47 protein-coding genes, 3 tRNA genes and 8 pseudogenes (2 of these 58 cut by a window edge) are annotated in these 57,432 nt (G+C 65.7%); 31 read left to right on the top strand and 27 right to left on the bottom strand.

The genetic code is table 11. The features are described from left to right. Both QM789_RS00595 and QM789_RS00600 read left to right on the top strand, forming a co-directional pair. On the top strand, positions 1 to 523 hold the 3' end of the coding sequence (locus QM789_RS00595; protein WP_420350060.1) for a DUF5930 domain-containing protein. The gene continues 788 nt to the left of window position 1, outside the view; 523 of the gene's 1,311 nt are visible here — the last part of the coding sequence; its start codon lies beyond the left edge, outside the window; it ends in the stop codon at positions 521 to 523. Continuing rightward, the gene (locus QM789_RS00600) at positions 513 to 992 is read left to right on the top strand and encodes a bactofilin family protein (RefSeq protein WP_420350061.1); all 480 of its coding nucleotides are present in this window, start codon (positions 513 to 515) and stop codon (positions 990 to 992) included. The genes QM789_RS00595 and QM789_RS00600 overlap by 11 nt, the downstream gene beginning before the upstream one ends. A gap of 26 nt (positions 993 to 1,018) precedes the next feature. Here QM789_RS00600 and QM789_RS00605 read toward each other — a convergent pair whose 3' ends face one another. Further along, a complete protein-coding gene (locus QM789_RS00605; RefSeq protein ID WP_420350062.1) occupies positions 1,019 to 1,792 on the bottom strand; it encodes a DUF2189 domain-containing protein in 774 nt (257 codons plus the stop codon). Positions 1,793 to 2,046: 254 nt separating this feature from the next. On the opposite strand from QM789_RS00605, the gene QM789_RS00610 reads away from it, so the two are divergent. Continuing rightward, positions 2,047 to 2,607 carry a manganese efflux pump MntP family protein gene (locus QM789_RS00610; protein WP_420350063.1) on the top strand — a complete coding sequence of 187 codons (561 nt, stop codon included), beginning with the start codon at positions 2,047 to 2,049 and terminating at the stop codon, positions 2,605 to 2,607. Here the strand turns inward: QM789_RS00610 and QM789_RS00615 are convergent. The 5 genes from QM789_RS00615 to QM789_RS00635 all read right to left on the bottom strand — a co-directional run bounded on the left by QM789_RS00615 (position 2,599) and on the right by QM789_RS00635 (position 9,357). After that, entirely contained in the window at positions 2,599 to 3,165 is a 567-nt protein-coding gene (locus QM789_RS00615; protein ID WP_420350064.1) for an adenylate kinase, read from the bottom strand. The genes QM789_RS00610 and QM789_RS00615 overlap by 9 nt on opposite strands. Further along, positions 3,149 to 4,273 (bottom strand): peptide chain release factor 2, encoded by a 1,125-nt coding sequence (prfB, locus tag QM789_RS00620; RefSeq protein ID WP_420350065.1) that lies wholly within the window; start codon positions 4,271 to 4,273, stop codon positions 3,149 to 3,151. Before prfB ends, QM789_RS00615 begins: the two co-directional genes overlap by 17 nt. A 63-nt stretch (positions 4,274 to 4,336) precedes the next feature. After that, a complete protein-coding gene (locus QM789_RS00625; RefSeq protein WP_420350066.1) occupies positions 4,337 to 6,868 on the bottom strand; it encodes a penicillin-binding protein 1A in 2,532 nt (843 codons plus the stop codon). Positions 6,869 to 6,956: 88 nt separating this feature from the next. After that, positions 6,957 to 8,168: an N-acetylmuramoyl-L-alanine amidase gene (locus tag QM789_RS00630; protein WP_420350067.1), complete on the bottom strand. Its 1,212-nt coding sequence runs from the start codon at positions 8,166 to 8,168 to the stop codon at positions 6,957 to 6,959. Between the two features lie 49 nt (positions 8,169 to 8,217). Then, on the bottom strand, positions 8,218 to 9,357 hold the full coding sequence (locus tag QM789_RS00635) for a pyridoxal phosphate-dependent aminotransferase (RefSeq protein ID WP_420350068.1): 1,140 nt from the start codon (positions 9,355 to 9,357) through the stop codon (positions 8,218 to 8,220). A 121-nt stretch (positions 9,358 to 9,478) separates the two neighbouring features. Here QM789_RS00635 and QM789_RS00640 point away from each other — a divergent pair, with 121 nt between their 5' ends. Then, the gene (locus tag QM789_RS00640; protein ID WP_420350069.1) at positions 9,479 to 10,219 is read left to right on the top strand and encodes a DsbA family protein; all 741 of its coding nucleotides are present in this window, start codon (positions 9,479 to 9,481) and stop codon (positions 10,217 to 10,219) included. Here the strand turns inward: QM789_RS00640 and QM789_RS00645 are convergent. The 4 genes from QM789_RS00645 to hemA all read right to left on the bottom strand — a co-directional run bounded on the left by QM789_RS00645 (position 10,207) and on the right by hemA (position 15,248). Further along, the gene (locus QM789_RS00645; RefSeq protein ID WP_420350070.1) at positions 10,207 to 11,430 is read right to left on the bottom strand and encodes an Hsp70 family protein; all 1,224 of its coding nucleotides are present in this window, start codon (positions 11,428 to 11,430) and stop codon (positions 10,207 to 10,209) included. The two genes, QM789_RS00640 and QM789_RS00645, sit on opposite strands and share 13 nt — an antisense overlap. Before the next feature lie 49 nt (positions 11,431 to 11,479). Beyond that, entirely contained in the window at positions 11,480 to 12,601 is a 1,122-nt protein-coding gene (gene ispG / locus QM789_RS00650; RefSeq protein WP_420350071.1) for a flavodoxin-dependent (E)-4-hydroxy-3-methylbut-2-enyl-diphosphate synthase, read from the bottom strand. A gap of 80 nt (positions 12,602 to 12,681) precedes the next feature. After that, on the bottom strand, positions 12,682 to 13,911 hold the full coding sequence (locus QM789_RS00655) for a RodZ domain-containing protein (RefSeq protein ID WP_420350072.1): 1,230 nt from the start codon (positions 13,909 to 13,911) through the stop codon (positions 12,682 to 12,684). A 110-nt stretch (positions 13,912 to 14,021) separates the two neighbouring features. Then, positions 14,022 to 15,248 carry a 5-aminolevulinate synthase gene (gene hemA, locus QM789_RS00660; protein WP_420350073.1) on the bottom strand — a complete coding sequence of 409 codons (1,227 nt, stop codon included), beginning with the start codon at positions 15,246 to 15,248 and terminating at the stop codon, positions 14,022 to 14,024. Between the two features lie 643 nt (positions 15,249 to 15,891). Here hemA and QM789_RS00665 point away from each other — a divergent pair. The 8 genes and pseudogenes from QM789_RS00665 (at position 15,892) to QM789_RS00700 (ending at position 19,995) form a co-directional block, all read left to right on the top strand. Further along, positions 15,892 to 15,967: transfer RNA gene (locus QM789_RS00665), tRNA-Phe, on the top strand. 566 nt (positions 15,968 to 16,533) lie between these two features. After that, positions 16,534 to 16,706 (top strand): annotated as a pseudogene (locus tag QM789_RS00670) (transposase); the annotation flags it as partial. A gap of 56 nt (positions 16,707 to 16,762) precedes the next feature. Beyond that, a complete protein-coding gene (locus QM789_RS00675) occupies positions 16,763 to 17,086 on the top strand; it encodes a transposase (RefSeq protein ID WP_420350074.1) in 324 nt (107 codons plus the stop codon). Between the two features lie 127 nt (positions 17,087 to 17,213). Next, positions 17,214 to 17,339, top strand: a pseudogene (locus QM789_RS00680) (integrase core domain-containing protein); the annotation flags it as partial. 698 nt (positions 17,340 to 18,037) lie between these two features. After that, positions 18,038 to 18,127, top strand: a tRNA-Ser gene (locus QM789_RS00685). A gap of 168 nt (positions 18,128 to 18,295) precedes the next feature. Beyond that, a pseudogene (locus tag QM789_RS00690) lies at positions 18,296 to 18,556 on the top strand (hypothetical protein); the annotation flags it as partial. A gap of 75 nt (positions 18,557 to 18,631) precedes the next feature. Further along, a complete protein-coding gene (locus QM789_RS00695) occupies positions 18,632 to 19,618 on the top strand; it encodes a site-specific integrase (RefSeq protein ID WP_420350075.1) in 987 nt (328 codons plus the stop codon). A 170-nt stretch (positions 19,619 to 19,788) separates the two neighbouring features. Continuing rightward, entirely contained in the window at positions 19,789 to 19,995 is a 207-nt protein-coding gene (locus QM789_RS00700) for a hypothetical protein (RefSeq protein ID WP_420350076.1), read from the top strand. Positions 19,996 to 20,176: 181 nt separating this feature from the next. Here the strand turns inward: QM789_RS00700 and QM789_RS00705 are convergent. The 3 genes and pseudogenes from QM789_RS00705 to QM789_RS00715 form a co-directional block, all read right to left on the bottom strand. Beyond that, positions 20,177 to 20,266 (bottom strand) — tRNA-Ser (locus tag QM789_RS00705). A 289-nt stretch (positions 20,267 to 20,555) separates the two neighbouring features. Then, positions 20,556 to 20,805 (bottom strand): annotated as a pseudogene (locus QM789_RS00710) (IS256 family transposase); the annotation flags it as partial. A 472-nt stretch (positions 20,806 to 21,277) separates the two neighbouring features. Continuing rightward, entirely contained in the window at positions 21,278 to 21,415 is a 138-nt protein-coding gene (locus QM789_RS00715) for a hypothetical protein (protein WP_420350077.1), read from the bottom strand. A 436-nt stretch (positions 21,416 to 21,851) separates the two neighbouring features. On the opposite strand from QM789_RS00715, the pseudogene tpa reads away from it, so the two are divergent. From tpa to pth, 3 genes and pseudogenes are all read left to right on the top strand, one after another. Beyond that, positions 21,852 to 23,232 (top strand): annotated as a pseudogene (gene tpa / locus QM789_RS00720) (hypotaurine--pyruvate aminotransferase Tpa). Positions 23,233 to 23,334: 102 nt separating this feature from the next. Then, positions 23,335 to 24,780 carry a PLP-dependent aminotransferase family protein gene (locus QM789_RS00725; protein ID WP_420350078.1) on the top strand — a complete coding sequence of 482 codons (1,446 nt, stop codon included), beginning with the start codon at positions 23,335 to 23,337 and terminating at the stop codon, positions 24,778 to 24,780. A 36-nt stretch (positions 24,781 to 24,816) separates the two neighbouring features. Further along, entirely contained in the window at positions 24,817 to 25,485 is a 669-nt protein-coding gene (gene pth, locus QM789_RS00730; protein WP_420350079.1) for an aminoacyl-tRNA hydrolase, read from the top strand. Here the strand turns inward: pth and QM789_RS00735 are convergent, their stop codons facing one another. Beyond that, the gene (locus QM789_RS00735) at positions 25,486 to 25,914 is read right to left on the bottom strand and encodes a VOC family protein (protein ID WP_420350080.1); all 429 of its coding nucleotides are present in this window, start codon (positions 25,912 to 25,914) and stop codon (positions 25,486 to 25,488) included. A 115-nt stretch (positions 25,915 to 26,029) separates the two neighbouring features. Here QM789_RS00735 and thyX point away from each other — a divergent pair, with 115 nt between their 5' ends. The 7 genes from thyX to QM789_RS00770 all read left to right on the top strand — a co-directional run bounded on the left by thyX (position 26,030) and on the right by QM789_RS00770 (position 32,491). Next, positions 26,030 to 26,944 carry an FAD-dependent thymidylate synthase gene (thyX, locus tag QM789_RS00740; RefSeq protein ID WP_420350081.1) on the top strand — a complete coding sequence of 305 codons (915 nt, stop codon included), beginning with the start codon at positions 26,030 to 26,032 and terminating at the stop codon, positions 26,942 to 26,944. A 117-nt stretch (positions 26,945 to 27,061) separates the two neighbouring features. Next, a complete protein-coding gene (locus QM789_RS00745; RefSeq protein WP_420350082.1) occupies positions 27,062 to 28,237 on the top strand; it encodes a D-alanyl-D-alanine carboxypeptidase family protein in 1,176 nt (391 codons plus the stop codon). Then, positions 28,237 to 28,848, top strand: coding sequence for a dTMP kinase (gene tmk / locus QM789_RS00750; protein WP_420350083.1), 612 nt, complete (start codon positions 28,237 to 28,239; stop codon positions 28,846 to 28,848). Before QM789_RS00745 ends, tmk begins: the two co-directional genes overlap by 1 nt. After that, entirely contained in the window at positions 28,845 to 29,930 is a 1,086-nt protein-coding gene (locus tag QM789_RS00755) for a DNA polymerase III subunit delta' (RefSeq protein WP_420350084.1), read from the top strand. The genes tmk and QM789_RS00755 overlap by 4 nt, the downstream gene beginning before the upstream one ends. Positions 29,931 to 30,024: 94 nt before the next feature. After that, complete coding sequence (locus QM789_RS00760) at positions 30,025 to 30,750, top strand: TatD family hydrolase (RefSeq protein ID WP_420350737.1); 726 nt, start codon at positions 30,025 to 30,027, stop codon at positions 30,748 to 30,750. Next, a complete protein-coding gene (locus tag QM789_RS00765; protein WP_420350085.1) occupies positions 30,747 to 31,550 on the top strand; it encodes an MBL fold metallo-hydrolase in 804 nt (267 codons plus the stop codon). The genes QM789_RS00760 and QM789_RS00765 overlap by 4 nt, the downstream gene beginning before the upstream one ends. Then, on the top strand, positions 31,547 to 32,491 hold the full coding sequence (locus QM789_RS00770) for an AEC family transporter (protein ID WP_420350086.1): 945 nt from the start codon (positions 31,547 to 31,549) through the stop codon (positions 32,489 to 32,491). The genes QM789_RS00765 and QM789_RS00770 overlap by 4 nt, the downstream gene beginning before the upstream one ends. Here QM789_RS00770 and QM789_RS00775 read toward each other — a convergent pair. Further along, positions 32,488 to 32,706, bottom strand: a complete 219-nt coding sequence (locus QM789_RS00775) for a hypothetical protein (RefSeq protein ID WP_420350087.1) — start codon at positions 32,704 to 32,706, stop codon at positions 32,488 to 32,490. The two genes, QM789_RS00770 and QM789_RS00775, sit on opposite strands and share 4 nt — an antisense overlap. Before the next feature lie 437 nt (positions 32,707 to 33,143). Between QM789_RS00775 and QM789_RS00780 the strand changes: the two genes are divergently transcribed. Beyond that, a complete protein-coding gene (locus QM789_RS00780) occupies positions 33,144 to 33,341 on the top strand; it encodes a hypothetical protein (protein WP_420350088.1) in 198 nt (65 codons plus the stop codon). Positions 33,342 to 33,406: 65 nt separating this feature from the next. On the opposite strand, the gene QM789_RS00785 is transcribed toward QM789_RS00780, so the two are convergent. Then, positions 33,407 to 34,087 carry a YjbF family lipoprotein gene (locus QM789_RS00785; RefSeq protein WP_420350089.1) on the bottom strand — a complete coding sequence of 227 codons (681 nt, stop codon included), beginning with the start codon at positions 34,085 to 34,087 and terminating at the stop codon, positions 33,407 to 33,409. Continuing rightward, positions 34,084 to 36,234: a YjbH domain-containing protein gene (locus QM789_RS00790; protein ID WP_420350090.1), complete on the bottom strand. Its 2,151-nt coding sequence runs from the start codon at positions 36,232 to 36,234 to the stop codon at positions 34,084 to 34,086. Before QM789_RS00790 ends, QM789_RS00785 begins: the two co-directional genes overlap by 4 nt. A 221-nt stretch (positions 36,235 to 36,455) precedes the next feature. Here QM789_RS00790 and QM789_RS00795 point away from each other — a divergent pair. Further along, positions 36,456 to 36,803 (top strand): annotated as a pseudogene (locus QM789_RS00795) (DMT family protein). Positions 36,804 to 36,806: 3 nt separating this feature from the next. Here QM789_RS00795 and argF read toward each other — a convergent pair. Beyond that, positions 36,807 to 37,733, bottom strand: a complete 927-nt coding sequence (argF, locus tag QM789_RS00800) for an ornithine carbamoyltransferase (protein ID WP_420350091.1) — start codon at positions 37,731 to 37,733, stop codon at positions 36,807 to 36,809. Positions 37,734 to 37,743: 10 nt separating this feature from the next. Further along, positions 37,744 to 38,919, bottom strand: a complete 1,176-nt coding sequence (locus QM789_RS00805; protein WP_420350092.1) for an aspartate aminotransferase family protein — start codon at positions 38,917 to 38,919, stop codon at positions 37,744 to 37,746. A gap of 256 nt (positions 38,920 to 39,175) precedes the next feature. Between QM789_RS00805 and QM789_RS00810 the strand changes: the two genes are divergently transcribed. Beyond that, on the top strand, positions 39,176 to 40,042 hold the full coding sequence (locus tag QM789_RS00810; protein ID WP_420350093.1) for a 50S ribosomal protein L11 methyltransferase: 867 nt from the start codon (positions 39,176 to 39,178) through the stop codon (positions 40,040 to 40,042). Positions 40,043 to 40,100: 58 nt separating this feature from the next. Here QM789_RS00810 and QM789_RS00815 read toward each other — a convergent pair whose 3' ends face one another. Further along, complete coding sequence (locus tag QM789_RS00815) at positions 40,101 to 40,283, bottom strand: DUF1127 domain-containing protein (RefSeq protein ID WP_420350094.1); 183 nt, start codon at positions 40,281 to 40,283, stop codon at positions 40,101 to 40,103. Between the two features lie 327 nt (positions 40,284 to 40,610). Between QM789_RS00815 and ruvC the strand changes: the two genes are divergently transcribed. The 4 genes from ruvC to QM789_RS00835 are packed head-to-tail and all read left to right on the top strand — an operon-like array spanning position 40,611 to position 43,232. Then, on the top strand, positions 40,611 to 41,123 hold the full coding sequence (gene ruvC / locus QM789_RS00820; RefSeq protein WP_420350095.1) for a crossover junction endodeoxyribonuclease RuvC: 513 nt from the start codon (positions 40,611 to 40,613) through the stop codon (positions 41,121 to 41,123). Next, positions 41,120 to 41,758, top strand: coding sequence for a Holliday junction branch migration protein RuvA (ruvA, locus tag QM789_RS00825; protein WP_420350096.1), 639 nt, complete (start codon positions 41,120 to 41,122; stop codon positions 41,756 to 41,758). Before ruvC ends, ruvA begins: the two co-directional genes overlap by 4 nt. Before the next feature lies 1 nt (position 41,759). Next, a complete protein-coding gene (ruvB, locus tag QM789_RS00830; RefSeq protein WP_420350097.1) occupies positions 41,760 to 42,788 on the top strand; it encodes a Holliday junction branch migration DNA helicase RuvB in 1,029 nt (342 codons plus the stop codon). 36 nt (positions 42,789 to 42,824) lie between these two features. Further along, positions 42,825 to 43,232 carry a group III truncated hemoglobin gene (locus QM789_RS00835; protein ID WP_420350098.1) on the top strand — a complete coding sequence of 136 codons (408 nt, stop codon included), beginning with the start codon at positions 42,825 to 42,827 and terminating at the stop codon, positions 43,230 to 43,232. A 1-nt stretch (position 43,233) separates the two neighbouring features. Here QM789_RS00835 and QM789_RS00840 read toward each other — a convergent pair. The 6 genes and pseudogenes from QM789_RS00840 to QM789_RS00865 form a co-directional block, all read right to left on the bottom strand. Continuing rightward, a pseudogene (locus QM789_RS00840) lies at positions 43,234 to 44,860 on the bottom strand (alpha-D-glucose phosphate-specific phosphoglucomutase). Next, a complete protein-coding gene (glgX, locus tag QM789_RS00845) occupies positions 44,857 to 46,872 on the bottom strand; it encodes a glycogen debranching protein GlgX (RefSeq protein WP_420350099.1) in 2,016 nt (671 codons plus the stop codon). The pseudogene QM789_RS00840 and the gene glgX overlap by 4 nt, the downstream one beginning before the upstream one ends. Next, positions 46,869 to 48,302, bottom strand: a complete 1,434-nt coding sequence (gene glgA, locus QM789_RS00850) for a glycogen synthase GlgA (protein WP_420350100.1) — start codon at positions 48,300 to 48,302, stop codon at positions 46,869 to 46,871. Before glgA ends, glgX begins: the two co-directional genes overlap by 4 nt. Positions 48,303 to 48,311: 9 nt before the next feature. Further along, entirely contained in the window at positions 48,312 to 49,583 is a 1,272-nt protein-coding gene (gene glgC, locus QM789_RS00855; RefSeq protein ID WP_420350101.1) for a glucose-1-phosphate adenylyltransferase, read from the bottom strand. Positions 49,584 to 49,595: 12 nt separating this feature from the next. After that, entirely contained in the window at positions 49,596 to 51,761 is a 2,166-nt protein-coding gene (gene glgB / locus QM789_RS00860; protein ID WP_420350102.1) for a 1,4-alpha-glucan branching protein GlgB, read from the bottom strand. Positions 51,762 to 51,779: 18 nt separating this feature from the next. Beyond that, positions 51,780 to 54,108, bottom strand: a pseudogene (locus QM789_RS00865) (glycogen/starch/alpha-glucan phosphorylase). Between the two features lie 232 nt (positions 54,109 to 54,340). Here QM789_RS00865 and QM789_RS00870 point away from each other — a divergent pair. Then, entirely contained in the window at positions 54,341 to 56,011 is a 1,671-nt protein-coding gene (locus tag QM789_RS00870) for an alpha-glucosidase (protein WP_420350103.1), read from the top strand. 35 nt (positions 56,012 to 56,046) lie between these two features. Here QM789_RS00870 and QM789_RS00875 read toward each other — a convergent pair whose 3' ends face one another. After that, positions 56,047 to 57,096 (bottom strand): sensor histidine kinase, encoded by a 1,050-nt coding sequence (locus QM789_RS00875; protein WP_420350104.1) that lies wholly within the window; start codon positions 57,094 to 57,096, stop codon positions 56,047 to 56,049. Positions 57,097 to 57,275: 179 nt separating this feature from the next. Here QM789_RS00875 and QM789_RS00880 point away from each other — a divergent pair, with 179 nt between their 5' ends. Further along, a protein-coding gene (locus QM789_RS00880) for a hypothetical protein (protein ID WP_420350105.1) crosses the window boundary here: on the top strand, positions 57,276 to 57,432 show its 5' portion. Its footprint extends 263 nt past the window's final position; 157 of the gene's 420 nt are visible here — the first part of the coding sequence; it begins with the start codon at positions 57,276 to 57,278; its stop codon lies beyond the right edge, outside the window.

Here is a 57,432-nt window from a genome sequence, read left to right on the forward strand (position 1 = left end):
CACCGGCGGGCCGCTGCTGCCGATCGCGCTGTCGTCGAAGAACATGGACGAATTCGCCAATGACAGCGCCCGGGCGCAGGGGATTCTCGATGCGCTCGACCAGATGAACATGTATCGGATCGCGGTGGACAAGCTGCCCTTTGCCCTGCCGCTGGAGGGGGGCTACCGCTTCACCTCGCCCTTCGGCTACCGCTGGGGCCGCCTGCACGCCGGGATCGACCTGGCCGGACCCGTGGGCATGAGCGTGAAAGTCCCGGCGGATGGCACCGTGATCGACGCCGGATGGGCAAACGGCTACGGCCTGATGATCCGCGTTCAGCACGACTTCGGGGTCAGCACGGTCTATGGCCATCTGTCCAAAATCCGTGTGAAGGTTGGCCAAAAGGTATCGCGCGGCGAGCGGATTGGTGATACTGGCAATACCGGACGGTCCACCGGGCCGCATCTGCACTATGAAATCCGGGTTGACGGCAAGCCGATCAATCCGATGACCTTCATCAAGGCTGCACAGAATGTTTTCTAAGAGCAAAATCCACGAACCGGGCCAGAAGGCCGCTCCGGAAACCACCCAGACCGAGGTTCCCGCCGCTCCGGGCGGATTCGCGGCTCCGCGCGCAAAGCCTCCGGTGTCGGTGCTGTCCTCCGATCTGACGATCACCGGCAACGTCCGGACCACCGGCGACATCCAGGTCGAAGGGATCGTCGAAGGGGACATCTACGCGCATCTGCTGACGGTCGGCGAAACCGCCACCATCAAGGGCGAGATCGTCGCCGATGACATCGTGGTCAACGGTCGCGTCGTCGGCCGGGTCCGGGGTCTCAAGGTGCGGCTGACCTCGACCGCGAAGGTCGAGGGCGACATCATCCACAAGACCATCGCGATCGAATCCGGCGCGCATTTCGAGGGTTCGGTGCAACGCCAGGAAGACCCGCTTCAGGGAGCCTCGGCGCCGAAGCTCGCTCCGCCCACGGGCGACGGCTACACCGGCTGAGCCAATGGGGCTAAGGGCCGCCGCCCTTAGCCCGTCACCGCGCGATACATATGCCAGCTGGCATGACCCAGCACCGGCAGCACGACCAGAAGCCCCAGAAACATCGGCACCATCGCCGCGAACATCAGTACCGCGATCGTCGTGGCCCAGCCGAGCATGGTCCCCGGATTGGCGCGCACCGCCGCGACAGAGGTAATCATCGCCGTCACCACATCGACCTCTCGCTCCAGCAGCAGCGGCAGCCCGATCACCGTGATCGAGAACAGAACCGCCGCCAGCACCGCCCCCACCGCGACCCCGACGACCAGCATCCCCACGCCATGCGGCGTCGTCAGCAGAACCTCCGGCGAGGAGGTGATATTCGTCATCGCCCGCGTTCCCATGAACAGCGCGAAGATCGTATGCGCGACGAAGACCCAGAACATGAACATCATCAGCACGATCATCGCCATCGACGGCAGTTGACGGTCCTTCTGCGCGAAGACCACGCCCAGCACCTCGCGCCAGATCAGCGGCTCGCCCCGCTCCAACCGGCGGCTGACCTCGAACAATCCGATCGCCGCGAAGGGCGCCAGCAGCGGGAACCCCGCGGCGAAGGGGATCAGCCCCCATTCCCGGCCACTGCTTCCCAGCACCCACCACAGCACGATCCCGCCCAGCACATAGACCCCGGAAAAGAACAGCCCAAAGGCAGGGGCGCGGCGGAAATCCTGCACACCACGGCGCAGGATGTCAGGGACAGTGGCCACGGGCACATCACGGATCCCGGGCAATTCCGACGGAGCTTCGACGACCTGCATCCTGACTTCCTCCCCTCAGACCGCCCCCCTCCCCGGGGGCCATGGCGAAAGGATGCGGCGCAAAACCCCACCGGGCAAGAAAATCCGTCGCGGCGGCGCGGCACCGCAGGCGCAGAAAGCGCGTCAGAATCCCTGCCAGGCCTACAGAATGCAGCCTCATTCAAAATCTGAACATGTGTCGTTATCTAATTGTTTTTATGACATTAATTTCGGATCGCAGCACAAGGGCCAGCACCCACCCCCGGAGTCCCCGCATGGCCCCCTTCACGATCGGCCTTCTGGCCCTGAGCATGTCGGTTGACGCTTTCGACGCCTCGATCGGGCGCGGCGCGGGCAACACGCGCCATGGCCTTGCCGCCATTCTCGCCACCGGGCTCGCCTTCGGCGTGATCGAAGCGATCACCCCGCTGATCGGCTGGAGCCTTGGCATGGTCGCAAGCCGGTATGTGCAGGCCATCGACCATTGGATCGCCTTCGGGCTCCTGGCCTCGGTCGGGCTGCACATGGCCTATCACGCCCTGACGGCGGATGAGGATGCGCCCCCGCAGCGGCGCGGCTGGTGGCCGGTGGTGGTCACCGCGATCGGCACCTCCCTGGATGCGATGGCGGTCGGCGCTTCTCTCGCCTTCATCCAGGTGAATATCCTCGTCATCGCCGGGGCAATCGGGCTGGCCACCATGGCGATGAGCACGCTCGGCCTGATGCTCGGCCGTCTGCTCGGGCAACGGTTCGGTCGCGCCACCGAAGTCGTCGTCGGCATCGTTCTGGTGATCGTCGGGCTGACGATCCTCACCGAGCACCTCGCCTCAGCCTAGCCGCGCCAGAACCGTTTCGACCATCTCCGCCGGGGGCAGCGTGCCGGAGAGTTCCAGCACCGGCTCGCTCCGCCCCGCGAGCCAGTCGCGGTGCCGTTGCAGGCTGCGGCCCCGGAAATAGGGGTCGTCATAGGACGCGGCCCAGTTCAGGAAATCGCGGTGGTTTTCGGCCAGATCGCCGCCGGGCCGGATGCGATCGCCGAATTTCTCGGTCTCGCGGCGGCGGATCCGCGCGAGGCGCACCGGCGTCGGCGTCAGCAGGAAAACGATCAGCGCCGCGCCCTGAATCGCGACCTCGCCCCAGCCATCGGCGGCCCCGGACAGCACCCAGCCGTCACCGCCCTGCCCCACCTGCGCGGCGGCGATCAGGGCAAGCCGCTCCTCCACCGGGCGGCGCAGGGTATAGGGTGGGTCGGTCGGCGCCCAAAAGAAATCGTCGGTGTCCAGATGCGGCACGCCAAGCCGCTCCGCCAAACCACGCCCGAGCAGCGTCGTGCCGGACCCCGCGGCGCCGGTGATATAGACCCGCGCCGCCATCGCCTCAGTCCGCCTGTGCATCGGCGCGGGACTTGCCCTCGACACCAAGCGCCAGCGTTGCCGCCATGAATCCGTCCAGATCGCCGTCCAGAACGCCCTGCGTATCCGAGGTTTCGTATCCGGTGCGCAGATCCTTCACCATCTGATAGGGTTGCAGCACATAGGAACGGATCTGGTTGCCCCAACCGGCATCGCCCTTGGCCTCGTGCTGGGCGTTGATCTCGGCGTGGCGCTTGTCGAGTTCCATCTGATACAGCCGCGCCTTCAGCGCGTTCATCGCGGCTTCGCGGTTCTGGTGCTGCGACTTCATCGACGAGGTGGTGACGATCCCGGTCGGCAGGTGGGTGATCCGCACCGCCGAGTCGGTGGTGTTGACGTGCTGCCCACCCGCGCCGGTCGAACGGTAGGTGTCGATCCGGATGTCCGACGGGTTCACCACGATGTCGATATTCTCGTCCACCACCGGATAGACCCAGACCGAACTGAACGAGGTATGCCGCCGCGCCGCGGAATCGTAGGGCGAAATCCGCACCAGACGATGGACGCCCGATTCCGATTTCAGCCAGCCATAGGCATTCGGCCCGCTGATCTTGTAGGAGACCGAGCGGATCCCGGCCTCGTCGCCCGCCGTTTCGGCCTGCAACTCGACGGTATAGCCCTTCTTCTCGGCCCAGCGGGTATACATCCGCGCCAGCATCGAGGCCCAGTCGCAGCTTTCCGTGCCGCCCGCCCCCGCGTTGATTTCAAGGAAGGTGTCGTTTCCGTCCGCCTCGCCGTCCAGAAGCGCCTCAAGCTCCTTCTGATCGGCGAAAACCTTCAGCTCTTTCAGGCTCTTCTCGGCTTCGGAGACGATCTCCGGATCGTTTTCCATCTCGCCCAGTTCGATCAGATCGACGTTATCCGTCAGCTCCCGGTCGATCCGGCGATAGGTCTCCACCTTGTCCATCAGCATCTGCCGGTCGCGCATCAGCTTTTGCGCGCGCTCCGGATCGGACCACAGGTCGCCGTCCTCGATCATCGCGTTGAACTCTTCCAGCCGGTGCGGAGCGGTTTCCCAATCCATCCGCTGGCCCAGCAGTTTCAGCGATTTGCGGATCGCTTCCACGATGTTCTGCGTCTCGGCGCGCATGATCTTCCTCTCGTCTGTCACGGGGGTGATACAGCCTCGGGCGCCTCCGGGCAAGCGGCGGGGTCAGTAAAGGCCGCCCGAACTCACCGTGCCGAAATCGGCCTTCTTCGGGATCACCCTGGTCGCGCCGGTCGAGGTGGTGACCGACTGCCCCCCCTGATCCGTCTCGCCCTGCTGGAACAGCGGCAGGTTCTGCCCCATCGCGAAGCCACCATCGACGACGATGCCCAGCCCGATCAGATCCTGCCCTTCACGCAGATACTCGGCCTGCACATGATCCCCCGAGGCATCATCAGACAGCCGTTCGCCGGTGAAGCGGTTGAACTTCGCCCAGTATCCGCCCGGCGGCACCTTGAACTGCGTGCCGCCATAGGTCTTCACCGCCTCGGTCATGAACTGCTGGAACACCGGGCCGCAGAGCGTGGCGCCAAAGGCGCTGTCGCCCAGGGTGCGCGGCTGGTCGTAACCGATATGGCACGAGGCGACGATGTTCGACGTGAAGCCGGTAAACCACACGTCCTTCGCGTCGTTCGTCGTGCCGCTTTTCCCCGCGACCGGCACCGGGAGGGAAATGCCGCGCCCGGTACCGCGCTGCATCACGCCCTGCATCATCGAGATCATCTGATAGGCGGTGATCGGGTTGATCAGCTGTTCCTGATGGTTCTCGATCCGCGGCCCGCGCCCGGAGGGCAGGTTGCGGCTGTCGCAATCGTCGCAGATGCGCTGATCGTGGCGGTAGATCGTGCGGCCCCAGCGGTCCTGCACACGGTCGACCAGCGTCGGTTCCACCCGCTTGCCGCCATTGGCGAACATCGCATAGGCAGAGACGATGCGGAACATCGTTGTCTCCTGAGAACCCAATGAATTCGCAAGGAAATGCCCCATCGGGTTATAGACCCCGAAGCGCTCGGCATAACCTGCGATCGTGTCCATCCCGACTTCCTGCGCGATCCGCACCGTCATCAGGTTGCGCGACTGTTCCAGCCCGGTGCGCATCGGCGTCGGCCCGTAGAACTTGTTCGACGAGTTCTGCGGCCGCCACAGCCCCTGCGGGGTGTTCACCTCGATCGGCGCATCGACCACGATCGTCTCGGGCGAAAATCCGGAATCCAGCGCCGCCGCATAGACGAAGGGCTTGAAGTTCGATCCCGGCTGCCGCATCGCCTGCGTCGCACGGTTGAAGACCGAGGACTGATAGCTGAAACCGCCCTGCATCGCGATGACCCGGCCGGTGTTCACGTCCATCGCCATGAACGAGCCCTCGACCAGCGGCACCTGACGCAGCGACCAGCGCCGGGTCTCGCCCTGCCCGACCTGCCTGACCAGCACCACATCGCCCACATCGACCAGATCGCCGGGGACTTTCGCCCGTGCGCGCAGCTTGCCGTCCCGGCCCAGCTTGCGCGCCCAGGTCACATCCTGCGCGGTGATCTCCACATCCTCGGAAATCCCCTCGACACCCAGCCGCGCGGTCTTGTCGCCCACCGACAGCACCACCGCCGCGCGCCAGCCCGCGATGTCGCGCGGGGCCTTGTCCGTCGGCACGGCCGAAAGCGCGGCGCGCCAGTCCGCGAGTTTCTCCGCCGGGATCGTCGCGCCGGTCCCGCGCCAGATCCCCTGCCCGCGGTCGTATTTCTCCAGCGCATCCTGCAAGGCCTTCGCGGCCTTCTCCTGCATGTCCGGGTCGATCGTCGCGCGGATCGTCAGGCCGCCGCCGAAGAATTCCTCCTGCCCGAAGCTCTTCGACAGCTGCCGGCGGATTTCGTCGGTGAAATAATCGCGCGGCGGAAGGGCCTGGCGGAAGGGCGGAAAATCGCCGCGCTGCACGGTCTTCAGCGGCTCGGCCACCGCCTGGGCCATCTGGTCCTGCGTGATCTTGCCATCCTCGAACAGGCGGCGCAGCACATAGTCGCGCCGCTGCACCGCCTCGTCATAGGCGCGCACCGGATGCAGCGTCGAGGGCGCCTTCGGCAGCGCCGCCAGATAGGCCGCCTCCGCCGGGGAAAGCTGGTTCAGCGTCTTGCTGAAATAGGTCTGCGCCGCCGCCGCGACGCCATAGGAATTCTGCCCGAGGTAGATTTCGTTCAGGTAGATCTCAAGGATCTTGTCCTTCGGCAGCGCCTGCACCAGCCGCGTCGACAGGATCAACTCCTTGATCTTGCGTTCGATCGAGCGCGAACCGTCGAGCAGCAGGTTCTTCGTCACCTGCTGCGGAATGGTCGAGGCGCCGCGCACATCCTTGCCGCCCGAGCGGATCGCATCCAGCCCCGCCGCCACCATGCCGCGCGGGTCGAACCCGGCGTGATTGTAGAAATTCTTGTCCTCCGCCGAAACGAAGGCATCCTTCACCAGTTGCGGCACCTGGTCGATCGGCACGAAAAGGCGGCGCTCCTCGGCGAATTCGTCGATCAGCTTGCCCTCGCCGGAATAGATCCGCGAAATCGTCTTCGGCTGATACTGCGCCAACTGCTCGTAGCTCGGCAGGTTGCGCGAATACATCCAGAACACCCCGCCAACCGTCAGCGCGGCAAAAAACAGCGCGGTGACGATCCAGGAGAAGATCCCCCCGAAAGTGGACAGGACGAAACGGATCACGCGGATACCCCCGGGGGAATGACAGGAACGCGACCCTATACCGCGCACGGGGTCCGGGGTCAAAACAAGTTCCCGTCACGGTGGCGGGCTATTGCCGTAGCAACTTGCCCTCCGCCGCATCGGCCTGCGCCCAGCTTTCGATGCCGCGCGTGATCGCCTGCGCCATCTGCGCGCGCCATTGCGGATCAAGCAGCCGCATCCGGTCCGCGGCCGAGGACAGGAACCCCAGTTCGACCAGAGCGGAGGGAATATCGGGCGATTTCAGCACCGCGAAATCGGCGCGCTGCACCGGATGGCGGTGCATCTGCAACCCCGCGCCCTTGATCGCCCCCGCCAGCACCTGCCCCAGCCGGACGGAACGCGGCTGCGTCTCGGCCCGCGCCATATCCATCAGCACGCCCGCCACATTGTCGTCATGCCCGGTCAGGTCCACCCCCGCCAAGAGGTCCGCCCGGTCGTGCCGCTCGGCCAGCTTCTGCGACGCCGCATCGAGGTCGCCCTCATCCAGCAGGTAGATCGTGGCGCCATTCGCCTCCCCCTCCGCCAGCGCATCGGCATGGAGCGACAGGAACAGGTCCGCCCCCGCCTCCCGCGCCACGGTGATCCGGGCTTCGAGCGGCACGAAGACATTCTCGCTGCGCGTCAGGCTCACCTGCATCCCGGCCCGGGTCAGCGCTTCCTGCAATTCGCGGGCAAAGGTCAGGGTCAGGACCGCCTCGGCCAGCCCGTCCGCCTCGGCCCCCGGGTCTATGCCGCCATGGCCCGGGTCCAGCACCACCTTCAGCGGGCGCGATCCGTCCTGCCGCTGATGCGGGGGCAGGCCCGGCGCGGGCTGCGGCAGATCCCACAGCGCCGATTCGGGCGCGCCCTCGCGCGCGGCGAATTCCTCCGCGCTGGCCTTGCGCAGCCGCAGCACGATGCGCGGCGCCTCGCCGGTTTCCTCCTCTGCCTGTTCAAGCGCCGCCGGCCCGGACAGTTCCGCCACCAGCCGCGACCAGCCGGGCCGGAACCGGCCCCAGCGAATATCCCGGATCAACCCCGCGCCGGGCGGCTCGGGCCGGGTCGCGCCGAAATCCACCTCGCGGAAATCGGCCACCAGACGCGGCGGATCGTCGAGCAGAAAGGCCCGGAACGGCACCGGCTGGCTGATCCCAAGCGCGATCTGCGCCCGCTGCGCGCCATTTTCCAGCGTGCTGCGCGCCGGTTCCAGCCGCGCGAGCCCCGACAACTGCTGCGCCGCCCCCGGCAGCGCCAGCCACAGCCCCGCCACCAGGGCGATCATGCCCATAACAAATTTCATGCCTGCTCCGTTTTCCGCCATCCTAGCGCGAAGCGACGGGGCCGAACAGTCAGCGCGCGGCCATGAAGGCAGACAGCCGCCGCAGCCCCTCGGCAATGTCATCGGTCGAACGGGCATAGGAGAAGCGCAGCGTGGTCGCCCCCCGCACCGGATCGAAATCGAGCCCCGGCGTCACCGCCACCCCGGCCTTGTCGAGGATCTCGCGCGCGAAGGCGCCGCTGTCCTGTGTCAGATCGGACACATCGGCATAGATGTAGAAGGCCCCATCCGGCGGCGCGATCTTCGTGAACCCGGCCTTCGGCAGCCCCTCCAGCATCAGGCGGCGGTTTTCGGCATAGACGGCGCGGTTGGCCTCCAGCTCGTCGATCGCATCGAGCGCCGCCAGCGCGGCGACCTGGCTTGCATGGGTCGGGCAGATGAACATGTTCTGCGCCAGCCGCTCGACGGTGCGGACGTGATCTTCGGGCACGACCATCCAGCCGATGCGCCAGCCGGTCATGCTGAAATATTTCGAGAAGGAGTTGATGATATAGACGTCATCCGACACTTCGAGCGCGCTGACCGAGCGGCCTTCGTAGTGCAGGCCGTGATAGATCTCGTCCGAAATGAAGCTGATCCCGCGCGCCTGCGCCGTTTCGATCAGGGCGGCAAGCTCCGCCTTGCCCAGCATCGTACCCGAAGGGTTGCCGGGCGAAGCCACGATCAGCCCCTGCACATCGGCCGGGATTTCCTCCGGCACCGGCTGATAGCGGTTCGCGGCCTGCGTCGCGAACCCCACCGGTTCGACCGACATCGCCCGCAGGATCTGCCGGTAACTCGGATAGCCCGGCTCGCCCAATGCCACCCGGTCCCCCGCGTCGAACAGCGCCGAGAACGCCAGCAGGAACGCCCCCGACGACCCCGCCGTGACCACCACCCGGCCCGGATCCAGATCGACGCCATACCAGCGCTTATACAGCGCCGCGATGCCCTCGCGCAGCGCGGGCAGGCCAAGCGCCACGGTATAGCCCAGCGTGTCGCGTTCCAGCACATCGACCAGCGCATGCCGCGCCAGCGCGGGCGCGGGCGTCGAGGGCTGCCCGACTTCCATGTGGATGATGCGGCGGCCCGCGTCTTCGGCGGCGCGCGCGGCCTCCATCACATCCATCACAATGAAGGGATCGACCTGACCACGGGTTGAGAAACGCATCCTTCACCTCCATTCGGTATGGGTCTGCTGCCGATATGCCTCACCGAAGCCGGGGTCAATGCCGCTTGCGCCCGCCGGGCCATTGGCTCACTGTGCCCCGGAAAACCGCCAAGGACCGAAGATGAAACGCACGCTGTTCGCCGCCCTGCTCGCCATGACCGCCCTGCCCGTCCATGCGCTGGACCTTTCCGCGATGACGGATGCGGAAAAGGCCGCCTTCGGCGAGGCGGTGAAGGAATACCTGTTCGCGCATCCGGAGGTTCTGGTCGAGGCGATCAACAAGCTCGAAGAGCGTCAGGCCGCCGCCGAGGCGCAGAACGACGCCACCCTGATCCAGACCAACGCCAAGGATCTGTTCGAGGACGGGCATTCCTGGGTCGGCGGCAATCCGCAGGGCGATGTGACCATCGTCGAATTCACAGATTACAAATGCACCTACTGCAAAAAGGCCTACCCCGAGGTCAACACCCTGCTGAAGACCGACGGCAACATCCGCTTCGTGGTGAAGGAATTCCCGATCCTCGGGCGGCAATCCGAACTGGCGGCGCGCTTCGCCGTGGCGGTTCAGCAGGTGGCGGGCGACGCCGCCTATGCGCAGGTGCATGACGATCTGATGAATTTCCGCGGGGACATCACGCTCGACAGCCTGAAGCGGCTGGCCGAAACACGCAAGCTGGACGCCGATGCGCTGATGAAGCGGATGAACGAGGAAGAGGTGACCAACGTCCTGCGCGCCAACTACAAGCTGGCCGAACGGATGGGCATCGCGGGCACCCCCGCCTTCGTCATCGGCGGCGAGATGTTGCGCGGCTATGCGCCGCTGCAACAGATGCAGCAGATCGTCGCCGGTCAGCGCGACTGACGCGCCGCAAGCGCCAACCCGTCCACCACCGCCGTGAAGGCTTCGGAGCGCAGCAGCCGCGCGCCGGGGCACAGGGCGGTGGATTCCTCGGCCACCACCGCCATCAGGCTGGAACCACCGACGAGGATCACCCGACCCACATCGCCCGGCGCCACCCCCGCCATCGCCAGCGTCAGGGCGGCGGCCTCGCGCAGCCGCAATCGGGCGTCGTGCAGCGCGGCGTTCAGGCTGGCGGCGGTGATCCCCGCGCTCAGACCCTTCTCGATGAAGCCCATCGCGATCCGCCCCTCCGCCGCGCCATTCGCGGCGATCTTGCCGCGCTCGACCGCGAAGGCCAGTTCATGGCCGAGTTCATCCTCGATCACCGTGGCGAAACGCGCCATCCGTTGCGGTTCGACCGCCGAACGCACCATCCCTTTCACCAACCGCCGGGTTTCGGGCGTATAAAGGAACGGGATCTTCGCCCAGGTCGCCAGATCGACATAGGGCGCGCGCGGCACCGGCAAGAGCCCGGCCCCCATCTCGCGCCGCAACTGCCCGTTCAGGCCCAGTTCCGGCATCGCATGGGCCATCGACACTGCATGGTCGAAATCCGTTCCGCCCAGCCGGATGCCGTGGCTGGCCAGAATGCGGCCCTGATGAAACACGCTGAAATCCGAGGTGCCGCCGCCAATGTCAACAATCAGCCCGATCTCCTCCGCCCCGCCCATATCGGCACAGGCGATTGCCGCCGCTTCGGGTTCGGGCAGGAACTCCACCGCCTCGAACCCCGCCGCCAGATAGCAGGCGCGCAGATCCGCCTCGGCCTGCGCATCCTTCGCCGCGTCATCGTTGAAATGCACCGGACGGCCAGAGAGCGCGCGGGGGAACCGCTGGCCGGTCTGTGCCTCCGCCCGGGTGCGCAGTTCGGTCAGAAAGGCGGTGATGATCTGCGCGACCGTGCGCCGCTTGCCGCCGATCAGCCGCGATTCATGCAGCAGCGGATGACCCAGCACGCTTTTCAGCGCGCGCATATAGCGGCCATCCTCACGCGCGATCAGCGCATCCCCCGCCGCGGCGCCGATCCGCATCGCACCGCCCTCCGCCGGGAAGAACACCGCCGTGGGCAGGGTCTCGGCGCCGCGCTCCACCGGGATGCGGTAGATCCCGCCATCCCAGGCGATCGCCGCCGCCGAATTCGAGGTTCCGAAATCTATCGCGAGTGTCTGCATGCTGGGCCTCCGGACCGGCCCTGCTAGCGGAGTTCCCGCGCGGTGGCAACTACTCGGCGGCGTTCTGCGCGGCCTCGATCGCCTCGGCGCGCTCCTCGACCAGACGGACGATCTCCTCGATCATCTGGGCGTTGGTCATCTTGTGGCTCTGCTTGCCCGCCATATAGACCATGCCAGACCCCGCGCCGCCGCCGGTGAAGCCGATGTCGGTCATCAGCGCCTCGCCCGGGCCGTTCACCACGCAGCCGATGATCGACAGGCTCATCGGCGTCTTGATATGTTCGAGCCGTTTTTCCAGCGCCTCGACCGTCCTGATCACGTCGAACCCCTGCCGCGCGCAGGACGGGCAGGAGATGATCTGCACCCCCCGCGTGCGCAGGCCGAGCGCCTTGAGGATCTCGAACCCGACCTTGACCTCCTCGACGGGATCCGCCGACAGGCTGACCCGCAGCGTATCGCCGATGCCCATCCACAGCAGGTTGCCAAGCCCGATCGCCGATTTCACCGTGCCGGTGGTCAGCCCGCCCGCCTCGGTGATGCCGAGGTGGATCGGCGCATCCGTCGCCTCCGCCAGCGCCTGATAGGCGGCGGCGGCGAGGAACACGTCCGACGCCTTCACCGAAATCTTGAACTCGTGGAAATCGTTGTCCTCAAGGATCCGGATATGGTCGAGCCCGGATTCCACCATCGCCTCGGGGCACGGCTCGCCGTATTTCTCCAGCAGGTGCTTTTCCAGCGATCCGGCATTGACCCCGATCCGGATCGAACAGCCATGATCCTTCGCGGCCTTGATCACCTCGCGCACGCGCGCAGCATCGCCGATATTGCCGGGGTTGATCCGCAGGCAGGCCGCCCCCGCCTCCGCCGCCTCAATCGCGCGTTTGTAGTGGAAATGGATGTCCGCCACGATCGGCACCGGGCTTTCGCGGCAGATTTCCCTGAGCGCGCGGGTCGAATCCTGATCCGGCGTGGAAATCCGGACAATATCCGCCCCCACCTCCGCCGAGCGGATCACCTGATCCAGCGTCGCCTTCACATCCGAGGTCAGCGTGTTCGTCATCGTCTGCACCGAGATCGGCGCATCGCCCCCCACCGGCACCTTGCCCACCATGATCTGGCGCGATTTGCGGCGTTCGATCGTGCGCCACGGGCGGACGGAATTGAGCGACATGTCTGGCCTCCGGTTTACCTGCCAGAAATAGGACAGCCGCCGCCCGAGGGCAACGGCTGCTTCAACCATTCAAGAAACTGTCACTCGCCCGCCGAGATCACCGGCCCGGCATCGGCCACCGCGACCATCTTCGCCAGATCGCCATCCGCCGAGACATTCGCCACCGCGAATTTGCCGTTCAGCGCCTCGGGCGACAGCACGACATTCTTCGTCACCTCGCCCCGCTTGCCCGCCGGGCCATGGGCGACGCCGTTCACCGCGAAATAGACCGCACCCGATTCGCCGATCCGCATCACCGGCGGCTCTTCGAGCTTGGGCAGGACGAAACGCTCCCCCGCATCCATGACCTTTTCCAGCAGCACCGAGCCATCCGCCGCCTTGATCCGCACCCAGGACGGACGCACCGCCAGAACCTCGACCGCGGGCGCATCTGCGCCAGTGGTGCGGATCACGCTCGGCTCGGCCTGCGGCTGCGCGGCGGCGACCTGCATGACGGGCGCGGGCTGCGGCCCCTGCATCATCATCACCGGCGCGGGCGCATCGGGCATCCCGGTCCCTGCCAGGGCGCCGGTCTGGTTCGGGTCGATCGAGGCGATCGGCCCGTCCCGCGCGATCAGCACCGGGGTTTCCAGTGCCTGCGGCCGATAGATCCGGTCGAGCGCGTCCAGCGACGGCGCATCCGGCGCGGTTTCATTCGCGGCGGTCTGCAACGCCTGTTTCGCACTGTCGAGCGGGTCGATCTCCGCCGCGACGCCCGGCGTCTGATCCACCGGCGCCAGTTGCACCCGCTGCACTTCCTTCAGCACGGTCCAGCCGCCATAGCCCAGCCCCCCGGCCATCAGCCCGAGCAGCAGCACCGACCCCACGGCGCGCAACTCGATCTTCGACCAAAAGGATTCGGGCTTCGGAATGAAAGGCGTCGCCGGATTGGCGAAGACATCGCCCCCCTCGATCCGGATCGGCGCGGGCTTCGCCCCCGAGGCGGCGGGCGCCATGCCATGCGTCGGCTGAAAGCCGGATTCCTCGCAGAACCGCTCGAAAGCCCATTCGGCATCCATGCCGAGATAGCGCGCATAGGACCGCACATAGCCCGGGATGAAAGACGGCGCATCGAAGGCGGACAGATCCGTGCCTTCGATCGCAGCGATATAGGACGCCTTGATGCGCAGCTCCCGCTGAACATCCAGCAGCGACTTTGCCAAGGTCGCCCGCTCGCCGCGCATGATATCGCCCAGCTTCAACTCGAAGTCGTCGAAACCTTTCGGCTTGACCTCTTCCTGCGTCGAAGGAGCGCTCCTCCGCCCGATCATCTGCCCGATCCCGCCTCACACAACAAGGTTATCGATTCGCGAGCCTATGCCCGGAATACTTTACCAAGTCCTATCACAACCCGGAGAGCGCTGCATCCGCAGAACGCGGGTCACGCACTCGCTTCGGCGCGATTCAGCGCGCAGCGCGACCACAATGCGTCGATGGACCGCACCAGATGGTCGATCTGTTTCGCATCATGCACCGGAGAGGGCGTGAAGCGCAGCCGCTCGGTGCCGCGCGGGACCGTCGGGAAGTTGATCGGCTGAACGTAGATGCCGAATTCTTCGAGCAGCATGTCCGACAGCATCTTGGTATGCACCGGATCGCCGATGACGACAGGAACGATATGGCTGCCATGGTCGATGATCGGCATGCCGAGCGCCTTCAGCCGCATCTTCAGGATCCTCGCATGCAGTTGCTGCGCCTCGCGCAGCTTCGCGCCCTCCGGCCCCTTCAGGAAACGGATCGACGCCGCCGCACCCGCCGCCACCGCAGGCGGCAGCGAGGTGGTGAAGATGAACCCCGGCGCATAGGAGCGCAGCGCATCCATCATCCGCGCCGATCCCGCGACATAACCGCCATAAACGCCGAACGCCTTGCCCAGCGTGCCGTTGAAGATGTCGATCCGGGTTTCGCCCAGCTTCTCGGCGATCCCGGCGCCGCGCGGGCCATACATGCCCACGGCATGCACCTCGTCCAGATAGGTCAGCGCGTTGAATTCCGCCGCCAGGTCGCAGATCTCCCGGATCGGGCCGAAATCGCCATCCATCGAATAGACCGACTCAAAGGCGATCAGCTTCGGCGCAGCCGGGTCATCCGCCGCCAGAAGGGCCCGCAGATGCGTGAGGTCATTGTGCCGGAAGATCCGCTTTTCGCCCGCGCCGCGCTTGATCCCCTCGATCATCGAGGCGTGGTTGAGTTCGTCCGAATAGATGATCAGCCCCGGGAACAACCGGCGCAGCGTGCTGAGCGTGGCGTCATTGGCGATATAGGCCGAGCCGAAGACCAGCGCCGCCTCCTTGCCATGCAGATCGGCCAGCTCCGCCTCCAGCGCCTTGTGATAGGCCGTGGTGCCGGAAATGTTGCGCGTGCCGCCCGACCCTGCCCCTACGGCATCCAGCGCCTCGTGCATCGCCGCCAGAACCACCGGATTCTGCCCCATGCCCAGGTAATCGTTGCCACACCAGACGGTGATCTCCTTGCGCGTGCCATCCGGACGGGTCCAGACCGCCTTCGGATAGGCGCCCTTTTCGCGTACGATGTCGATGAAGGTGCGATACCGTCCCTCGTCATGCAGTCGGTTCAACGCGTGATCGAGAGCGAGTTCGTAATCCATATCCGTCTTCCCTTGCTTCGTCGCGGGGTGCCGTCGCGGGAGCAGCCTTACCGACCATAGGCGCGCGTCCCCTTGATAAAGATCAAAACCGGAGGATGGGAGTGAAAAATTGCCGCAGGGATTCATCAATTGGTCACCCCCCCGACCGTGGCGCGCGTCCGCCATGTCGCGACAGTCCGGCTCCGCCGCGCGAACCTGGCCGCCCCCTCGAACCAAACAGCGCCGGTTGAACTGCTCGACCAGGCAAACAGATCGCCTGTGGGCAGAGGTGCCGCGGACCTCGCGGGCCTTTGTGCGGAAGGCCAACCCAGACGCCGCCGGGGTGTGTTCCGGCGTGAGGTCCGGGATTGGGCACGCGGGGAAATCACTGCGGCCAAGTGGTGTTGCGGAAATGTCCGACCCGGGAACAGGGTAACGGTTGTGGACTTGCCTTCTGCACAAACCCCGGCGCCGAACGGGTTCGCCTCCCGACCAACCTGCCCCTGCCGCACGCCGGGGGACCGAAGATTTCTCGCGGGGACAAAATCCTGCCCCTCCGCACCCGCGAAGGTTCTTCACAAGAAAACATGCAAAAGGCACTGGACAGCATCAGCAATGTCATTTAGGAGACCCTCACAACGCGAGACAGCAATGCCCGCGCAGTGCCCAGATAGCTCAGTTGGTAGAGCAGCGGATTGAAAATCCGCGTGTCGCTGGTTCGATTCCGGCTCTGGGCACCATTTTTCAACGGATTAACAGAAGCGCATACGTTAAGGGTATCAGGCTTGTGTTCTGTGCCTGTTCTGTTCATTGGCGTCTCTCCCGCGCCGCCCCGGGCGTGCTTTTCCTGCCGGGCCTGGCCTGCATACTTGGCAATCATGGCCGTGGCGGCATGGCCGCTATAGGCGGCGATCTCGGCATCGGTGCAACTCGCCCACGCCAACTCCTTGATGCTACGATACCGAAGGGCATGCAGATCATAGGCCTCCAGCCCGAGGCGGATGCGTTCTTTCCGCACGGATTTCGCCATGTAGAAGTAGCTCATAGGGTTGCCGTTCGGCTGGGTCAGGATCGGGTGCGCCGCAATCGGTGTCTCCGCCATGCCCAGCCTCGCCTTCTCTAAGGCCGTTTTGAGAAGCCTTAGCGCGAGGGAGAACCAACAGTTTATCGGTTTTCCCCTGTCGCAACCGAAGCGTATCATCGTCATAGTCCCCCATGTAAAACGAAGCCAATCGCTACGGTCAGGACCTATAAATCCCCTTGAACGCAGGCAGTTGTCATGATTCACCCTCCACGGGGAGGGATCATGGGCGAGGTTTTCTGGGTGACCGATGCGCAGATGGAGCGGCTGCGGCCGTTCTTTCCGAAGTCCTGCGGGAAGCCGAGGGTCGATGACCGGCGTGTGCTGAGCGGCATAATCTTCATTCAACGCAATGGGTTGATGTGGAATCCGCACCCAACGAGTATGGACCACCGACTTGAGGGGACCGTGGCCCCGTTGGGGCCGCGTAAGCCCCGATGAACAAATCATCGGGATGCTCACTGGGTTGCCGACCTCTGGGCTTTGCCGGAAGCACGCATTGATCCCCGCGACGTTCTGCGAGCTGAAGGCCAGATACGGCGGTATGGAGCTGTCCGACGCCAGGCGGCTGAAGCGGCTTGAGGACGAGAACGCGAAGCTGAAGCGCCTGTTGGCGGGTGCGATGCTCGCACTGTTGTGCTCAAGGATCTCCTGGGAAAGCCCTGACGACGCCGATGCGGCGGCGGGACGCAGGGCTGCGGGCCATGAAGGATCATCCGATCCCTCAACGCCGGTCCCGCGCCCTGATCGGTGTCGATCCGAAGACGGTGCGGCGTGAACGGTCACCCGACAACCCGGAAATTCGCGACGAGACGCACAAGATCGCCGAGACGCGCCGCCGCTTCGGGTATCCGCGCGTGGGTATCATGCTGGAGTGCAAAGGCATGATCATGAAGTGGGGCGCCGAGTACAGGGTCGAATGGCACTACATCGCGCCTGGCAAGCCGATGCAGAACGGCTTGGTCGAAAGCTTCAACGGCCGAATGCGGGACGAGTTCCTGAACGAGACCTTGTTCCGCAACCTGGCCCATCCGCTTCAGATCGGCGTCCGGCACCGGACGCGGCTTGTCGCAGACACTGCCCCGGCCGATCCCCAGCAGGCTGACATTCAACCCAGCGGTGGGACCGATCATTTTCCTGCGCGCGCCAACAGACCCGCCTTGCCAAACGCGCCGGACATCGCAGCAGGAATCGTGGCGCCAGTAGGGGGCGCGCAAGTCCTGCGCAGGATCGTTCTTCAGCGTCAGCGCTCCGATCTTCGCATCCAGGGTCTTCACCAACAGCCAGTTCCGGATCGGCTTGCGGGGCTTCGCCGAACACCCAGACCGCGCCACGGCTTGATCTGGCCCGGATGAACGTCGAAATCCTGCGCCAAACCGATCAGCGCCTTCTCGTTGATCGCGGCGGACGCCACCTTTGCCCTGAATGCCGGCCTGTGGGTCCGGCGCGGCCTTCTGCCCATGCCCCTCTCCTCGCCCGTACCATCACGCCACCGTTGCTCGCAAAATCCACCTACCCAGGCTGCTCAGACTGACCCAGACAGAGCTTCCTTCCCACGCAGTCGATGATGCGTCATCGCAGGTCGGAGCACGTCGTCGAGCATCTGGCGCACCAGCAGACCGGCAGGTGGGAGATCTTGCCGACATCGTAACGTGACTTCTGAAGTGGAGCTTGCTTGATCTTGGAGGGACTTGGCAATCCCGCAGCTTACCGATAATTTCATGCACAAGGAGCAGTGGCAGAGTGGTCGATTGCTGCCGCCTTGAAAGCGGCCGGGCTCGAGAGGGCTCCGTGGGTTCGAATCCTACCTGCTCCGCCACCCTTCTCAGGATAATCGTTAAAATTCATCCGGTTAGGTTGCGACAGCAGGGGCCATGGGTCACACTTGGGGACACACATGGTTGTTCTGTATGAGTTGGGGGCCCTCCGTTTGGCAACGCGATACATCCTTCGCAGACCGGGGAAGCGGGTCTAGTCTTTCCGCCGCAGGGTGCCAAGGGAGTGTCGGCATCTGCACCCGGACAGGAACGGCAAACCCCGGACGATGCTTGAGTTCTCCCTAAGGACCACGGACGAACTGGAAGCCGCCAAGCTGGCCGATGCGCATACCCGGAGGCTGGATGCCCTATGGCTGGCCGTCCGGAGGGGAGACGCCTCGGAAGCCAACGTTGGGTTGGCCTTGGCCCGCATAGAAGCCGCAGGGTTGAAGCCCGGAGACGGCAAGAGGTTTCCGACCTGCCCCCATTGATGCTTTTCTTGATGCCCGTTGGGGCGGCTACGGGCACGAAAACCACCGACCGGAGCCCGGCTGGAAACGGACCTGTTGCTCGGGAAGCCCATCCCCCAGACCCTTTCGGACGCCATCGAGAAATATCGGGCGCTGGGCAAGGGCCCCAGGAACAAGATCGCTCAGGGGCAGTTCGACAGGGCTTGGGACGTCATGTTCGGAATTATCGGGGATGCCCTCCTGACCAGTATCAGGCGGGACCATGCCAACCAGTTCGTTGCGAAGCTGATAGACAGGGACGTAACCCCGGACACCATCGGCAAGTATCTGTCCCAGATCAGGCCGGTGATCGGCTTGGCAATCCGGGAGTTCGAGATAGACATGATCAACCCCTTCGAGAAGGTTGTCATCCCGGACAAGGGAACCGGGAAGCGGTATGAGCGGGACCCGTATGAGCTTGACCAACTCCGGGCCATCCAGAAGCGGTGCCGGGAAGTCAACGATCAACGGCGCTGGGCGATTGCCACAGCCTCGGACACAGGCGCACGGCTGGCGGAGATTGTCGGGATCAGGAAGGACGCCGTAGCCCTGGAGGCCCCCGTTCCGTATATCACCATTGCCCCCAACGAAATCCGGGGGGTGAAGACGGAGGAATCCGTCCGGAAGGTGCCGCTTGTCGGGGAGGCCCTGTGGGCGGTCGGACAGGCCATGACCACCGAAGGCCCCTACCTGTTCCCCGTGTTCCAGCCCAAGCGACCGGGCAAGGCGTTCAATGCCGGGACGGCATCTGCGGCGCTCATTAAATGGCTCAGGGAAAACAAGCTGGCGACGGAGCGGCAGGGGATGCACAGCTTCCGCCATACGCTTGAAGACCGCCTCAGGAACGCAGGGGTTCCCAAGGATGTCCGGGACCGGATCGGGGGCTGGAAGGTGCCGGGGGTTGGCGAGAGCTATGGCGACGGGTTCAGCTTGGGGGGTCGCCGAACACGTCGCGAAGGACATTGCTCACATTCGCACCAAAGCGGATGCCGACGCTACCGCGGTCCGAGACAGGGCGTTCGCGACTATTGCCGCCGACCCTGACAAGGCCGCAATCTATGCTGAAATCCGCGCCTACTGCGCCAGCCGCCGCACCGACCCAGTCTTCCGCGCCGAACTGGCGAAGATGGTTCGCGAAAACCGCGACGTGGCCGCAGCCCTGAACGTTGCGCCGGGTTTCTTGTCCGGTATCAGCGAAGAACGCCGCGAGGGGCTTGTTCTGGCGGCTGTTGAACACTTTGCGCCCGATGGCTGCGGCGATGATTCATGCGGTCGAAGTTGGCAAGGAAGCTGACAAGATCGAAGCCGGTATGCGGAAACTGAAAATCGCAGCCTACGACACGGCGCAGCCGAACAAAGCCTGCGAAACCTTCGTAGACGCTTCCGCGCCCTTCGCTGAACCGCCCGCCGCTGCGGAGTGAGCCGCGAGCACTTGTCTCAGAAAAATCCGAAAGGCCAAACTGCCGTCCCTTCGGGGGCGGCTTTTCCACGTTGTCGTGATCCCTTACGACCCGAAGCGTGACGCCTAGCAATTTTCAGACCATGCAATGCAGCGCGGATGGCCTTGCAAGCTGCTGATTTCATTAAAAATTTTCTTGGAAATGGCGGAGAGACAGGGATTCGAACCCTGGGACCCCGCAAAGGGTCAACGGTTTTCGAGACCGCCCCGTTCGACCGCTCCGGCACCTCTCCGCATCGGTGGTCTTAAGGTGAGACTGCGTTTAGCGTGACGAAGCGGGCGATGCAACCTGTTTTTCGTCAGGTCGGTGCCAGTGTTGTCTTCTTAGAAAATCCGGCAATTCGGGTACCGGAAAGTCTTCGGAGATCAAGATGCTGTTTGTGCCGCCGACCCGCGATGATGGGGGTCAGAGGGGTGGCGATTCGCCCGCCTGGGTCTTCGCCCGGGCGCCATGCTATAGATATCCCAGCGGGCGTCGAGGGAATTGCAGCCCGACGGTTACACAGGCCACGATGCCTTGCCGCCCTCGATCCGGGCACGCGGAACACGCACCGTCTCGGCGCTAAATGTGCCGGTCAGTTGGCCTTCGCGATGCCCGTGGCGGTACCCTTGACCTTGTCGTCACCGCAGTCGTAACGCAGGCGGCCAGTTCTTGTTCGAACAACGCCTCGATCGTCGCGCGGACGTTCGCCCGCAGGCGGCCTTCGATGAGATCATACCCGTTTGCATCGGGCAGCAGCGAAAAAAACGATCTGTCGATATTCTGCGTCATGGCGCGATTACCCTGGCGGTTGCCGCCGCCGGTTGGGTGGGCGTCAGTTCACCCGGAGAGTACGCCACCACACAATTGCCACCAATCTCAGATATGTTTTGGCTTATCTGGCCAGGTTCCGTGCGTTTTCCAAGTGGGTTTCCGTCTCGGTTACGCCGCCCGGGCTTCGGGCATCGGTTGGTTGAAGTCGGCCTGATCCGGGGTTTTCCCGTCAGGCGATGAATGCGGACGGCGGGTATTGCAGAAGCTCAGCTACCGACGGATCGCGGTGCGGGCTTGCGGGACGCTGGCAACGCCCCACCTTGAAGCCTTCGTGCACCGGCAAATCCGGCTGCCTGCGAACGGAAACTCCATGTGCAGCTTGTCGATTCGGTGCATCCGCTTCAGATCGGCGCCCGGCACCGGACGCGGCTTGTCGCAGACACTCCCCCGGCCGATCCCCGGCAGGCTGACACTCAGCCCGGCGGTGGGATCATTTTCCTGCGCGCGGGAACAGACCCGCCTTGCCAAGCGCGCCGGACATCGTGGCGCCAGTGGGGCCGCGCAAGTCCTGCGTAAGATCGTTTTCCAGCGTCAGCGCTCCGATCTTCGCATCCAGGGTCTTCACCAACAGCCGGTTCCGGATCGGCTTTCGGGGCTTCGCCGAACACCCAGGTCGCACCACGGCTTGATCTGGCCCGGATGAACGTCGAAATCCTGCGCCAAACCGATCAGCGCCTTCTCGCCCTTGAGACGCCACCTTTGCCCTGAATGCCGGCCTGTGGGTCCGGCGCGGTCTTCTGCCCATGCCCCTCTCCTCGCCCGCACCATCACGCCCCCGTTGCTCGCAAAATCCACCCACCCAGTCTGCTCAGACTGACGCAGACAGATCTCACCAGATGGGTGGATAGAATCCGTTCAAGCTCGGCTTGACGCGAAACATCAGCCCTCCCTGCGTATCATCCCGGGGTACGGACCCACCTGGCCCCATCCAAACGCGGGATCTGGCACTATCGCGATGCGTGGCCAGGGCGCACCAATAACCAAACCACTCCGGAGTCCAGCAGATGACCCTTTCCTTTTCCGCAAACGACCTGAGCCACGCGGTCGAAGCCGACCGCAAGAACGTCTGGCACCACCTGACCCAGCACAAGCCCTATGAAACCATCGACCCGCGCGTCTTCGTCGAAGGCAAGGGGATGAAGCTGTGGGACGCCACCGGCAAGGAATTCCTCGACGCCGTTTCGGGCGGGGTCTGGACGGTGAACGTGGGCTATGGCCGCGAGTTCGATCGCCAATGTGATCCGCGACCAGCTGATCAAACTGAACTACTGGGCAGGCGCCGGCGGCACCATCCCGGGCGCGCTCTTCGCCGAAAAGCTGCTGACCAAGATGCCCGGCATGACCCGGGTCTATTACTCGAACTCGGGCTCCGAGGCGAATGAGAAGGTCTACAAGATGGTGCGCCAGATCTCGGTGCGCCATTACGGCGGCAAGAAGAACAAGATCCTGTTCCGCGACCGCGACTATCACGGCACCACGATCGGCACGCTCGCGACTTCGGGACAGGACCAGCGCGCCGAACAATACGGCCCGTTCCCGGATGGCTTCGTCCGGGTGCCGCATTGCCTCGAATACCGCGCGCAATGGGACGTGGAAAACTATGGCGAACGCGCGGCGGATGCGATCGAAGAGGTGATCCTGCGCGAAGGCCCGGAAACCATCGGCGCGATCGTGCTGGAGCCGATCACCGCGGGCGGCGGCGTCATCACCCCGCCGCGCGGCTATTGGGAACGCGTGCAGGAAATCTGCCGCAAATACGAAATCCTGCTGCACATCGACGAAGTCGTCTGCGGCGTCGGCCGCACCGGCACCTGGTTCGGCTATCAGAACTACGGGATCGAACCGGATTTCGTGACCATGGCCAAGGGCGTCGCCTCGGGCTATGCGGCGATCTCCTGCACCGTCACCACCGAACGCGTCTTCGACATGTTCAAGGACGCCCCCGAAGACACGATGTCCCATTTCCGCGACATCTCCACCTTCGGCGGCTGCACGGCGGGCCCGGCGGCGGCGCTGGAAAACATCCGCATCATCGAGGATGAACAGCTTCTCGAAAACACCCTCGCCATGGGCAACCGGCTGATGGACAACCTGACCACGCTGATGGACAAACACGCCGCGATCGGCGACGTGCGCGGCAAGGGCCTGTTCTGCGGCGCCGAACTGGTGGCCGACCGCGCCACCCGCGAACCGGCGGATGAAAAGAAGGTCGCCGCCGTGGTGGCCGACTGCATGGCGCAGGGCGTGATCATCGGCATGACCAACCGCTCGATCCCGAAGCACAACAACACCCTGACCTTCAGCCCGGCTCTGATCGCGGGCACCGATGACATCGACCGCATCACCACCGCCGTCGATGGCGCGCTGACCCGCGTCTTTGGCTGACCGCACGCGCACAGGCGCGTGCTCACAGGCTTGAACGCCCGCCCCTTGGCGGGCGTTCGCATTTTGGTTGCCGGATGCCCACTCCTCGGGCCAGATCGGCAGATGACGATTCCCGCCGAAGCCTTCTTCCTCGACCGTAGCGCGGATACGCCGCTTCAGGCGCAGCTCCGCCGCCAGATCATCGCGGGCGTGCTCGAAGGCCGCTTCCGCGCGGGCGAGAAACTGCCCTCCTCGCGCCACCTCGCCACCCATCTCGGCGTCGCCCGCGTCACCGTGGCGCAGGCCTTCGCCGAACTCGTCGCCACCGATTACCTCGGCAGCCGCGCCCGCACCGGGCATTTCATCTCGGGCCGGATCACGCCGCTTCCCGCCCCCGCGCCGGACCCGCAGGGCGGTTTCGACTGGTCCCCCCTGCTCGATGGCCGCTATAGCCGGGGCGAGCGCAAGGACCGAGAGCCCGGCTGGCGTCGCTTCCGCTTCCCCTTTGTCTATGGGCAGGCCGATCCCGCGCTGGTCGATCATGCGGCCTGGCGCGACTGTGCCGTGCGCGCGCTCGGTCGGCGCGAATTCATCCCGCTGACCGGCGATCTGTATGGCGAGGACGACCCCGAACTCGTCGACTTCATCGCCCGCCACATCCTGCCCCGCCGCGGCATCCGGGCGCAGAGCGGCAACATCCTGCTGACGCTGGGTGCGCAGAACGGGCTGTGGCTCGCGGCGCAGATCCTGCTTGGCCCCGGGCGGCGCTGCGCCATCGAAGACCCGTGCTATCCCGGCCTGCGCCCGATCCTTGCCGCCACCGGGGCCGAGGTGATCCCCCTCGCCCTCGACCGCGACGGCCTGCCCCCCGACACCCTGCCCGAGGGCCTGACCGCCGTCTTCACCACCGCGAGCCACCAGAGCCCCACCAACACCGCCATGCCGTCCGCCCGCCGCGCGGCGCTCCTCACCCGTGCCGAAACCCACCGCTTCGCCATCATCGAAGACGATTACGAATTCGAGATGTCCTTCGCCGGGGCCCCCTCCCCGGCGCTGAAGGCGCGCGACGAGTCGGGCGCCGTCATCCACCTCGGCTCCTTCTCGAAATCCGTCTTCCCGGGGCTGCGGCTGGGCTATATGGTCGCCGATCCGGCGGTGATCCGCGAGGCCCGCGCGCTGCGTTCCCTCACGCTGCGCCACCCGCCCGGCATGCTGCAACGCACGCTCGCCTATTACCTCTCGCTTGGCCATTACGACGCACAGATGAACCGGATGCGCGCCGCCTATGCCGCCCGCCGCGCGGCGATGGAGGCGGCGATCGCGGCGCAGGGCCTCACTCCCGCCACGCTGGGCGGCGGGTCGAGCTTCTGGATGGCGATGCCGCAGGGGCGGTCTTCGGCGGTGCTGGCGGCGGCGCTTCAGGCGCAGGACGTGCTGATCGAACCCGGCGCGCCGTTCTTCGCCAATCCGGCGGCGGGCGCGGGTTTCTACCGGCTGGCCTATTCCTCGATCTCGGTCGAGCGCATCCCCGAAGGCATCGCCCGGATCGCCGCCGCGTTGCGCGCCTGACCCCGCCGCGCTAGAAGCGGCGCAAAGGAGACGGCGATGCAACTCTGGGTGGGGCTCGGCAATCCGGGCGCGAAATATGCGGCGAACCGGCACAACATCGGCTTCATGGCGCTGGACCGGATCGCGGCGGATCACGGCTTCGGCCCGTGGAAGGCGCGGTTTCAGGGCCAGGTCTCCGAGGGCCGCTTCGGTTCCGACCGGGTGATCCTGCTCAAGCCCGAGACCTTCATGAACCTGTCCGGCCAATCCGTCCGCGCGGCAGCGGATTTCTACAAGATCCCGGTCGAGGACATCACCGTCTTCCACGACGAACTCGACCTCGCGCCGGGCAAGATGCGGGTAAAGCAGGGCGGCGGCCACGCCGGTCACAACGGGCTGCGCTCGATCCATCAGCACATGGGCGAGGCCTATGCCCGCGTCCGGCTCGGCATCGGCCATCCGGGGCACAAGGACCGGGTGGCGGGCTATGTGCTGTCGGATTTCTTCAAGGCGGATCAGGACTGGCTGGACGATCTGCTGCGCGGGATCTCCGAAGGGGCGCCCGCCCTCGCGGCGGGCGAGGCGCAGAAGTTCCTGAACACGGTCAGCCTGCGCACCGCCCCGCCGCGTTCCTCGACCGGCACGCGGCCGGAGCCGAAACCGGCCCCCGCGCCCGAAGACACCCGCAGCCCGATCGAGAAACTGGCCGACCGGTTCAAACGCTGATCACCAGTGTCCGGTGTTCGGCATTGACGCCCAGGGTTCCTGCGGCGGCTTCCGCTCACCCATCTGCAACAGTTCGATCGACACATTGTCGGGCGAGCGGACAAAGGCCATGTGGCCGTCACGCGGCGGGCGGTTGATCGTCACGCCATGGTCCATCAGGGTCTGGCACATCGCATAGATGTCCTCGACCGCATAGGCGAGATGGCCGAAATGGCGGCTGTCGGAGGGCAGGCCCGTATCCCCGTCCCAGTTCCACGTCAGCTCGACCGGACATTCCGGCTGATCCTCCGGCGCCATGAAGACCAGCGTGAAGCGACCGGCCTCGTTCTCGGCCCGGCGGATTTCCTTCAACCCCAAGAGTTCATAGAACTTCATGCTGGCCTCAAGGTCCAGAACCCGGACCATCGTATGCAGGTATTTGATTTTCATGACCTTACCTCCGTGTCGCCCCAGAATTAGCCGGTTCCCCCCCGGCGTCAATCCGCGCCTGCATCTTCCGGGCGCTGCCTGTATAGTCCGGCGGGAATCGCTACGGAGACACCGCATGACCCTCACCCCCGAACAGCTTGCCGAGATCGAGGCCCAGCGGAGCGAAACCAGCCCCACCCTGCGCGCCACCGCGCCGGGGATGGAGGCGCATCTGTATACCGCGCATCCGGTGCTGGATCATGGCCTCGTGCGGGTGATCGACTACATGGGCGACGACAGCGCCATCACCCAGGCCGCGCGTGTCAGCTATGGCCGCGGCACGAAGGCAGTGAGCGACGACAGCGGCCTGATCCGCTATCTGATGCGGCACTGGCATTCGACGCCCTTCGAGATGTGCGAGGTCAAGTTCCACGTCAAGCTGCCGGTCTTCGTCGCGCGGCAGTGGATCCGCCACCGCACCGCCAATGTGAACGAATACTCGGCGCGCTATTCGATTCTGGACCGCGAATTCTACATCCCCGCGCCCGAACATCTGGCCGCGCAGTCCAGGGTCAACAACCAGGGCCGGGGCGAAGTCTTGCAGGGCGCCGAGGCGGCCCGGGTGCTGGACCTGCTGCGCGAGGATGCGATGCGCTCCTATGACCATTACGAAGACATGCTGACCCCCGATGCCGATGCGGGCAAGCTGGGCCTTGCGCGGGAACTGGCGCGGATGAACCTTCCGGCAAATGTCTACACGCAATGGTATTGGAAGATCGACCTGCACAACCTGTTCCACTTCCTGCGGCTGCGCGCCGACACCCATGCGCAATACGAGATCCGCGCCTATGCCGAAGCCATGTGCGCGATCGTCAAGGATTGGGTGCCGCTGGCCTATGCGGCGTTCGAAGATTACCGGCTGGGCGGTGTCACCCTGTCGGGCCGTGCGGTCGAGGTGCTGAAGCGGCGTCTGGCCGGAGAGGCCGTGACGCAGGAGACATCGGGCATGTCGAAGGGCGAATGGCGCGAATTCGCCGCCGTCTGGGGCTGATACCTCACGCATTTCTGAGCGGGCAGCCCCCAAGGGGGGCCGCTGGCGCTTTCCTTGGCCCGCCGGAGCGGTTAATCTTCACGCAAAGGCGAGTGCCGCCACGAAACAGGAGCCCCGATGCGCCTTCCCCGAGTAGCCCTTGTTGCCGCCCTCACCCTCTCGGTCGCCCTGCCCGCCGGGGCGTTTGAAACCCGTGCCCGCGCCGCCTGGGTCTATGACATGACGACGCAGACGGTGCTGCTCGACAAGAACGCGCACGAGCCGCTGCCCCCCGCCTCGATGTCGAAGCTGATGACGCTGAACATGCTGTTCGAGGCGCTGCGCGACGGGCGGGTGAACATGGACACGACCTTCGCCGTCTCGACCCGGGCGCGGAAGATGGGCGGCTCGACCATGTTCCTCAACGAGATGGACCGTCCCACGGTGCGCGAACTGATGCAGGGTATCGCGATCAATTCCGGTAACGACGCCTGCGTTGTCGTGGCCGAGGGGCTGGCCGGGTCCGAGGACAATTTCGCCCGGCAGATGACGGAACGCGCACGGCAGCTGGACATGAACGACTCGCATTTCGCCAATGCCTCGGGCTGGCCCGCGCCGGAACAACGCATGTCGATGCACGACCTTGGCGTGATCGCGACCCGGCTGATTACGGAATTTCCCGAATATTATCCGCTGTTTGCCGAGACGGAATATAATTACAAGGACCGCGCGCCCGCCAATGCGCATAACCGCAACCCGCTGCTGAGGATCAAGGCGGCGGATTGGCAGGCCGATGGGCTGAAAACCGGGCATACCGAGGAAGCGGGCTTTGGGCTGGTCGGATCCGCGGTGATGGGCGAACGGCGGATCATCTTCGTCGTCAACGGGCTGGCCAGCGAGACCGACCGCGCGCAGGAATCCGAGGCGATCGCCAACTGGGCCTTCCGGCAGTTCGTTCTGAAGACGGTGGTGGAAAAGGGCACGCGGCTGGCCGAAGCGCCGGTCTGGCTGGGGTCCGCGTCGAAGGTGGGGCTGGTGCCGGCCGAGGATGTGCGGCTGCTGCTGCCCGCCGGCGCGCTCGAAGACGTGAAGGCCGAGGCGGTGTTCGACGGCCCCGCGCGGGCGCCCTTCAAGGCGGGCGATCCGCTGGGCCAGCTGGTGATCCATATCCCCGGCCTTGACGAGCCGACGGTGGTGCCGCTGGTGGCGCAATCCGATGTGGAAAAGGGCGGCTTCCTCGTGCGGCTGCGTTCCGCCGCGGCGCATCTGTTCTCCCGTGCCGCGCAGACGGCGAGCGACGCCGCCGGAAGCTGATGTTCATCACCTTCGAGGGCATCGACGGTTCGGGGAAATCCACGCAGGCGCGGCGGCTGGCCGAGGCGCTGCGGGCGGGTGGGCGCGATGTCGTCCTGACCCGCGAACCGGGCGGCAGCCCCGGCGCCGAGGAAATCCGCGCGCTGGTGCTGCAAGGCGATCCCGACCGCTGGTCCCCCCAGACCGAGATCCTGCTGTTCACTGCCGCCCGGCGCGACCATCTGGAACGCCGGATCGACCCCGCGCTGAAGGCCGGGCAGGTGGTGATCTGCGACCGTTTCGCCGATTCGACACGGATGTATCAGGGCCTGCGCGAACCCGGCCTGCGCGCTCTGGTGGACGAATTGCACCGGCTGATGATCGGGCGCGAACCCGACCTGACCTTCCTGATCGACATCGCGGCGGAAACCGGGCTGGCGCGCGCCCGCGACCGTCAGGGCACCGAGGAGCGGTTCGAGGATTTCGGCCTGCCGCTGCAACAGAAGATGCGCGACGGCTTCCTCGCGCTGGCGCAGGCCGAACCGCAACGTTTCCGCGTCATCGACGGCATGCGGCCCGAGGCCGAGATCGCCGGAGAGGTGCTGTCCCTGACCCGGCGGGCGCTTGGATGAGCGACCTGCCCGATCCGACCGCCGTCGAAGGTGCGCCGCACCCGCGCGAAACCGAACGCCTCTATGGTCAGGCGCGGGCCGAGGCGGATTTTCTGGACGCTTTCAACACCGGTCGGCTGCACCACGGCTGGATGCTCACCGGCCCGCGCGGGGTAGGCAAGGCGACGCTGGCCTGGCGGATCGCGCGGTTCCTGCTGTCCGATCCCGGGGGGATGTTCGCGCCCGACAGCCTGAACACCGATCCGGAAAGCGCGCTGGCGCATCGGATCCGGGCGGGGGCGGAGCCGGGGATTTTCGTGCTGAAACGCGGCGAAAACGCCACCGGCACCGGCCTGTCGCAGGATATCCGCGTCGATGAGGTGCGCCGGGCCAAGGGCTTCCTGCACCTGAGCGCGGCCGAGGGCGGGCGCCGGGTGGTGATCGTCGACGCGGCGGACGAGATGAATGTGCAGGCGGCGAATGCTCTGCTGAAGCTGTTGGAGGAGCCGCCCGAGCGGGTGACCTTCCTGCTGGTCACGCATCAGCCTGCGCGGCTGTTGCCGACGATCCGCTCGCGCTGCCGCGAATTGCGGCTGGGCACCCTTGGCCCGGCGGATATGGCGCGCGCGCTGGAGGAAGCCGGGCTGATGCTCGAAGACGACGCCTCGGCGGTCACCGCACTGGCGGGCGGATCGGTGGGCGAGGCGGTGCGGCTGGTGAACCTCGACGGGATCGGCGCCTATGAGGGGCTGATCCGGCTGTTCGCCACCCTGCCCCGGCTGGACCGGCCACAGGCGGTGGCGCTGGCCGAACAGATGGGCGGCAAGCAGAACGAAACCCGGTTCGATCTGATGCTGGGCCTGATCGACCTGTTCCTTGCGCGGCTGGCGCGTACCGGATTGCAGGGCCCGCCGGTGCCCGAGGCCGCGCCGGGTGAGTCGGACCTGCTCGCACGGCTGGCCCCCGATGGCGCGGCTGCGATGAAATGGGCGACGCTGCACCAGACTTTGGGCGCGCGCGCACGGCATGGCCGGGCGGTCAACCTTGACCCCGGGGCGCTGGTCATGGATATGGTTCTGGAGATGACCGCGGCCGCCGCGTGATGGCCGCGCCGAAAGGAAACGCCGTGGCAGAAACCTCCCCCCCGAAATCGTAGACAGCCACTGCCACCTCGATTTCCCCGACTTCGCCGATGAACTGCCCGATGTGATCGCCCGCGCCCGCGCGGCGGGGGTGACGCGGATGGTGACGATCTGCACCCGGCTGCGGTCCGAACCGCAGGTGCGCGCCATCGCCGAGCGGTTCGAGGGCGTCTATTACGCCGCCGGCACCCATCCGATGAGCGCCCACGAAGAACCGCTGGTGTCCGCCGAAGACATCATCGCGCTGGCCGCCCATCCGAAATTCGTCGGCATCGGGGAAACCGGGCTGGATTACCACTACACCGCCGACAGCAAGGAAATTCAGCAGCGCTCCTTCCGCGCGCATGTCGAGGCCGCGCAGGAAACCGGCCTGCCGCTGATCATCCACACCCGCGATGCCGACGAGGACACCGCCCGCATCCTGACCGAGGGGATGAAGGCGCGGCCCTTCACCTGCGTCATGCACTGCTTCTCCTCGGGCGCGGCGCTGGCACGGACGGCGATCAACCTCGGGTTCTACCTGTCGATGTCGGGCATCGCGACCTTCCCGAAATCGCAGGAGATCCGCGACATTTTCGCCGCCGCGCCCATCGACCGGATCCTGACGGAGACCGACAGCCCCTATCTCGCGCCGCCGCCGCATCGGGGGCGGCGCAACGAACCCGCCTATACCGCGCTGACCGCGCAGGTGGGGGCCAAGGTCTTCGGCATGGATTACGCCGATTTCGCCGCGCAGACCCGCGCCAATTTCGATCGTCTTTTCTGGAAGGCCCGGGCATGAGCAGGCTGCGTTTCACCATCCTCGGCTGCGGCTCTTCGGGCGGGGTGCCGCGGATCGGCAATATCTGGGGCGAATGCAACCCGGAAAACCCGCTCAACCGGCGGCTGCGCTGTTCGATGCTGGTCGAGCGGATTTCGGACCAGGGCACCACCCGCGTGCTGATCGACACCACGCCCGACATGCGCGAACAGCTGCTGCGCGCGGGCGTGGGAGAGCTGGATGCCGTGGTCTATACCCACAGCCACGCCGACCATACCCATGGGCTGGACGACCTGCGCCAGATCGCCTTCAACATGCGCCGCCGCCTGCCCGTCTGGGCCGATAGCGATACGCAGGAATCGCTGATCTCGCGCTTTGCCTATGCCTTCGTGCAGCCGCCGGACAGCAATTATCACCCGATCTGCGAATTGCATGCGGTGCGCACCGCGCCGTTTGAAATCACCGGCGCGGGCGGGGTGATTCCGTTCCAGCCGTTCAAGGTCGTGCATGGCAATATCGACGCGCAGGGCTACCGGATCGGCGGGCTGGCCTATCTGCCCGATGTGAGCGAGATCCCCGAGCCGATGTGGGCGCATCTTCAGGGGCTCGACTGCTGGGTGCTGGACGCGCTGCGGCGCAAGCCGCATCCGACGCATGCCCATCTGGCGCTGGCGCTCGAATGGATCGAACGGGCCAAGGCCAGGACGGCCGTGCTGACCAACATGCACATCGACCTCGACCATGATGCGGTCGAGGCCGAAACCCCCGCCCATGTGCGCCCCGCTCATGATGGCCTCGTGCTGGAATTCCCCGCCTCATGAACACCCTCTTCAACGTCCTGCTGCCGGTCTTCCTCGTGATGGGGTTCGGGTATCTGGCGGCATGGCGGGGGCTGTTCAACGAAGGCGCCATCGCCGGGCTGATGAAATTCGCGCAGGCCTTCGCGATTCCGGTGATGCTGTGCATGCAGATGGCGCGGATCGACATCCGCGCGAGCTTTCACCCCGGGCCGCTCGCGGCGTTCTACGCCGGGGCCTTCCTGTCCTATACGATCGGGATGGTGCTGTCGCGGGTCTGGCTGAAACGCTCGCCCGTGGATGCGGCGGCAATCGGCTTCTGCTGCCTGTTCTCGAACTCGCTGCTGCTCGGTATCCCGATCATGGAACGCGCCTATGGGCCGGGCTCGCTCGACGGCAATATCGCGATCATCGCGATTTACTCGCCGCTGCTGTTCACCGTCGGTATCCTGATGATGGAAATCGCGCGCAACAGTGGTGGCGGTATCGGCACGGTGGCGCTGCGCGCGATCCGGGGGGTGTTCCACACGCCGATGGTGATCGGCATCCTGTGCGGTTTCGCGCTGAACGCGGGGATGAGCCTCACCGGCCAAGACCTTCCCGAACCGATCTGGGCGGCGATGAAGATGGTGGGCGGCGCCGGTGTGCCCGCCGCGCTCTTCGGGCTGGGCGGCGTCTTGCACAGATACAAGCCCGAGGGCGATGGCCGCGCGATTGCGATGGTGGTCGTCTGCTCGCTGCTCGTCCATCCGGGCACGGCCTATCTGCTGGGCCGTTGGGGGTTCCATCTGGATACCGAGGCGCTGCGCTCGGCGGTGCTGACGGCCTCGATGGCGCCCGGCATCAATGCCTATCTGTTCGCCGACATGTATGGCGCGGCGAAACGGGTCGCCGCGTCTTCGGTGCTGATCGCGACGGCCGTGTCGCTGCTGACGATCTGGGCCTGGATCGCGATCCTGCCCTAGGGCGCGGGGCAGATCGCCTCGAACACGGCGATGAAGCGCGCGCCCGAAGCCAGCGTTTCGGCCGTGTCGCGGCGCGACCATGTAGGCAGGTCGGCGCGCAACTCGCGGCAGATCGTGTGTTCAGTCCCTGAGACGACCGGCCCTGTGCAGCCGCCCGACAGGATCATCAGTGGCAGCACGAGCAGCATCCGCCCGCTTTTCGATCCGTTGCGCATTCTTCTTGTCCTCTTCGGCAATGCGGGACGTGGCCGCGCGCGTCCCCTCGCGCCGCCCGAACCCCCAGGCCGCGCCCAGGGCCAGCACGAAGGCCAGGGCCCGGGCCAGCGTTGCTGCAAGCATGGCGACTCCTTTCGGTGGAATGACTCGCCCCACGCGGGGCAGGACGCGATCCTCGCAGAAGGCCCGCAGCAGGCGGTTACCCGCGCGTGCGCCGCTAACGATTTGAAAATGAATGAGGTCGCAGATGCACAACCGGCCCGGAATGGACCTGCCATTGTGACCCGGCGGACCAATCCTGTGCGAAACTGCAACAGTCCGCCGGTGCCCACCCGGGCCCGAGGCGATTTACTCTTTGCATTTACCCGATGCTGTGCGACTCTCGCCCCGATGCTGCTAGGCATGGCGGCTGTCAAAGCAAATGACGGAGATTATCATGAAGAAACTCGCTACTATCGCCCTGGCCCTCGGCCTGTCGGCCTCGTCCGCTTTCGCTGGCGGCTACACTGCCCCGGTCGTGGAAGCTGAACCGGTTGTTGTGAAGGAATTGTCGTCGTCGAACGCCGCCATCCTGATCCCGGCGCTGCTGCTGGTCGCTATCGCTGTTGCGGCTTCGGACTCGTCGTCGGACTAATCCGACCCGTCCTTGCGAACAGAAGGCCGGAGGCATCGCCTCCGGCCTTTTTCTTTTCGGCCCCGTCAGGGCCGGACCGTCTGGATCGTGATATAGCCGACCTGCGGCGTCACCCATTGCCGCGACGACACCACCCGCCCTTCGGCGGAGACAATGAAGGTGTTCGTGATCGTCAGCCCCGAGCCGGTGCAGCGTTCGACCACCTGCTGACCGCTCCAGCTCTGCCCGGCGAAGGGATAGGTCGTCGAAGCCCCTGTCGCCACGGCGCAATCGAGCGGCAGCGGCCGTTCCAGCCCCAGCCCGTCGAGATAGCGCAGCACCTTCTTCGCCTGCCCCGCCTGCCGCGCGCGGATCAGCCGCCCGGTGCCTTCGGTTTCCGCCGACATCATGTCGAAGCCAAAGCCGCGCGTGCCCGCCAGCATGCCGCCGCGCAGGATGATCGCCCGGCTGCCGGGCGAATTGTAGGTCCGCATCGCGCCGTTTTCGCCGACCATCCCGAAGATGTCGGTATAGCCGGTCTCGAAACTGGCCAGGATCAGCGGACCCTTGTTCAGTTCCAGCGCGCCGCGCGCCATCGCCTCGGCATCGACCGGCTTCGCAGGCGGCTTCTTTTTCCAAAACATCGCGGCGGAGGCGACGCTCATCGCCCCTTCCTTCACCAGATTCGGCCCGGCAAGCTTGTCGCTCTCCGAACCGCATCCCCCAAGGGCCACCGCCAGCAGCAGCGCCCCGATCCGGGATTTCATCGCCAGAACCTCCCCCAGCCGTCATAGAGATCGCCCGTATGGGCGCCGCGGACGGTTTCATACAGCCGCCCGTCCACATCCACCCGCGCCCCGCCGTCACGCTGAAGCGGGCGGATCGTCGCGGCGATGTCGCTGATCGACGGCCGACCCGTCGACCAGGAAATCGGAATCGTCAGCGTGATGCCCTTGTCGAACGAGCCTTCGCCGTAATCGTCCGCCGACATGTCCGTGATGGTGGCGAATGCGCCGACCTTCCAGCCGTTCTCGAACACCCGGTCGATCGAAACCGTGGCGCCCCAGTCCTTGGCCAGGTAGCGGCCCACATCGACCTCGGCGGTATAGCCCGTTCCCATGTCGTAATAGACCGAGGCATGGCCGGTGACCGTATCATAGTCGCGGAACCCGAAGCGCTGGTCGAAGTCGCGCTGCTTGACCCAGTTCGCCTCCAGCCCGACGCCCCAGCGGCTGTCCACCGGCTTCCACAGCACCTCGGTCGAGACACCGCCATACATCCGTTCCAGATAACCCGCCGTGACGCGGGCATAGACGTCGGTCATCGGCTGAGTATACCAGGCACCCTGCAACCGCTGAACCGTCAGATCACCGCGTTTGTTATATTCGGTCAGATCCGAGCGCACATGCTGGACCTTGGAGTTCGACTCGCGGTTACTCTTGCCACGGTTGCCCGCGATCTTCTGCTGCACCACGCCCGAGAAGACGAAGCCCGGCGTCACCTCATACCGCGCGGCATATTGCGCGCCGACGTCGATGCGGAACGGCTCGTCCGGGTCGAACAGCGACACCGCCGAATAGGGCGTCAGCGCCCAGCGATACTGCGGATAGAAGCCCGACGTGCGGACCTGTTTCGGATCCTGCGCGGCCGGAGTGATCTGCACCCGGTCGATCATGTCATAGGAGCCGCTGTTCTCCATCCGCTCAAGGTCCGAGCGGCGGAAGGTCAGCGACGACAGCGCCATGCCATCGGCCATCGGCGTCACCACGATCGTCTCGACCGAAGGCGGCAGCGCCCGCGTCGCCATCCGCGCGACATGGCCCACCGCCTGCGCCTCGGAGCCATAGGTCTGGTTGCGCACGCGCAACTCGGCCCGCGTCGCCGTCAGCGACATGGATTCGAGGATCTGTCCGTCCTTCTTCAGGCTCTCGGCCAGCACCTTCTGGATCGCGGGCTGGACCTCCGGATCCTGCGCCCATTTGCCCGACCAGCCTTCCGGATCCTGCGCCGGGGAGGGGCGCGGGCGCACCGGCAGCGGCGCCTTCTCGATCCCCGACGGGAAGGGCGGATCCTTCGGGTTGATCGTCATCGCGAACTGGAAGCCGACATCGGTGCCGCCGATGGAATAAAGTTCGACCGCGACGTTCTTGTTGAACTGATAGCTGACGCCCAGGTTGACCCGGCTCTTGCGGTCGAAATCGTCAAGCCGCGTTTCCTGCACATAGGCATCCGACGAATATTCCGCCTTCAGCAGCAGGTGGTCGTTGACCTGATAGGAAACCCCGGCAAAGGGCGCGAAATCACCCCGGAACCAGCTGTTGTCGTTGAACGTGCCGCCGTTCGACGCGAAATCATAGGCCGGGCGGTGGCCGCTGGACCCGATCGAGCCCGAAGACCCCAGCCGGCCCCAGCCGATCCCCCCCGTCGCCCGCAGCTTGCCAAAGGTTTTCGTCGCGACGATATATTCCGACGAATAGACCCCGGTGCCGATGAAATCGCGCATGCCGACCGCAACCGCCGGGATCCAGCCGTTTTCCTCGATCACCTGCCAGTGCAGGTCGAAGGAGCGGTCGTAAAGGGCGGTATATTCGCGTGTGTCCTTGTCATACATCAGGCCGGGCACCCGCGAATAGCGGAAGGCCCCGGTGATGCGCGGCGCGATCTGGAATGTCAGCGTGTTGCGCTGCGTCCCCGCGCCGATCCGGGTCAGCGCGATGCCGAAGTCACCGTCGCGCTGAGCCTCGGCCGAGGGCATGTCGATCAGCCCCGGCATGGCGAAGGTGTTCCGCCCCTGCCCGATCAGCGGCTCGGCATGGCCCGCGGGAACCGCGCCCAAGGCCGCCGAAAATACCCCGAATGCCCCGGCAACCCGGGCCCTGCGCTTGTGGCGTTTCCGCTTGACCGAAGCCGTCACTCTGTCCTCCACGTCTTTGCCCGAGTTATACCGGGTTTCCCTGCGGGGGCGAGAGGGAATGCCATGCTCCCCGGCAAAACCCCGCCGGAACTGTTGACATTCGGTAACGATCTTTCCCCGCAGGCCCCCAAGACGCGGGCCAGAACCCGGCGCCGCCCCCAACGCCACTGGCGCAGCCCGACGGACGACGTTATCCGGGGCCGTTCCCACGGAGAACCGCCATGACCCTGCCCGCGCCGCTCGTCACCATCGCGCTTCTGACTGCCTCGAACCTGTTCATGACGATGGCCTGGTATGGCCACCTGCGGTTCAAGGCCGCGCCGCTCTGGATCGTGATCCTGATCAGCTGGGGCATCGCCTTCTTTGAATACCTGCTTCAGGTGCCCGCGAACCGGATCGGCTATGGCGCGCTCTCGGCGGCGCAGTTGAAGACGATTTAGGAGGTGATCTCCCTCACCGTCTTCGTCGGCTTCTCCGCCTTCTGGCTGGGCGAGGCGGTGACCTGGCGCACCGTCCTCGGCTTTGCGCTGATCGCGGGCGGCGCGGCGGTGATCTTTACCGGGAAGTAGGGCCTACTTCCCCAGACACCAGCGCATCACCGCCTTCTGCGCATGCAGGCGGTTTTCGGCCTCGTCGAAGATCACCGAATGCGGACCGTCCATCACCGCGCTCGTCGCCTCGTCGTTGCGATGCGCGGGCAGGCAGTGCATGAACAGCGCGTCGGGCTTTGCCTTCGCCATCAGCTCCTCGTTGACCTGATAGGGGCGCAGCTGGTTATGCCGCCGCTCCTTGGCCGATTCCGGATCGTGCATCGACACCCAGGTATCGGTGACGACCAGATCCGCCCCCGCCACCGCCTTCGCCGGATCGCGCTCGATTTCGACCGTCACGCCCTTGCTGCGGGCGAAGTCGATCCATTCGCGTTCGGGGTCCAGCGTCGGCGGCCCGGTGAAGGTCAGGTCGAACCCGAACTGCCCCGCCGCCTGAAGGAACGAGGCGCAGACATTGTTGCCGTCGCCCGACCAGACCACCTTGCGCCCCGCGATCGGGCCGCGATGTTCCTCGTAGGTCATGATGTCGGCCATGATCTGGCACGGATGGGTGCGGTTCGTCAGCCCGTTGATTACCGGCACCGAGGCATATTCCGCCATCTCCAGCAGCGTCGCTTCCTCGAAGGTGCGGATCATGATCAGGTCGACATAGCGGCTGAGCACGCGGGCGGTGTCGGCGATGGTCTCGCCATGGCCAAGCTGCATTTCCTTGCCCGACAGCACCATCGTCTGCCCGCCCATCTGCCGCACGCCGACGTCAAAGCTGACGCGCGTCCGGGTCGAGGGTTTCTCGAAGATCAGCGCGACCATCATCCCCGCCAGCGGCAGGTCATCATCCGGCGCCCCCTTCGGCCGCCCGTTGCGGGCATCCTTCATCGCGCGGGCCGTGTCGATCATCACCCGCAGATCTTCGGGCGTGGTGGTGGAAATATCCAGAAAGCTCGTCATCTCGCGCTCCTCATGCCGCGGGTTTCAGCGTCGCGGCCGCGGCATCCAGCCGCGCCACGGCCTCAGCCATATCGGCCTCGGAAATATTCAGCGCGGGCAGGATCCGCACCACATTGTCGGCGGCGCCCACGGTCAGCAACTTCTGCGCATAGCCCGCCTGCACCACATCGCCCGGCGCGACCTTGCATTTCAGGCCGAGCATCAGCCCCTCGCCGCGCACGTCCTCGAACACATCCGGATGCGCCGCGACCAGCCCTTCGAGCCTCTGCCGCAGGAAGGCGCCCTTCGCGATGACATCGGCCAGAAAGCCCGGCTCCGCCACCACCTGCATCACCCGCGCGCCCACGGCACAGCCCAGCGGATTGCCGCCATAGGTCGAGCCATGCGTGCCCACCGTCATGCCGCTCGCCGCGTTTTCCGTCGCCAGCACCGCGCCCAGCGGGAAGCCCCCGCCGATGCCCTTTGCCACCATCATGATGTCGGGGGTCACCCCCGCCCATTCATGCGCGAACAGCCGCCCGGTGCGGCCCATGCCGCATTGCACCTCGTCAAAGATCACCAGCGCGCCATGGGCATCGGCCAGCGCGCGCAACGCCTTCAGGAAGGCATCGGAGGCCGGACGGATGCCGCCCTCGCCCTGCACCGGCTCGATCAGGATCGCACAGGTCTTGTCGCTCACCGCCGCCTTCAGCGCGTCGAGGTCATCCCAGGGCAGATGGGTAAAGCCCGGCAGCAGCGGGCCGAAACCCTTCACCATCTTCTCCGACCCCGCCGCCGCGATCGCCGCCGAGGACCGGCCATGGAAGGCACCGGCGAAGGTGATGATCTCCGCCCGTTCATCGCCGCGGTCATAGTGATATTTCCGCGCCATCTTCACCGCCAGTTCACAGGCTTCGGTGCCCGAATTGGTGAAGAAAACCGTATCGGCGAAGCTATGTTCGACGAGCAGATCGGCCAGCTTCTGCTGTTCCGGGATCTGATACAGGTTCGACAGATGCCAGACCCGCTGCGCCTGTTCGGTCAACGCCTCGACCAGTTCGGGCGCCGCATGGCCGAGGCAGTTCACCGCGATCCCCGCGCCAAGGTCGAGGTATCGGGTGCCATCCTCCGTCTCCAGCCAGGAGCCATGACCACGGACAAAGGCCAGCGGCGCGCGGTTATAGGTGGGCAGAACGGAGGAAATCATGTTCGAACTCCTGAAAGGAAGGCCAAAGGGGTGCCCGAGGCCCGGACGGGTGTCAACAGCTTGCTGTGGGTTTTTGCACGGCCCGAAGCCATGCGGGATCAATCGTCAGGCGCGGGTGCGGCGACGTCGGACAGGCGCGATATGGGCGTTCCGTGTGATCATGTGCCGCCCGTAGCGCGGCGCGCGCGGCAAGTCAATCCGGCTTGACGGGCGCCGCGCGGCGGGCCATGCCGGGACCAAACCGAAAGGACAGCCCATGCCCACATTCACCGCCTTCGCGACGATCGGCGACCGCGACGATGCCGAAACGCTGGCCGAACTGATCGAAGACCTCGATCCCGCGCCCTATGGCGTCGGCGTGTTCGAGATCGAGGACGGTTCCGAGCGGTGGGAGATCGGCGCCTATTTCCTCGAACGGCCCAACGACGTGGTGCTGGACCTGCTGGCCGCCGCGCATGGCGCCACCGCCTTCGTGATCTCGGAACTGCCGGAAACCGATTGGGTCGCGCATGTGCGCCGGGAATTGACGCCGGTGGTGGCAGGGCGGTTCTTCGTCTACGGCAGCCACGATGCCGACAAGGTGCCCGAGGATAGCGTGCCGCTGCTGATCGAGGCGGCGATGGCCTTTGGCACCGGTCACCACGGCACCACGCTCGGTTGCCTGACCGCGCTCGACCGGCTGGACCGCGAAGGGCTGCGGGCGGAAAAGGTGGTGGATATCGGCTGTGGCACGGCGGTGCTGGCGATGGCGGCGGCGAAGATCTGGCCGGGCACGGTGCTGGCCTCCGATATCGACCCGGTGGCGGTCGAAACGGCGCTGGCCAATGTCCGGGCGAATGGGCTCGAAGGTCGGGTGATCTGCGTCGAGGCGGCGGGCTTCGCGGCGGAACCGCTGCTGGCGGCGGCGCCGTTCGACCTGATCTTCGCGAATATCCTGAAGGCGCCGCTGATCGCGCTCGCGCCCGACATGGGGCGGCATTGCGCGCCGGGCGGGCATGTCATCCTGTCGGGCATCCTGAACGAACAGGCCGACGAGGTGGTGGCCGCCTATATCGCACAGGGCTTTGCCACGGCCTCGCGCGAGTCGTTCGGCGACTGGACCACGCTGGTGATGCGCCGGTAATGCAAAAAGGCCGCGCGGCTTGCGCCAGCGCGGCCCTTGCAAACCGGCAGGGGAGGAATTACCGGCCCAGAGTCTCGGCTTCGTAACGGGTCAGGCCGATGTCGGCCAGTTCGTGGTCGCTCAGGCGGGCCAGAGCGTTGCGGGTGATGCGCATTTCGTTCCACGCGGCAATCGCGTCGAAGAAGCGGCCGAACACGCTGGAATGGGCGGCAACGGTGCGGTTGGTGTCAAAAGCGGCCATGATCGTGATCCTTTATTCTTGCGTTTTGTCTGTGCGTCTGTTGTGGGCTCGCTGCCCTCTGGGATGCACATAGAACGGGCAGTTTGCGAAAACAACTCGCGCCACGGACAGGCCCGCCATGCGCATGCTGCATGGCAGAAACGGGGTTCACAGGCCGTTTACAACCACGCTCCAATTCGCCGGATCAGCCGGTCAAAACGTCGTATTTCCCGCGGATCACGACGCATTTTCACCGTTTTTCAGGACATCATCGCCCGGCCTTTTCGGTTTGCGATGTTCTCTTTTCGTGCTAACCGTGGAAAAAATGCCACAGTCAAGGCGAGCAGGATGCGCGTGATCGGAATCGACCCGGGGCTTCGGAACCTCGGATGGGGGGTAATCGAGATGGAAGGCTCCCGGCTGCGCCATGTCGCGAATGGAATCATCCACTCGGCGGGCGAGGATCTGGCGCTGCGGCTGGTGGTGCTGCACACCGGACTGACCGAGGTGATCGCCACCCACGCCCCCGATGCGGCGGCGGTCGAGCAGACCTTCGTCAACAAGGACGCTGTGGCGACGCTGAAGCTCGGTCAGGCGCGGGGGATCGCGCTGCTGGTCCCGGCGCAGGCGGGGGTGCCGGTGGGCGAATATGCCCCGAATGCGATCAAGAAAGCCGTGGTCGGCGTCGGCCATGCCGACAAGATCCAGGTGCAGCACATGGTCCGCCATCAACTTCCCGGCGTGGTCTTCGACGGGCCGGATGCGGCGGATGCGCTGGCCATCGCGATCTGCCACGCGCACCACCTGCAATCGGCGCATCGCACCCATGCGGCGATGCTCTCGCGCAGGACGCTGCAATGATCGGGCGGATCGCGGGCATCATCCTCCACCGCGCGATGGATCATGTGCTGATCGACGTGCATGGCGTGGGCTATATCGTCCATGTCTCGACCCGCACCGCGCAGAACATGCCGCCGGTGGGGCAATCCTGCGCGCTGTATACCGACCTGCTGGTGCGCGAGGATCTGTTGCAGCTGTTCGGCTTCCCGACGCTCCTGGAGAAGGAATGGCACAAGCTGCTGACCTCGGTGCAGGGGATCGGGGCGAAGGCGTCGCTGGCGATTCTGGGCACGCTCGGGGCGGATGGGGTCAGCCGGGCGATCGCGCTTGGCGACTGGAACGCGGTGCGGCGCGCACCCGGCGTGGGGCCAAAGCTCGCGCAGCGGGTGGTGATGGAGCTGAAGGACAAGGCGCCCACGGTGATGGCGCTTGGCGGCACGCTGACGGTGGACACGGCGCCCTCGGAGGTGATCGAGACGCCCCGCCCCGCCCCCACCGCGAATTTCACCGCCGAAGCATTGAGCGCGCTGACCAATCTGGGCTATGGCGCGTCCGAGGCCGCGCAGGCGGTGGCGAAGGCGTCCGAAGACCCCGCCGCCACCGATACCGCAAAGCTGATCCGCACCGCGCTGCGGCTGCTGGCCCCGAAGGACTGAGATGGAACCGGACCCCACCCTGCGCCCCGACCGCCTGCCCGAGGATGCCGACCGCGCCCTGCGTCCGCAGTCGCTGGAGGAATTCGTGGGTCAGGCCGAGGCGCGGGCGAACCTGCGCGTCTTCATCGAAAGCGCAAAGATGCGCGGACAGGCGATGGACCACACGCTGTTCCACGGCCCACCCGGCCTTGGCAAGACCACGCTCGCGCAGATCATGGCGCGCGAACTGGGCGTGAATTTCAAGATGACCTCCGGCCCGGTGCTGGCGAAGGCCGGCGATCTGGCCGCGATCCTGACCAATCTCGAAGCGCGCGACGTGCTGTTCATCGACGAAATCCACCGGATGAACCCGGCGGTGGAGGAAGTGCTTTATCCAGCGATGGAGGATTTCGAGCTCGATCTGGTGATCGGCGAAGGCCCCGCCGCGCGCACGGTGCGGATCGAGTTGCAACCCTTCACGCTGGTCGGGGCGACGACGCGGCTTGGCCTGCTGACCACGCCGCTGCGCGACCGTTTCGGGATTCCGACCCGGTTGCAGTTCTATACCGAGGATGAGCTGGACCTGATCGTCACGCGCGGCTCGCGTCTGCTGGGCATCCCGTCGGACCCGGAAGGCACGCGGGAGATCGCGAAACGCGCGCGCGGCACGCCGCGGATCGCCGGGCGGCTGCTGCGCCGGGTGGTGGATTTCGCGCTGGTCGAGGGCGACGGGCGCCTGACGCGGGCGATCGCCGACCGGGCGCTGACGCGGCTGGGGGTGGATCACCTCGGGCTTGATGGGGCCGACCGGCGCTACATGATGCTGATGGCCGAGCATTACGGCGGCGGGCCGGTGGGGGTGGAAACGCTCTCCGCCGCGCTGTCGGAAAGCCGCGATGCGATCGAGGAGGTGATCGAGCCCTATCTGTTGCAGCAGGGCCTGATCCAGCGCACCCCGCGCGGGCGGATGCTGGCGCCGCGTTCCTGGCGGCATCTGGGGCTGGAGGCGCCGCGCCCGGCGCAGCCGCAGGGTGACCTGTTCGAGGGCTGACTTGCCCCCCGGCCCCCGCACGATTATCTGGGGACCATGAACACCCTGCCCCCGCCCCGCTTCCCGGTGACCGAAGAAGAGATCGAGCGCGTCGTCGCCCGGTTCTACGCCCGTGTCCGCGCGCATCCCGTGCTGGCCCCGGTCTTCGCCGCCCATATCACCGACTGGCCCGCGCATGAGGCCAAGATCGCCCGGTTCTGGAAAGGCGCGATCCTGTATCAGCCCGGCTACGAAGGCTCGCCGATGATGGCGCATCGCCGGGCCGGGAATGTCGCGCCCGAGCATTTCCCCGAATGGCTGGCGGAATTTGACGCCACGCTGAAGGACACCCTGCCGCCCGAGGCCGCGCAGGGCTGGTCCGCGCTGGCCCACCGGATCGGGGCGGGCCTGCGCATGGGGGTTGCGGATGTCGGCGCCGCGGGTGCAGCGCCGAAGCTGCGCTGACTCAGGTGATCACGTTCGGGCCGGGCCGCCCGGTCCGGGCACGGATGCCAACGATCTCCTCTGCCGCCGCGATGATCGGCGCCAGCGCCGCCTGCGGATCTTCGGCCAACCCCTCCGGCCCCGGAACATAGAGTTCGTAATAGACCCGCAGCGTCGCGCCCTCGGTCCCCGTGCCGGAGAGCCGCAGCACCGCACGCGAACCGCCTTCGAACAGGATCCGGAAGCCCTGATGCGCCGAAACCGAGCCATCGACCGGATCGTGATAGGAGAACTCATCCGCCTCCGCCACCGTCAGGCCCGAGGTCCGCAGCCCCTTCAGCCCCGCCAGCCGCCCGCGCAGGTCGTCCAGCATCGCATTCGCGACATCGGTCGGCAGCGCCTCGTAATCGTGCCGCGAATAGTAGTTCCGCCCGAAGCGGGCGAAGTGGTCGGCCATGATCTCCGCCACGCTCTGCCCGCGCGCCGCGATGATGTTCAGCCACATCAGCACCGCCCAGAGGCCATCCTTCTCGCGCACATGGTCGGAGCCGGTGCCGAAGCTCTTCCTCCCCACAGACGGTCGCCTTGCCCGCATCCAGCAGGTTGCCGAAGAATTTCCAGCCGGTGGGCGTCTCATAACTCTCGATGCCGAGCGCCACCGCGACCCGATCCGCCGCCGCCGAGGTCGGCATCGATCGCGCGACGCCCTTCAGCCCGCCCTTGTAGCCCGGCGCCAGATGCGCATTCGCCGCGATCACCGCCAGGCTGTCCGACGGCGAGACATAGATCCCCCGCCCGACGATCATGTTCCGGTCGCCATCGCCATCCGAAGCCGCGCCGAAATCGGGACCGTCGGCGGACATCATCTCGGCCATCAACTCATGCGCCCAGGTCGGGTTCGGATCCGGGTGCATCCCGCCGAAATCCGGCAGCGGCGTGGCATGGGTCACCGTCCCCTTCGGCGCGCCCAGGCGATTCTCGAAGATTTCGACCGCATAAGGGCCGGTGATCGCGCACATCGAATCCATCCGCATCCGGAAGCCGCCCGCGAACAGCGCCTTGAGCGCCGGGAAATCGAACAGGCTCTCCATCAGGTCGGCATAGGCCGCAACCGGATCAACCACCTCGACGAACATATCGCCCAGGATCACCTCACCCGGCTTCGACAGATCGACATCGGCCACGTCGAGGCTGCGGTATTCGGTGATTTCCTTGGTCCGGGCAAAGATCGCCTCGGTCACCGCTTCGGGCGCCGGACCGCCGTTCGACATGTTGTATTTGACGCCGAAATCCTCGTTCGGGCCGCCCGGGTTGTGGCTGGCCGACAGGATGATCCCGCCATCCGTCCCGCGCTTGCGGATCAGGTTCGAGGCCGCCGGGGTCGAGAGCCAGGCGCCCTGCCCGACGATCACCCGCGCCGCGCCATTGGCCGCCGCCATCTTCAGGATGGTCTGCGCCGCCTGCACCCCGAAATAGCGCCCGTCGCCACCCAGCACGAGCGTCTTGCCCGCCACCCCGCCGATCGCGTCAAAGGTCGACTGGATGAAATTCTCCAGATAATCCGGCTGCATGAAGACCGGCGTCTTCTTGCGCAGGCCCGAAGTGCCGGGTTTCTGGCCGTCGAACGGCTTGGTCTGAAAGATCGTCATGATTGCTCCTGAAAGCAGGTTGGGCGCGTGAACACTTGAACGGATTGCGCGCGGACGCAAGTGGTCGCGCCATCATGGGCACGTTCCGGCGCATCGGGATCGGCGCTGTCCACCAGCAGGGTCCAGCGGCCTTCGGGAAGGCGGGCCTCGACCTCCTCCCCGGCATTGCAGATGACCAGAACCGCCTCCCGCGCGGCCTCGCCCTCCGGCCCTTCGGCAGCACCGCGGATTTCCACGCACAGGCAGCGCGCCTGCGCATCGAGCCAGTCCTGCGTCGTCGGCTCCGCCCCCGAGGGCAGCCGCCAGATCAGATCGCGCATCCCGTCCTGTTTGCGGATATTGGCATGCAGGAACCGCCGCTGCCGCAGGACCGGATGCGCCTGCCGGATCGCCACCAGCCGCGCGACGAAATCCATCAGCCCGAAATCCGCCGCCGCCCAGTCGATCCAGCCGATCTCATTGTCCTGCGCATAGGCGTTGTTGTTGCCCTGCTGCGAATTGCCGATTTCGTCCCCCGCAAGCAACATCGGCACGCCCTGCGAAATCAGCAGAGTCGTGAGCATCGCCCGCTTGCGCCCGGCCTTGTCCCCCTCCGCCAACGCTTCGGAATGGTTGGCGTTGTGCCCGTCGCGGTTGCCTTCGCCATTCGGCTCGTTCTGCTTTTCGTTATAGGAAACAAGGTCGTGCAGGGTGAAGCCGTCATGCGCCGTGAGGAAATTGACCGAAGCCGTGGCCGAACGCCCGTCCTGATCGAAAATCTCCGCCGAGCCCGAAATCCGCCGCGCGAGCTCCGGCATCTGCCCCGGATCACGGCGCCAGAACCGGCGCACCCCGTCGCGGTAGCGGTCGTTCCATTCGCCGAACGGCCAGGGGAACCCACCCAGACGGTAGCCCCCCGGCCCGATATCCCAGGGTTCAGCGATCAGCTTCACCCCGCGCAGCACCGGATCCTGCCGGATCGCGGAAATCAGCGCCGCCTCGCCGTCGAACCCGCCCGCCGCGCCGCGCGCCATGGTGGCCGCCAGATCGAAGCGGAACCCGTCCACGCCCAGTTCCTCGACCCAATGGCGCAGGCAGTCGGTGACCATCCGCAGCACCGCCGGATGGGCCGTGTTCAGCGTATTGCCCGTGCCGGTGTCGTTGACATAGCTGCGCCCGCCCTCGGCCAGCCGGTAATAACAGGCGTTGTCGATCCCGCGCATCGAGACCGTCGGCCCCGCGCCGTCGCCCTCGCCCGAATGGTTGAAGACGACATCGACGATCACCTCGATCCCCGCGGCATGCAGGCCCCGGACCATCTTGCGGAACGCCTGCGGCCCACCATAGCGCGGATCGGGGGCGAAGAAGCCGATGGGCTGATACCCCCAGTAGTTCCGCAGCCCCTTTTCCACCAGAAACCGGTCGTCGATGAAGGCCGCGCAGGGCAGCAGTTCCAGCGCGGTCACCCCCAGCCGCCGCAGATGCGCGATGATCGGCGCCGAGGCCAACCCCTCGAACCGGCCGCGCAGGGGCTCGGGCACCTCCGGGTGCAGCATCGTCAGGCCCTTCGGATGAGCCTCATAGATAATCGTTTTTTGCCAACTGGTTGCGGGTCGATCCCAAAGCGGTTTCTCAACTTCGCAGATGATCGAACGCGGCATCACCGGCGCGCTGTCGCGCCGGTCCGGACGCTGCGGCCCGATGCCGCCCTGCATCAGCGGATCCCACCGCAGCGGCGCCGACAGCGCCCGCGCATAGGGGTCGATCAGCAGTTTGGCCGGGTTGAACCGGTAGCCGCGCTCCGGCGCCCAGGGTCCGTGAACCCGGTAACCATAGGCCGTGCCCGGTGCCACATCGGCCAGAAATCCGTGCCAGATATCGCCCGACCGTTCCGGCAGGAAATGCGATTCCTCCCGCCCGTCGCGGAACAGGCACAGTTCCACCCGCTCGGCATGGGCCGAGAACAGCGCGAAATTGACACCGCCCGCGCGGGGCGTCGCGCTAAGCACCAGCGGATCTCCGGGGCCGATCATCGCGCCACAAGCTGCTCATACAGCGCGGCATAGCGCGCGGCGGAGCGGCCCCAACCCCAATCGGCCTTCATCCCGCGCTTCACCATCGCCGTCCAGCCCGCCTTGTCGGCATAAAGCGCGAGGGTCCGCCGCAACGCCTGGCGCAGCGCCAGCCCGTCCACCGGATGGAACACCACCCCCGTCGCCGCCCCCGCCGCCTCGGTCGCCGGGGTCGCGCCGATCACCGTATCGGCCAGCCCCCCGACCCCGGCCACCACCGGAACGCAGCCGTAGCGCAGGCCGTAAAGCTGTGTCAGGCCGCAGGGCTCGAACCGTGACGGCACCAGAACCACATCCGCGCCCGCGAACATCCGGTGGCTCAGCCCCTCGTCATAGCCGATCCGCAGGCCGACACGGCCCGGATAACGCGCGGCGACTTCGTGCATCATGCCCTCGGCCCAGGCATCCCCGGTGCCCAGCACCGCAAGCCCACCGCCCCCCGCGACGAAATCGCCGATCGCCTCGGGGATCATGTCGATGCCCTTCTGCGGTGTCAGCCGCGACACCAGAATCGCCAGCGGCCCCGGCAGCTTCGGATCCAGACCGAATTCCGCCAGCAGCGCCTTGCGGTTCTTCAATCGCGGCGCCAGCTTGCCCGCCGAATAGGGCGTGATGGCGGGATCCGTTTCCGGGTTCCAGACCGTGGTATCGACGCCGTTCAGGATCCCATGCACCACAGAGGCCCGCGCCTGCATCACGCCTTCGAGCCCCATGCCGAACTCGCCCCGCATCAACTCCTCGGCGTAGCGCGGGCTGACGGTGGTGACCGCATCGGCGGCCATGATCCCGGCCTTCAGCGTCGAAATATCGCCCCAGAATTCATAACCCTCGCGGTGGAACCATTCCGGTGGCAGCCGCATCGCACCAATCCGCGCCGGGCCGAACCGCCCCTGAAACGCCATGTTGTGGATCGTCAGGACCGAAGGCAGCCCCACGCCCCAGTATTTCAGGAAGGCAGGCGCCAGTCCCGCCTGCCAGTCATGGGCATGCAGCAGGTCGGGCTTCCAGCCCCCCACCCCATCGCGCGCGATCTCCGCCGCGGCCCAGCTGAGCGCCGCGAACCGCTCGGCATTGTCGCCGTAATCGCCCCACATGTCGGAATAGGGCCCGCCCGCGCGGTCGAACAGATGCGGCGCGTCGAGCGCCAGAACCTCGACGTCGCCGACCGCGCCCAGGAACACCCGTGCCGCGCCGCCAAAGAAATCCGGCGCGCCCCAGACCGGATTGTCCCGCCCGATCCGGTCGAGAACACCGCGATAGGCCGGGATCATCACCCGCATGTTCCAGTCCTGCCCGGCCAAAGCACCGGGCAGCGCCCCCACCACATCCGCCAGGCCGCCGGTCTTCACCAGCGGCACCGCTTCCGAGGCAACCGACAGAACGCGCTTCATGACGCCCTCCTAGCCCAGAACCGCCGCGCGGCGATCCAGCATGCTCTGCGTGATCAGCACGACCCCGCCCTCCGACCGGCGGAACCAGCGGGCATCCTCCTCCGGATCCTCGCCCACGACGAGCCCTTCGGGGATCTGCACGCCACGGTCGATGACGCAACGGCTGAGCTGCGCATGGCGCCCGATATCGGCATAGGGCAAGGCCACGACATAATCGACGCTCGACCAGCTATGCGCCCGGCAGCCGGTGAACAGCAGCGAATTGCGCACCTCGGACCCCGAAACGATCACATCCCCCGATACCAGCGAGGACACCGCCGAGCCGCGCCGACCGTCTTCGTCATGGATGAACTTCGCCGGGGGAACCAGTTCGGCATAGGTCCAGATCGGCCAGGTCCGGTCATACAGATCCAGCTTCGGGGTGAAATCGGTCAGGTCGATATTCGCCTGCCAGAAGGCGTCGATCGTGCCGACGTCGCGCCAATAGGGTTCGGTCTCCAGCCCGGTCTTGACGCAACTGTCGCTGAACCGATGCGCCATCGCCTTGCCGTATTTCACGATCTGCGGGATCAGGTCGTTGCCGAAATCGTGGCTGGAATTCGGATCCTCCGCATCGCGGATCAGCAATTCGCGCAGGAACTGCCAGTCGAAGACATAGATCCCCATCGACACCAGCGCATTCTCCGGATCCCCCGGCAGGCCCGGCGGATTCTCCGGCTTTTCCAGGAAATCGGTGATCCGCCCGGTGGTGTCCACCGCCATGCAGCCAAAGGCCGAAGCCTCCGCCCGCGGCACGGTCAGGCAGCCGATGGTCACATCCGCCGCGCTGTCCACATGCTGGCGCAGCATCACCTCGTAATCCATCTTGTAGATATGATCGCCCGCCAGGATCACGACATATTTGACGTTGTAATCCTCGATGATGTCGATGTTCTGCGCCACCGCATCGGCGGTGCCCATATACCACTTGTTCTCATCCACCCGCTGGCTCGCAGGCAGGATGTCCAGATATTCGTTGCGCTCCGCGCGGAAGAAATTCCAGCCGCGCTGCATGTGGCGGATCAGGCTGTGCGCCTTGTATTGCGTGGCGATCGCCATCTTGCGGATGCCGGAGTTCAGCGCATTCGACAGGGCGAAGTCGATGATCCGGGTCTTGCCACCGAAGTAGACGGCCGGCTTCGCGCGCCGGTCGGTCAACTCCTTCAGGCGCGACCCCCGCCCTCCCGCAAGAACAAAGGCCATCGCCTGCGATGACAGACGCTGGTTGGCGTGGTTTTCCATGATCCCCCCTGACTACGCCTCGGCGGGCGTAAACATGACCACCGAGAGCGGCGGCAGATAGACTTCGGCACTGAAATCGCGGCGCGACGACGGGATTGCCTCGGCTTCGATCAGCCCGAGGTTGCCCCAGTTGTTGCCGCCATAATATTCGGAATCGGTGTTGAGCAATTCGCGCCAGCTTCCCGCCGCCGGCAGGCCGATGCGCAGCGTCCGCTCGACCGGGGTCAGGTTCGCCGCGACGACGACCGGCGGTTCCTTCGGGGCGCGGCGCTCGAAAATATAAACGGAACGCTCCGCATCATCGGCCTCGATCCAGGCGAAACCGGAGGGCTCCGCATCGCCCCAATGCAGCGCCGGAAGATCGCGGTAGAGCCGGTTCAGATCCCGCACCAGCCGCCGCAGCCCTTCGTGGCGCGGATAGGCCAGAAGATCCCAGTCAAGCTGACCGTTGTGATCCCATTCCCGCCATTGGCCGAATTCCTGTCCCATGAACAGCAGTTTCTTGCCCGGATGCGCCCATTGCAAGGCATAGAACGCCCGCAGGTTGGCGAATTTCTGGTCGTCCGGGCCGGGCATCTTGCCGATCATCGAAGCCTTGCCGTGGACCACCTCATCATGGCTGATCGGCAGGACGAAATTCTCGCTGTAGATGTAGGAGCTGGCGAAGGTCAGGTCGTTATGGTGCCAGCGGCGATAGATCGGATCCATCGAGAAATACCGCAGCCAGTCGTTCATCCAGCCCATGTTCCATTTGTAACCAAACCCCAGACCGCCCTTGTGAACCGGCCGGGTGACGCCCGGATAGGCGGTGCTTTCCTCGGCGATGGTCATGATGCCGGGCTTCTCGCCATAGCACATCTTGTTGACGGCCTGAAGGAAGGCGATCGCCTCCAGGTTCTCGCGCCCGCCCTTCGCATTCGGCACCCATTCCCCCGCCGGGCGCGAATAGTCGCGGTAGAGCATCGAGGCCACCGCATCCACCCGCAGCCCGTCCAGATGATACTGGTCGAGCCAGTAGAGCGCGTTCGCCTCAAGGTAATTCGCCACCTCGCGTCGGCCGTAGTTGTAGATCAGCGTGTTCCAGTCGTGGTGGAACCCTTCGCGCGGGTCGGCATGTTCGTAAAGCGGCGTGCCGTCGAACCGGCGCAACCCATGGTCATCCATCGGGAAATGGCCCGGCACCCAGTCGAGGATCACGCCCACCCCACGCCGATGCGCCGCATCGACCAGCGCCGCGAATTCCTCCGGGCGGCCATGGCGGATCGTCGGGGCATAGAGGCCGATCGGCTGATAGCCCCAGCTTCCCTCGAACGGATGTTCGGTGATCGGCAGCATCTCGATATGGGTGAAGCCCATGTCCACGACGTAATCGAGCAGTTGCGACGACAGCTCATGATAGCTGAGCGAACGGTTCCCCGCACCGGCCACCCGCCGCCAGGAACCGAGATGCACCTCATAGACCGAGACGGGCGCGTGGATGTCTTGCGCCTTCGCGCGGGCCTTCAGCCATGCGCCATCGCCCCACAGATGCAGCCCCAGTTCCCGCACCAGCGATGAGGTCGCGGGCGGATGTTCGGCGCCGAAACCGACCGGATCGGCCTTCAGCGGGCACAGCACGCCATCCGCGCCGAGGATTTCGTATTTGTAGGCCTCGCCCGCCATCACGCCGGGCACGAAGATCTCCCACACCCCGGTCGCGCCGCGCCGCCGCATCTGATGGCGCCGCCCGTCCCAGTTGTTGAAGCCGCCCACCACCGAAACCCGGATCGCCGAAGGCGCCCAGACCGCGAAATGCACGCCGCGCACGCCTTCGTGCGTGATCACATGGGCGCCCAGCACTTCCCACAGCCGACGATGGGTGCCTTCGCCGATCAGATATTCGTCGATCTCCCCCAGCACCGGGCCGAAGCGGTAGGGATCCTCGAAATCCCAAGTCGAAATCGCATTGCGCGCCCGCAACCGATAGGGCGAACCGTCCCATTTGCCGCAGAACACGCCGGGGATGACCGGCTGAAGCTCGACCTCCTTTTCGGCCGTGACCCAAAGCCGCTCCGCATCGGGCACAAGGGCGACGATGCGGCCTCCGTCCTTCGTTGAATGGTATCCCAGCACCGCGAAAGGATCGCTGTGGCGACCCTGTGCCAGGGCTTCGGCCTCGGAGCGTTCGATCAGTCCCAATTCCCCCCCTCAGGCCCCCTACAGGGCCGAGTCAGTTCCCCAGATATCCCCCATGTAACCACGGATCGCCCGGTCGGAGGAGAAGAAACCCATGCGCGCCGTGTTCAGGGCCGCCATGCGCCACCAGCGATCCGGATCGCCGAAGGCCGCATCGACCTCCGCCTGCGCGGCACGGTAGGCCTCGAAATCCGAGGACACCAGGAAATAGTCCGAATGCCACATGGTATGGACAAGGCCGTGGTACCGCGTCGGCTCGTCCGGGCTGAACCGCCCCTCCGCGATCATCTGCAACACGTCCTGCAACGCCTGGCTGGCCATGATCGCGTGGCGGGCATGTTCCGGATCCTTGCGGCGGTCGATCACCTCCTGCGCGGTCAGGCCGAACAGGAAGAAGTTCTCCGCCCCCACCTGTTCGCGGATCTCCACATTCGCACCGTCGAGCGTGCCGATCGTCAGCGCACCGTTCATCGCGAACTTCATGTTGCCGGTGCCGGAGGCTTCCTTGCCCGCCGTCGAAATCTGCTCCGACAGGTCCGCCGCCGGAATCAGCCGCTCCGCCATCGAAACGTTGTAATTCGCCGGATAGACGATCTTCAGCCGGTCGCCGACATAGGGGTCACTGTTCACAACCTCGGCCACGTCGTTGATCAGCCGCACGATTTCCTTTGCCGCCTGATAGCCGGGTGCCGCCTTGCCGCCGAAGATCTTCACCCGCGGCTGGTAATTGCCCTGCGGGTTCGAGCGGATCTCGTGCCAGTCGGCGATGACTTGCAGGATGTTCAGCAGCTGGCGCTTGTATTCGTGGATCCGCTTCACCTGCACGTCGAAGATCGCCGTCGGGTCGATCTTCACGCCCTGCGTCTCGCCGATCCAGTTCGCCAGCGCGGTCTTGTTCTCCTGCTTGGCCTTGGCGAAATCGTCGCGGAAGGCCTTGTCCTCGACGTGTTTCTCCAACTCCTTCAGCCGGTCCAGATCCGCTTCCCAGACATCGCCGATCGTGTCCGAGATCAGATGCGACAGATGCTTGTTCGCCGACCGGATCCAGCGGCGCGGCGTCACCCCGTTGGTTTCGTTGACGATCCGCCCCGGATGCAGGCGGTTCAGTTCCGGAAACAGGTTCTGTTTGATCAACTCGGTATGCAGCGCCGAAACGCCGTTGACCTTGTGCGAGGTGATGAAGGCCAGTTCGCCCATCCGCACCTCGTGATTCTTCACGATGCCGACGTAATGCGGCCGCGACGGGTTGGTGCGCAGGTGCCAGGCGTCGATCATCTCGATGATCTGCATGTGCCGTGGCAGCACCGCGCTCATCAGGTAGTTCGCCCATTTCTCCAGCGCCTCGGGCAGCAGCGTGTGGTTGGTATAGCCCAGCGTCTCGACCGCGATGCCAATCGCCTCGTCGAAATCCATCCCGTGCAGGTCGACCAGAATCCGCACCAGTTCCGGCCCGGCGATCGCCGGATGGGTGTCGTTCATCTGGATCGCGACATGTTTCGACAGGTCGGTGAGCGCATAGCCCCCCGCCAGATGCCGCCGGATGATGTCATGCAGCGCCGAGGCGGTCAGGAAATATTCCTGTTTCAGGCGCAGTTCCTTGCCCTGATAGGTGGTGTCGTCCGGATAGAGCACCCGGCTGAGCGTGCGCGCCAGCGTCTCGGGCTCCGCCGCCGCCGCATATTCGCCGTGATTGAACCGCGCGAGGTCGAAGATCTTCATCGACTTCGCCGACCACAGCCGCAGCGTGTTCGCCCACCGCCCCTGCCAGCCGATGATCGGCATGTCAAAGGCCTCGGCGATCACGGTTTCGCCCGGAATCCACACCGAGGTGTTGCCCTTCTTCTCGACGTGCCCCTTGAAGCCGATCTCATAGGCCACTTCGGGGCGCTCGAATTCCCAGGGATGGCGCTGTTTCAGCCAGTCCTCGGGGAATTCGACCTGACGGCCGTCCTCGAACCCCTGCCGGAACAGGCCGTGTTCATAGCGGATGCCGTAGCCATAGCCCGCGCAGCCCAGCGTCGCCATGCTCTCCATGTAGCAGGCCGCGAGCCGCCCCAGCCCGCCGTTGCCGAGCGCCGCATCCGGTTCGTCCTCGACCACCGCATGCCAGTCCTGCCCAAGGCTTCTCGATCGCCTCGCGGCAGGCCGCCCGCATGCCGAGGTTGATCGCCGCATCTTCGAGCATCCGCCCGATCAGAAATTCCATCGACAGGTAGTAGACCCGCTTGCGCCCCTGATCCCAGGTTTGTTTCGTCGCCGCGAACCATGGGTTCACGATCCGGTCCCGGATCGCGAAGCTCAGCGCCATGCGCCAGTCATAGACCGAAGCATGATCCGCATCCTTGCCCATCGAATAGGTCAGATGATGGAGGATCTCGCTGCGGAGGGTCTCGACGGTGGGAGCTACGACATCTTTCACGATCCGGCCTTTCGTGCTTTTGGCTTCCCCTTGATGTGCAGAGGGCAATGCGGGCGTCAAGTCGCGTTCCCGCTCAATTTTCCGCATCTGCGAACGATCCGGCGTTTTTGCCCGTTTCAACGGCAGGATTATGATGCCACAACATGGCGCAAAGGGGCTGAAAATGACACAGAATCAGGATTGGTGGCGCGGCGCTGTGATCTATCAGATCTATCCGCGCAGTTTCCAGGACAGCAACGACGACGGCATCGGCGACCTGCGCGGAATCACCGCGCGGCTGGACCATGTGGCGCGGCTGGGCGCGGATGCAATCTGGCTTTCGCCGATCAACCGCTCGCCGATGGCGGATATGGGCTATGACGTTTCCGACTATTACGATGTCGATCCGCTGTTCGGCACGCTCGCGGATTTCGACACGCTGATCGCGCGCGCGCATGAACTGGGCCTGAAGGTCATCATCGACCAGGTGCTGAACCATTCGTCGGACCGCCACCCCTGGTTCGCCGATTCCCGGAAGCGCGGCGCGAAGGCGGACTGGTATGTCTGGGCCGATCCGAAGCCCGACGGCTCGCCCCCGAACAACTGGCAGTCGAATTTCGGCGGGTCGAGCTGGGAATGGGCGCCCGAGCGCGGCCAGTATTACCTGCACAATTTCCTGATTTCGCAGCCGGACCTGAACCTGCGCAACCCCGAGGTGCAAGATGAGGTGCTGCGGATCCTGCGCTTCTGGCTCGACCGGGGGGTGGACGGGTTCCGGCTCGACACGGCGAATTCCTATATTCATGACGCGCTGCTGCGCGACAACCCGCCCGCGAAACCCGATCCGAAGCGCTGGCCGCCGGTCTCGACCTTCGACATGCAGGATCACGACCACGACAAGAGCCAGCCGGAGACCGTCGATTTCCTCAAGCGGATCCGCGCGCTGACCAACGAATATGAGGGGCGCTGCCTGCTGGCCGAAATCGGCGATGTGCCGGAGCGCGCGCTGCGGCTGATGGCCGATTACACTGCGGGCAACGACCGGCTGCACATGGCCTACAGCTTCGACATGCTGGGGCCGGAGTTCACGCCCGCGCATTTCCGCAAGATCATCGAGGGCTTCTTCGTCGCCGCGCCGGATGGCTGGCCAAGCTGGTCGTTCTCCAACCATGACGTGAACCGGCATGTGACCCGCTGGATCGGGCATGGCCCGCAGGATGCGGTGGCGAAACTGGCGATCTCGATGCTGGCCTCGTTCCAGGGCACCATCGGCCTCTATCAGGGCGAGGAACTCGGCCAGACCGAGACCGAATTGCTGTATGAGGAACTGACCGACCCTCCCGGCCTGCGGTTCTGGCCGGAGAACAAGGGCCGCGACGGCTGCCGCACGCCGATGGTCTGGGACGGATCCGAGAACGGGGGCTTTTCCGCCGGGCGCCCGTGGCTGCCGGTGAAGCCGCCGCAGGTCGCGCGCAATGTCGCCGCGCAGGAGGCGGATCCGGGGTCCGTGCTGTCCCATTACCGCAAGGTTATGGCATTCCGGCGCGGCTCCCCGGCGTTGCGCTCCGGGCGCACGGAATGGCTGGAGGTGCCGGAAACGGTGCTGGCCTTCCGCCGCGTGCAGGGGACGGAAGCGCTCAGTTGCTTCTTCAACCTGGGCTCCGAACCGGTGACGATCGTGGCGCCCAAGGGCGAGATGTCCGGCCCGTCGATCGGGGCGGTGATGGCGGGGTTCGAGATGACCCTTGCGCCGCTCGCCGCTGTGTGGCTGCGCGACGCCCCCGATGTGGTCGAGGAAAGCGGCTGGTCTCTGGGCCGGGCGCTGGCGAAGGTGAAGAGGCTGATGGGCGGCTGACCCCGCCCCGCCTTCCAGTGGGGCCGCGCGGCCGACTATCCCAGCGGCAGGAACACGCTGAACCGCGCGCCCTTGCCCTTCTCGCTCTCGATCTTCAGCCGGCCACGGTGGCGGGCGACGATATGCTTGACGATGGCGAGGCCCAGCCCCGTTCCGCCCTGCTCGCGCGAGCGGTGCGTGTCCACGCGGTAGAAACGTTCGGTCAGTCGCGGCAGGTGGATCTCGTCGATCCCCTCGCCGTGGTCGATCACCTCGACCTTCAGGCCCGGGCCGCGCAGCACGGGTTCATGCGCGATGCGCGACACCACCACCTCGACCGCGCCGCCGCCGTATTTGATCGCATTCTCGATCAGATTGGCAAAGACCTGCGTCAACTGATCGGGATCGCCCTGCACCGGCAGCCGCCCCTCCTCGCCCATCCGGCTCAGGCTCGCGCCCTGCGCCTGCGCCAGCGGCTGGAGGGTCTGCATCGCCCCCTTCAGCACCGCGCTCAGATCGAGCTCGGCGGTCGGGCGGCGGCGCTCCTCCGCCTCCACCCGGCTCAGCGACAGCAGATCCCCCACCAGCCGGTTCATCCGCGACGCCTCCCGCTCCATGATCGACAGAAAACGGTCGCGCGCCGCCGGATCCTCCCGCGCGGCCCCGCGCAGGGTTTCGATGAACCCCATCAGCGCGGTCAGCGGCGTACGCAATTCGTGGCTGACATTGGCGACGAAATCGCGCCGGATCGCCTCGGCCTCCTCGACCGCGGTGACATCCTCGATGCTGACCATCGCCCCGCCGCGCGGCATCCGCAGGTCGGAGTCGGGCGGCATCGGCGCGACGGTCGCCAGCGCCGAGACCTCCCGCCCGGGCGCCGCCAGACGCAGCCGCACCCGCCCCGGCTGCCCCTGCCGCAACGCCGCCTCCAGCGCTTCGCCGATCGCCGGCTGGCGCAGAACGGTAACGAAGGGCCGCCCGGCCAGCGCCTCGCCGAACATCACCCGCGCGACGGGATTCGCCTGGACAATCTTCTCGCCGTGATCGACCAGCAGAATCGCGAAGGGCAGCGCATCCATCAGCGCAACGGTCAGGGTTTCAGACATTGATGACAATCCAGATGGTTAGGACTCCTGAGGATCACCATTGCATGACATTCTCATGACGTGACGGAAAGATTTGCGCTCACAATTGTCCACATATAATGTCTAATTATATATACCCTGCGCGAATTGTTGAATCCAAAGACGAGGCCCGTTCCTCGCGGCAGGCTTGAAGGAATGGAATGCCCCGAATCCCCTCGACAGGCAAACGCCACCTGCGCAACAGAAACGGCCCCACGGTAACCAAACCGGGGACCGGCGGACGGATCGGCACCCTCGCCGGGCGCCGGATCCTGCTCGTCAGCCCGCTGCCCACCCTGCCCGCGGTGCTGCGCGGGC

It is taken from the genome of Paenirhodobacter sp. (assembly GCF_047600745.1).
Lineage (GTDB): Bacteria > Pseudomonadota > Alphaproteobacteria > Rhodobacterales > Rhodobacteraceae > Rhodobacter.

Bases quoted from the DNA above. Each gene is read 5' to 3' on its own strand.
- QM789_RS00600 (WP_420350061.1), top strand. From the start codon at position 513: ATGTTTTCTAAGAGCAAAATCCACGAACCGGGCCAGAAGGCCGCTCCG.
- QM789_RS00605 (WP_420350062.1), bottom strand. From the start codon at position 1,792: ATGCAGGTCGTCGAAGCTCCGTCGGAATTGCCCGGGATCCGTGATGTG.
- QM789_RS00610 (WP_420350063.1), top strand. From the start codon at position 2,047: ATGGCCCCCTTCACGATCGGCCTTCTGGCCCTGAGCATGTCGGTTGAC.
- QM789_RS00615 (WP_420350064.1), bottom strand. From the start codon at position 3,165: ATGCACAGGCGGACTGAGGCGATGGCGGCGCGGGTCTATATCACCGGC.
- prfB (WP_420350065.1), bottom strand. From the start codon at position 4,273: ATGCGCGCCGAGACGCAGAACATCGTGGAAGCGATCCGCAAATCGCTG.
- QM789_RS00630 (WP_420350067.1), bottom strand. From the start codon at position 8,168: ATGAAATTTGTTATGGGCATGATCGCCCTGGTGGCGGGGCTGTGGCTG.
- QM789_RS00635 (WP_420350068.1), bottom strand. From the start codon at position 9,357: ATGCGTTTCTCAACCCGTGGTCAGGTCGATCCCTTCATTGTGATGGAT.
- QM789_RS00640 (WP_420350069.1), top strand. From the start codon at position 9,479: ATGAAACGCACGCTGTTCGCCGCCCTGCTCGCCATGACCGCCCTGCCC.
- QM789_RS00645 (WP_420350070.1), bottom strand. From the start codon at position 11,430: ATGCAGACACTCGCGATAGATTTCGGAACCTCGAATTCGGCGGCGGCG.
- ispG (WP_420350071.1), bottom strand. From the start codon at position 12,601: ATGTCGCTCAATTCCGTCCGCCCGTGGCGCACGATCGAACGCCGCAAA.
- QM789_RS00655 (WP_420350072.1), bottom strand. From the start codon at position 13,911: ATGATCGGGCGGAGGAGCGCTCCTTCGACGCAGGAAGAGGTCAAGCCG.
- hemA (WP_420350073.1), bottom strand. From the start codon at position 15,248: ATGGATTACGAACTCGCTCTCGATCACGCGTTGAACCGACTGCATGAC.
- QM789_RS00675 (WP_420350074.1), top strand. From the start codon at position 16,763: ATGCTCACTGGGTTGCCGACCTCTGGGCTTTGCCGGAAGCACGCATTG.
- QM789_RS00725 (WP_420350078.1), top strand. From the start codon at position 23,335: ATGACGATTCCCGCCGAAGCCTTCTTCCTCGACCGTAGCGCGGATACG.
- pth (WP_420350079.1), top strand. From the start codon at position 24,817: ATGCAACTCTGGGTGGGGCTCGGCAATCCGGGCGCGAAATATGCGGCG.
- QM789_RS00735 (WP_420350080.1), bottom strand. From the start codon at position 25,914: ATGAAAATCAAATACCTGCATACGATGGTCCGGGTTCTGGACCTTGAG.
- thyX (WP_420350081.1), top strand. From the start codon at position 26,030: ATGACCCTCACCCCCGAACAGCTTGCCGAGATCGAGGCCCAGCGGAGC.
- QM789_RS00745 (WP_420350082.1), top strand. From the start codon at position 27,062: ATGCGCCTTCCCCGAGTAGCCCTTGTTGCCGCCCTCACCCTCTCGGTC.
- tmk (WP_420350083.1), top strand. From the start codon at position 28,237: ATGTTCATCACCTTCGAGGGCATCGACGGTTCGGGGAAATCCACGCAG.
- QM789_RS00755 (WP_420350084.1), top strand. From the start codon at position 28,845: ATGAGCGACCTGCCCGATCCGACCGCCGTCGAAGGTGCGCCGCACCCG.
- QM789_RS00765 (WP_420350085.1), top strand. From the start codon at position 30,747: ATGAGCAGGCTGCGTTTCACCATCCTCGGCTGCGGCTCTTCGGGCGGG.
- QM789_RS00770 (WP_420350086.1), top strand. From the start codon at position 31,547: ATGAACACCCTCTTCAACGTCCTGCTGCCGGTCTTCCTCGTGATGGGG.
- QM789_RS00775 (WP_420350087.1), bottom strand. From the start codon at position 32,706: ATGCGCAACGGATCGAAAAGCGGGCGGATGCTGCTCGTGCTGCCACTG.
- QM789_RS00780 (WP_420350088.1), top strand. From the start codon at position 33,144: ATGAAGAAACTCGCTACTATCGCCCTGGCCCTCGGCCTGTCGGCCTCG.
- QM789_RS00785 (WP_420350089.1), bottom strand. From the start codon at position 34,087: ATGAAATCCCGGATCGGGGCGCTGCTGCTGGCGGTGGCCCTTGGGGGA.
- argF (WP_420350091.1), bottom strand. From the start codon at position 37,733: ATGACGAGCTTTCTGGATATTTCCACCACCACGCCCGAAGATCTGCGG.
- QM789_RS00805 (WP_420350092.1), bottom strand. From the start codon at position 38,919: ATGATTTCCTCCGTTCTGCCCACCTATAACCGCGCGCCGCTGGCCTTT.
- QM789_RS00810 (WP_420350093.1), top strand. From the start codon at position 39,176: ATGCCCACATTCACCGCCTTCGCGACGATCGGCGACCGCGACGATGCC.
- QM789_RS00815 (WP_420350094.1), bottom strand. From the start codon at position 40,283: ATGGCCGCTTTTGACACCAACCGCACCGTTGCCGCCCATTCCAGCGTG.
- ruvC (WP_420350095.1), top strand. From the start codon at position 40,611: ATGCGCGTGATCGGAATCGACCCGGGGCTTCGGAACCTCGGATGGGGG.
- ruvA (WP_420350096.1), top strand. From the start codon at position 41,120: ATGATCGGGCGGATCGCGGGCATCATCCTCCACCGCGCGATGGATCAT.
- ruvB (WP_420350097.1), top strand. From the start codon at position 41,760: ATGGAACCGGACCCCACCCTGCGCCCCGACCGCCTGCCCGAGGATGCC.
- QM789_RS00835 (WP_420350098.1), top strand. From the start codon at position 42,825: ATGAACACCCTGCCCCCGCCCCGCTTCCCGGTGACCGAAGAAGAGATC.
- glgX (WP_420350099.1), bottom strand. From the start codon at position 46,872: ATGATCGGCCCCGGAGATCCGCTGGTGCTTAGCGCGACGCCCCGCGCG.
- glgA (WP_420350100.1), bottom strand. From the start codon at position 48,302: ATGAAGCGCGTTCTGTCGGTTGCCTCGGAAGCGGTGCCGCTGGTGAAG.
- glgC (WP_420350101.1), bottom strand. From the start codon at position 49,583: ATGGAAAACCACGCCAACCAGCGTCTGTCATCGCAGGCGATGGCCTTT.
- QM789_RS00870 (WP_420350103.1), top strand. From the start codon at position 54,341: ATGACACAGAATCAGGATTGGTGGCGCGGCGCTGTGATCTATCAGATC.
- QM789_RS00875 (WP_420350104.1), bottom strand. From the start codon at position 57,096: ATGTCTGAAACCCTGACCGTTGCGCTGATGGATGCGCTGCCCTTCGCG.